Genomic DNA, 57,671 nt, shown 5'->3' with positions numbered 1-57,671 from the left:
CGTCCGGATTTCATAGGTGGGCTTGATTCCGAGATTATTATCCTTTTGATGGGGATTGTACCAGCATGTATCCATTCCATAATTCAAACCGCCCTGTATATCTGATGTCAAGGAGTCCCCCACCATCAACACTTTCGATTTATCCGTGGTCTTTAACTTGGAAAATGCATAATCAAAAATCCCCCTATCAGGCTTCTGAAACCCAGCCTCTTGGGAAATTATCAAAGTCTCAAAGGTATTGCAAAGGGGTGACCCCCCGATTCTTGCTGTCTGCACTGTCGTGAAGCCATTTGTTATAATAGCCAGCCGGCATCCCCCAAGCTTCTCGCAAACCTCTAAAGCCCCAGGCAGAAGCTGTATTTCCTTTCCCAAATGTCCAAGGTACGCACGGCTGAACGCATCCGCATCGATATCAAGCCCATGCTTCAGGAACAATCGCTTGAACCTCTCCACTCCCAGATTTGGTAAATCAATAAGACCTTGTTCCAGGTCCCTCCATAATACCTGACTGATTTCTTGGTAGCATCCTGCATAGTCCTCCGCCCCTGTGGGCAAACCGAACTCCAAGAAGACTTCATGCAGTGCCTTTTTTTCCGATATTCCAAAGTCTAGCAATGTATCATCAACATCAAATAAGATAATCTCGTATTTCATCGCTGCCTCCATAATCATTTTAGTCCAACTTAACACATTTCCTTTAATTACGTATTAATTATGCAAATTCATGGAAAATATATACTGAAAGCTTGGAAAACTACAAAAAGGATAGCTTCAAAGGCTATCCTTTTTGTATGGTTCTTTATAGAAGATACACCCCAGTTCTTTATCGATAGTCATAGAAGGTAAGGCGAATAGGACGGTTTCTAATATACCACGCTTCCTTTGATCAAGAAGTGATTATACGTTTAACCGGACCTTCCTCCTGAATCATTTGTTGGTCTTTTCTTTTGAAAGCACTGACAGCCAGCATGACGATAAGGTTAAATGTAATGGCGACGATCCCTATATCAAGATCCTGGATGAAATGTGGTGCCTTCGGTAATAAAGTGGCCATTGTTGCCTCTGCCAGAGTAAAGTAGGCGACCAACACCACCCCTAAAATCATTCCTGCAGAGGCCCCAGCTTTACTTACCGGATTTCTCTTAAGTAAGCTGAATACTAAAGGAGGGAAAAGTTGCAGGACAAAACTGTAAGCCATGGTCAGTAACGCAATCATCGTATTACCTCCATAGAATGTAAAGATTAAGGAGACCAATGATACGATTGGAACAAATATACGGGTTAGTTTGGCTAGCTGTTCATTCGATGTGTCAGGCTTAACGGCTTTATAAATATTCTTTGATAAAATCGTGGCTGCCGTCAAAATTAACATCGAGCATGGTACAAGGGCGGCAAGCATGCCTGCTGCTCCGACAACGCCAACAATCCATGGCGGGAAAGCATCTTTCGCGATTTTAAATAAGGCAAGGTCCGTATCTCCGCCTTGTAGGTTCGGTACCTGCAAAACCGCCGTAAAACCGATGAAAAGAATGAAAACCAGAATGATTTGATACAGAGGTAAAATGGCAGAGTTTTTCCTGAGAGCCGATTCGTTCTGGGAAGATAAACTCGCTCCAAAGCAATGCGGCCACATATATTGGCCCAATGCGATGGTCAGGCAAAGGGAAATATACCAAGAGATGCTAAACCCTTCATCCGGAAGCAATAAGAATCCCGGTTTTGTTGCTTCTAGAGTTTCGAACATTGGTTGTATTCCACCGAAGTAATGTATTGGCAAATATATGCCCAAAAACACAATTACGACAAGAATGAGGATATCTTTCAATACTGCCGTCCAAGCCGAACCGTGAATACCTGAAACATATACAAAAACAGTTACGCAGAGCATTCCGATCCAAACAGCAACCGTTGGGGGAATCAACCCATATGATGCTTCGGAAACGATGATTTGAAAGCCTTTTAATTGTAATACGATATAGGGAATCATTGATAGGACCCCAATAACAGCAACCAGAAGTCCCAATGGCTTACTATTATACTTTTTTGTGAAAAAGTCAGATTGCGTCAGGACATTATGTTTTTTCGCATAGCGCCAAATAGGGGGTAAAATCCAGAAAGGAACGATGTAAGTAAGAGCGCAAAATATATAGATAGTGGGACCGCCCATACGGTATGCCGCTCCGCTGGCGCCAAGAAACACAAAAGTCGAAAACATCTCTCCTGCCATCAGAACGAACATGATTAAAGAACCGAAGTTCCTCCCCCCGACTGCCCACTGGTCAAGCTTCATTTCGCGCCCCTTTTTTGCGCGGATACCTAAATAAAAAGCCAAAACAAGAGTCATGATGATGATTAATATGGAACTGTTCATTTATTCTCCCCCTGTCTATCACAGATCACACTGCTAATATAAAGGCAGACGGATGTCAAAATAAGCCAGGCAGTGGACCAAAAGATAATGAAAGGCAAACCGAATATATATGGCTCCACACGGTTAATCACAGATAATGAGCCAATCGCGGGTATGACGCTGAGCAACACAATGATTTTCTTCAAATTGAAGTCCCCCTCTTAATAAATCTGTTAATGAAGCGAATGTGAAGGCGCTAAAAGAAATGGGTTATGCACCTTGTTCCTTAACCACCACAATGGCAGTAGCTTCACTACTAACCTCAAAAAAGAAACAATATTACAAATTTTCAAACTGCTATTATCATTTTCTCTCTAATTAATGTTGCAGGTCGGATTCCAGTGTAATCACTTTTTACTGGCTTACATATAGCATAAGAGACAAAATTATGCATCATCTGTTATGTCATTTCCTTATGCCTGGAATCTATTATAATGGATGAACTTATCCCCCCTTCCATTTATTATTTGCAAGAGTTATGCCAATCGCATTTATTCATAACCATTCACCCTATAACTCTATTAATACTAGTGATTTAGGAATCCCAATGACCTTACAATTTTTTAAAAAAATTATTGATCATCTGATTCCTGAGTTTTAATCACCTCACCTGAACTGTTTTTAACTCATTAAACAGGTGACAATGTTGAAAACCAAACGTAAGGAAGTCTCCTCCCTGTATTTATAATCGTTTTTCACTTGTAGGAATAATCGGCAATAGAATGTGGGAAGGAAATTCCCTGCTATGATAAATCGTTTGTCTGGCCGTTTTTGTTTCACTGCTTTCAATCATTGATGTCCCTGTATTCGGGTTGGGGGCATATTGAGGGAAACTGCTTGATGATATTTCAAGCAGGATTCGATGACCTGGAAGAAAGACATTGCTTGTAGCCCACAAGTTAATTTCGTATTCAACGATTTCCCCATTCAGTTCTTTTTCAGCTCGATGGCCGTTCCGGTATTTTGCGTTGACGATTCCCTCAGTTAAAATAACCGCTGTGCCATCCGGTGATTCATCCACAAGCTTTGCAGTAAAATCAGTATCCGATGCGTCAGTTGATGCAAACAACTTCACTTTAACCGGACCTGTTACTTCAAGTGCTTCTTTCATAGGCCGAGAAGTATAAACAAGCACGTCGTTCCGCTTTTCGATTTCGCTCTGATCATACGGCCCCATTGTAAGTGGGCCGGAAAAAAGTATAGCTCCACCCTTTGTCGGTACAGGGTTTTGGGGATCATATATATATGAATCCTTCTTTTCGCACTCCTGCTCATTTCTGCTTAAGCTCCCATCACCTGTTTTCGTATTCGCATTTCCATTACTGTGCAAATAATAACTCGTATATTCAGTCCGTTCAAGCGGCCATTCCATTTCATCACGCCATACATTAATCCCCATCACAAATATTTTTACGGGTGGTTCCTTCTCAATACCATTATCGATGCCTTTTAGCCAATGATTAAACCAGCGAATATGTAGGGTGGTAATATCTTCTTCAAGGTTAATCCAATCCCCAGACGCATGCACTCCAAAAGAGCGTTCACCCTGGATCGAGGAAAAAAGGCCATGGCTCCATGGACCAACAATTAGTTTTTGAGTATTGCTTAGTTGACCATTCACTTTGTTCATTTCCACGTAATTTTCCAGAGTGGGGCCGATAAAACAATCATACCAACCGCCCAAATGAAAAGCAGGCAGCTGTATGCTATCAAATTTCCCAGTAATACTTGAGTTCTGCCAATAAGTTTCGTCTTCGATTGGGTGATTCAAATGTTCAAAGAAAAAGTTATCTTCGTCCAGAACCTTTAATGGCGGCCAATCATTAATAGGTGCATATGCATACAATTCCTCAATATTGTTGAGAGAGTCAGCAAGCATTCGAAATGCTGAAGTCATTTCCTTATTTTTTTCATACTTCCGCTTCAGCAAATCAGGTACAATCGATTCCAATGTCCACGTTTCAAAAAGGCCGAGAGCAAAAGCCCCATTACGATAAACCGTTCCATTTCTTTGGTCATTCAGCGTCATTGCTGGAAAAATGGCGATTAAGTGTGGAGGTTTTTTTTCCGCTGCAAGCAGCTGCGTATATCCATAATATGACAGTCCAAACATGCCCACTTTCCCCGTAGAATACGAGAGTGAAGCCGCCCATTCCACTGTGTCGTATCCATCATCTGCTTCCTGGCTGAATGGCTGAAATTCTCCTTCTGACTGAAATCGTCCTCTCACATCCTGAATGATGACGACGAACCCATTTTCAACAAGACGATTGGTGTCCAAATAACGATGGGAATAAAGCGGTAAGTCCTTACTGTACGGAAGCCTGGTCAATAACACCGGAAAATGCCCAGTCAAATTAGGTCTGTATACATCCGCATAAAGTACGGTGCCGTCCCTCATTGTGCATGGCACATTTTTTTCGACAACTATTTCAACTTTTTTCATCATGACCGCTCCTCTTTGCTATACCATTGTTTTGAGTTACTTTCGACTTTGTATTAATGATCCCCATCCTGTGTTCCTTTCGTAAAACAAAGAGACCAAGTGCTTTTCTTTCCAAGCCTTGGCCTCTTCCTTTTTTATAAACGATTGGCTTAACACTTGGATGCATCATTATATTTCAATGACCATTCAATTTATTTTGAATGATCCTTTATCAATTCACGTCAGACCTTGGATAAAATGATTGACTCGATGATTTCCGCTACCCGGTCCCCCACTTCGGAAGTGGATGCCGTGCCATTCATATCGGGCGTGAGCACCTGGGCTTCCAGCAACAGTTGCTCAATCGCTTCAAGCACAATCTTACCATGTGATTCATAGCCAAAAAAGTCGAGCATTTGGCTTGCTGACCAAATGGAAGCAAGCGGATTTCCGATACCCCTGCCGGCAATGTCAGGAGCTGAGCCGTGAATTGGTTCGAACATCGATGGAAATTCCCTTTCAGGATTAATGTTGGCACCGGCAGCAAGTCCGATTCCTCCAGCAAGCGCTGCTCCTAAGTCTGTTAAAATATCACCGAACAGGTTCGAAGTGACAACGACCTCAAAGCGCTTCGGGTCTTTGATCATCAGCATTGCCGCTGCGTCGACAAGATATGAAGCCGTTTCGACTCCGGGATATTCCCTGCTGACCTCTTCGAATACTTGATCCCAGAAAACCATCGAATAATTCAAGGCGTTGGCTTTAGAAATGCTCGTGAGCGATCTGCCTTCTTTTTTCGCGGTTTCAAAAGCATATCGGATGATCCTTTCCGTCCCTTTACGGGAAAACACACCGTTTTGCAGAACAACTTCATGTTCCTGCCCTTTAAACAGCCAATCTCCTGCGCCTGAATATTCACCTTCACTGTTTTCGCGGATGAACAGCATATCAATATCTTCACGTTTCACATCAACGAGAGGCAAGTGTGCCCCTTTTAATAATGTCACGGGCCGGATATTGACATACTGATCAAAACTTTTACGAATTTTCAATAATAGCTCCCATAGGGAAATATGGTCTGGAACGCCCGGAAACCCGACCGCACCCAAATAAATCGCGTCAAACGATTTCAGCTTTTCTATCCCATCATCATCCATCATTCTACCATTTTCGGCATAAAATTCGCAGCCCCATGGGAAGTATGTGAAATCCAATTGAAAACCTGAATCCAGTTCAGCCACTTTTTTTAATACTTTTATGCCTTCATTAATCACTTCAGGGCCAATGCCATCTCCTGCGATGACCGCAATTTTGAATTGTTTCATAAATGATCTCCTCAATTTTCAGTCTTGGTTCCAAACGACCAATTTCATTTCGGTCATTTCTTCCACAGCGTATTTAATGCCTTCACGGCCAGTCCCGCTTTCTTTGACTCCGCCGTATGGCATTTGATCGACACGATAGGTCGGCACATCATTGATGATCACACCGCCTACATGCAATTCCCGTGATGCGTACAATGCGTTTTTCACATTGTTTGTGTATATCCCGGCCTGCAAGCCAAAGCGGGAATCATTCACTTGATCAATCGCTTCCTTCACTGAACCCACTTTATTTACAATGACAACCGGAGCAAATGCTTCCTGGCATGAGACTTTTAGCGTATGATCTGCATCTGTAATGATTGTCGGTTCAAGAATGTCACCTTGCAATTTCCCCCCTGCAGCGATCGTTGCCCTACTGCCTTTGGTTTCCTCAATCCAGCCCAATACACGGGCCGCTTCCCCTTTTGAGATTAAGGCGGATATATACGTATCCGGATCCAATGGATCGCCAATTCTAAGTTTTTTGGCCGCTGCAGTGAATTTTTCGACAAACTCTTCATACACTTCTTCATGTGCATATACACGTTGCAATGAAATACAGACCTGCCCCTGATTGGAGAAGGCACCCATGATGCAGCGATCGATAATTTTATCGATATCTATATCTTTATCAATGATTAAGGCCGAGTTCGAGCCAAGTTCAAGTGTGGTCTTTTTCAGACCCGCTTTGTTGCGGATTCCGATTCCAACGCTTGGGCTGCCTGTGAATGTGATCATGCTTACCCGATCGTTTTCTACAATCGCTTCTCCGACAGTGCCGCCCGGTCCTGTCACTACATTTAATACGCCAGCCGGCAGACCTGCTTTTTCAAAAATTTCTGCGATGAAAAGTGCGGACAGCGGAGTTTGCGAAGCAGGCTTCAAAACAATGGTGTTCCCTGCAGCTATTGCCGGTCCGACTTTATGCGCCACTAAATTCATCGGGAAGTTAAATGGAGTGATGGCACCAATGACCCCGATCGGTTCTCTTAACGTGTAACCAATTCGGCCAACACCGCCTATGGCTGCATCAAAAGGAATTGTTTCACCGTGAATCCTTTTAGCCTCTTCAGCCGAGAACTTATACGTTTCGATGGTCCTTCCAACTTCCGCTTTTGCGAACATGATCGGTTTGGCTGATTCACGGGAAATGATTTCTGCCGCTTCTTCCGCATTCTCCATTAATAACGCGACAGCCTTCTCCAATATATCCGCCCTTTGATATGCTGGCATTTTTGCCATGACTTCGCGCGCATTGTAGGCTGCTGCAATCGCCTTTTCGGTCAGCTCTTTATCCGCCATGGCAATTTGGGCGATTTCTTCCCCGGAGAAAGGGGAAAATAGCGGGGCATAGCTTTCCGTTTCGACTTTTTCGCCATTGATCATCAAATATTGTTTCATCGATTTAAATTGATTCGCTAATTTACTCATTTAGGGCCTCCAATACCATTTCATGAAATTGAACAATTGCTTTTTCCGAAGAAGAATATCTACCTTTGTTAAAGGCACGGGAGCGGAAACCTATTTGTTCCAGCTCTACAAGTTCCACATCTTCTTGACGGACTTGTTCGGCAAACGTAACAAGATCTTTCTCTTCCTGAGTCAAATTCTCATCGCGGAAATAATATGTGTAAACAGCCAAAGTCGTTTCGTGATCAATCGGAACCATTTGAATGGTTGCCATATTTCCAGGACCTGGATAAATGGTCAACATCAAGTTAGGCCACAGCCAGAAAAAGGATCCTCCTTGCATTTCAGCCTTATTTAAATCTACCGTTCCGTAATTTTTATCCGGTTTAACAATCGAACCTTGCAGTGAATAGTTATCACAAGTAATGATTTGGTAATCATCCATATCAAGTGCTGCAACAAAGCTTGGATGTGCTACATGGCAATGGTCACATTCTAAATAGTTATCTATGAACGCTTTCCAGTTTGCTTTGATCACCCTCGTTTTTTGGCTTGTTCTTTTTAACTCACTTAAAAACGGGTATTTACTTAAACGGTCAAAGAAATCGCCGTAAGATTCACTAAGCGGTTTCGCGTTATCATCCAAGTTTACAAAAATTAAAGATTCCAAGATTTCCATGCGAACGGAGCGTAAACAGGCATCTTGTACACAGGCTTCATCTTCTCCTTTAAAATTCGGAGCTTTGTTCAATTTCCCATCCAATTTGAATGTCCAACCATGATAACTGCATTGTAAAATTTTCTTCTTGCCTGATTCACTTTTTTCAAGCTTAGTGGCACGATGCGGACATACGTTATAAAAAGCGCGGATCACCTCATCCTGGCCGCGGTTCACTATGATCGGCTCATTGGCTACCTCTGTCGTAAAGAATGATCCCACTTTTTCCAATTGGCTGACATGACCCACAAGCTGCCAAGATTTAGAGAATACTAGATCGATTTCCTTTTCGAGAACTTTCGGATCCGTGTATTTGTCATATGTCAATGTTCTTTCAAATGTACGATTTGTTACATTTTCCACCTTGTTATAAGCCATCATTTATTTCCCCCTAAAAAGTGATTACTAGCATCCCTGCTATACTAGCTATTAAAAATTGATATTTCTTAATTGATCCGAACTTCCGATTCAGCTGACTGACACCGGTATATTGGCGAAAGGTTCCGTCGCCAACTTAATCGAATCTGTCGGACAACCATCAAAGGCATCTTCCAAGTCTTCCTCCAGATTTTCGGATACTTCGGTTATTCCTGTGTTGGCATCCAGGATTGAAAAGGCGATTCCTTCATCGTTATAATCGAAAATCTCCGGTGCAGTCGCTCCACATGCCCCGCAAGCGATACATGTCTCCTGGTCAACTACTGTGTATTTAGCCATGTGGTTTCCCTCCCTCCATTTACATGATTAAACGGACGTTGTGCTTTTCTCTTTTCCTCCCATTGTGCTCGTGCTGTGCAGCGGCTGAATTTTCGCACTCGGGTCGATATGAACTTTTGCATTACTCACTGCTGTAGGCGCTTCACCGAACCCGCTAGCAATCAGCTTCACCTTGCCTTCATACGTGCAAATATCTCCTGCTGCGTATATGCCTTTGATATTCGTTTCCATTTTAGAATTGACAACAATGGAATTGTTTTGAATTTCAAGACCCCAATCCTTAATTGGCCCTATTGATGATACGAATCCATAATTGACGAGAACGTCATCGACTTCCAATTCAAGCGGTTTTCCACTCTTCGCATCCGTCACAATCACTTTTTCTATATGTTCATCTCCGATCAATTCGGATGGGAGATAAGGAGTCAAGACCTCAACCTTGGATTGTTTCAAACGCTCTACACTATGTTCATGGGCACGAAATTTATCCCTGCGGTGAATGAGTGTCACTTTTTCGGCTATCGGTTCAAGCATTAGCGCCCAGTCGACCGCCGAATCACCGCCACCGAACACAACCACTTTCTTATCAGCGAATTGGCTCATATTCTGGACGAAATAATGAAGGTTGGCATTTTCAAATCTTTCTTCGCCTTCCATTTTTAGTTTCCGAGGCTGGAATGCCCCGTTTCCAGCAGTTATGATTATCGCTTTCGTGTAATGTGTTTCTTCGGATGTCGTAATGGCAAACATCCCATCCGAAGTACGAACAATGGTCTCTACAGATTGATTAAGACAAATATCCGCTTTGAATTGACCCATTTGCTCCAGTAATCGATCGATTAGCTCCTGGGCCTGGATTTTCGGGAAACCTGCAATATCATAAATGTATTTTTCAGGGTACAAAGCAGATAGCTGCCCTCCCAATTGAGGCAGACTTTCAATGATTTTCACTGAAGCTTGGCGCATCCCCGCATAAAAGGCTGTGAATAAACCAACCGGTCCTCCCCCGATAATAGTTATGTCAGATACTTCATACTTTTCTTCCAAATTCATTCCCCCTAGATGTCTTCCTTGAATAAGATAAATCCGCTTACTAGAAGTCCGCTATGCTCAGATGTCGATTCATGCAATAATATGACATGCAAACGTAGCACTTCGTCAATTTCACCAATTGATAATTTTATATAATGCAATATGTGTGCCAACCTCCGGAAACACACTAAATAAACAAAATATTTAGAATTCAAATTGAAAACGCTATCATACCGAGTTATAATTAACTCGAAATTGATGAAACCTTAATCAAAATTCACTCATTCCCTTTTGAAAAGAGGATTACCCTATGAAAAGTACGGATTCTACTGACAGTGTCGAGATGACGCTCCAAACTTTATTAAAAATTCTTGATCATTCCTCAGATGAGATTTTCGTCCTTGACGGCGAAAAGCGGATTCTTTACGTCAACAAGGCATGTGAGCGCCATTATGGTCTGAAACCTACTGATGTCATTGGCAAATATAATGTGGACTTATTTGAAAAAGGGTACTGGAAACCCTCCATCGTGCCTGAGGTATTTAAAAGGAAAAAACCTTGCTACATAAAACAACAAACGTATATCGGGGCTGAATTGATGACATCAGCAATACCAATTTTAAATGATGCGGGGGAAATTGAACTGGTCGTCACTACATCCACAGAAACCCAAACATATAAAATGTTAAAAGCAAATGAAGCAAGTGGTGAGTCAAAAATCACTCATGACGAAGATGAAACGGGGAGATTCATTACTAATAGCGGTAAAATCAACCGCATCCTCACTTTTTGTGAAAAGGTAGCGCCGACTGATTCCACGATTTTAATCCAAGGGGAATCTGGAACGGGAAAAGGAGTGCTTGCCCATTTCATCCACAGGATCAGTAAACGGAAAAGCAAACCTTTTCTGACAATCAACTGTGCAGCCATCCCGGAGGAACTGCTCGAATCCGAACTATTCGGCTATTCAAAAGGTGCATTTACCGGTGCAAACAAAACTGGAAAACGCGGATTGATTGAATCCGCAGACGGTGGCACTGTCTTTCTTGATGAAATTGGGGAAATCCCGCTCGCTCTGCAGGCAAAGCTTCTCCAAGTAATCCAGGACAAACAATTTATTCCCGTCGGCGGCAGTGAAATGAAAAAAGTCGACATCCGCATCGTCGCAGCAACAAACCAGAACTTAATAGAAATGGTCAATGATAAAAGATTCCGTGAAGATTTATTTTACCGTTTGAATGTGATTGATATTCAACTGCCTCCATTGCGAGAACGAAAAGAAGATATCATTCCCCTTACGTACAATTTTTTAAATAAGTTCAATGAAAGATATCACGAAAATAAAGTCATTTCGGAAGAATGCTTGAATCTATTAATTCATTATTCATGGCCCGGCAATGTACGCCAGCTCGAAAACTTGATTGAAAGGTTGGTCTTAATAAGTGACTCCGTTATTTTAATGTCCGACTTGCCAGAAATGATAACCGAGAACGTTGAACAGGTCACACAGATTGATCTCCCCACTACTCTCGATAAAGCACTTGATGAAACGAAACGGATATTGATCAGAAAATCTTACCAAACATATAAATCATCAAGGAAAGTCGCGAAGGACCTCTCCATCAGCCAAACGAAAGCCTCAGCATTGATCCGGGAGTACTGTGAGGACTTAATGAATAAATAGGCACCATGAAAATGACAATGTTTGTCCACCCTTAAACAAGTCCATTTACCCCCACCCGAAAAATGCTGGTTATTCGTTGCTAGTGATCGATGGTGAAGGGTAAACACTTATATTCCCAATTCATATGAGCTTCCATTTGTAAATCGCGACCTCTTCTTGTTAAAATCACTTAGCTATTAAAATCAGGCACGAACAGTAAATAAGAGACTTCCCCTTTGCGGGCAAGTCTCTTATTTTTAAGAAGATCCTACTATTTTTTCGCCTCTCGGCTTTGTACTATTTGCATCTGGTTCTCTTGTGATGCCAATATGATTGAAATTATCATTAATGGACAGTTTGTATGTCAATGATCCTGTGCCGGATTCATCAGGCTTGAAAGTTCCTGCGTTTGTCCGTTTTCCATCTTTCAGCAACCACACCTGATACACCTCGGACTTTTGAAGGCTAGGCAAATTCTGAATCTGAACGATTAACCTTCTATCTTCTCCTTGCTGCAAAATGTATGCAGCACCGTCCGTATTCATATTTACAGCGGTCTTATCGGCTGGCTGCAAAGATAGCGACGTTTTAACCTCCATTGGCAGATCGATAGCTGCAAGTTCTTTTTTCAGTTGAATATTGGAATATAACAGCCCAAACGCCAAAACCAGTGCGATCAGTAAGAGACCTGAAGTGACTGGTGTAAACTGCTTAAAGAAAAAACCACTCCAATTCTTTTCCCTTCTCACCGGAGCTTCAACATCAGTCTCAAAGACAAAATTCATAACCTCTGATTTCAGGGAAGAAGAAGGTTCTATTTCTTCGAAATCCCATTTCAATGAATTCCAGGCTTCCGTCATTTGTTCATACTCCCTAGTGCATTCAGAGCATTGCATTAAGTGTTCCATGAATGCTTTTTTTTCTTTTTCTCCCAGTTCACCAGATAAAAATGAAAGCAGGTTAGTGCACTCTGTATCCATTTACAAACCACCTACTTCCAAATACTTTTTCAACAATTTAAGCGACTGATGAAGTCTGCTCTTAATGGTACCAACCGGTTCATTTTCAATTTTGGCAATTTCCGTTAACGAGTACCCTTTCCAATACAGTAAATCAATCAGCCTTTTTTGCGGCTTGCTTAACTTACTCTTTGCATTGGCAATTTCACTGTGTAATAGCCCATTTTCTATATCATTATTAGGATCTTCTATGTCTATTGGATGACTCATGTCCATTTGTTTGTTATTCCGGATATGAACGCTGTCTTTACGGACATAATCCACACACACATTTCGTGTAACGGTCAAAAGCCAGCTTACAAAGTGCCCCTTTTCGGAATTGTAACTGCTTTTTGTGGTCCAGAGCTTTAAAAAGACCAACTGCACAATCTCCTTCGTTTTTTCAGCATTTCCATTTGTGAACTTAAAAATATAACCATTGATTAATTTAATATGCCGGTCATAAAGTTCTTCCAGAGCAGGACGATGCTTTTTCATTACTAGTGCCATCAATTCCTTATCAAGTTTTTCTTTCAATCGCACCTGCAACTCCTCACAAGTAAATTTTTGAAAAAAACGTATAACAGGAACGACCATCACTGATCGTCCCTTTTTTCTTATTTTGGAAAAATCGTCTTGTTATTTACAATATACCAAACTTTTTTCACACCTTCGCCATTGACATCTCCCGCTGCCTTATCATTCACAAAATAGTAGAGTGGAAATCCTTTGTAGGTTACCTGCTCTTCCCCCGTATCTTCCCTTTTAATGGTTCCAAAGTCTTTTTCCTCAAATCCTTTAGGAACAGCAAAATCCCTTTCCATGAATGGCGGCCATTTTTTGAGACAATCACCCATGCAATTGCTTTTTCCTGATTTATCATTCTTGAAAAAATAAAGTGTCATTCCCTTGGAATCAGCGAGGTATTCGTCTGTTGTTTCACTTTCCAACAATTTTAGGGTTACCGCTTTTTCATCGGCAGTCCCACTAACCACTTGATCATTTTTGGGTGAATCATCAGCTTCATTTCCACATGCCGCCAAAACTAGGACCATCATAAAAACTGAAAATACCATCCACTTTTTCATATACTCTCACTCCTCATAAAATTTACTTCCATCCCCATTTTTGAAATACTTGATGGGATTCTTCCGTTTTAAGATAATCAATGAATCGTTTTGCTTTTTTCTTGTTTTCACTCTTACTTGTTATGCTTACCGGGGTCCCTCTATAGAGCTTGTCTTCTTCAGGAAGTTGAACCAGGTCCGTCACATCCGCCAGACGGTAATGCCAGGATTCATAAGTAATCCATGCGTCCAATTTAGAATTTGCCTTCCATAGATCGATAGCTTCTGCACTGGACTTCACTGAAATGTCAATATTCCTGCTAATTCCAGGGATCAATCCTTTTCTTCCGGCCAAATCTTCCCATAGCCCCAGTTGCCCGGCTCCATTAACATCTACAATCTTTACGCCCTTCTTCGTTAAATCCTCCAATGACTGTATATTCTTCGGGTTTCCTTTTCTAACCAGAATGCCAGCTGACCGTGCATACAATTCTGTACGTTTTTTTTCATCAAGGACCTCCGGATGATCATGCATGAATTCAGTCAGCATATACTCGGACCCTCCGTAAATGATATCTGCATCCTGTTTGGCTTGATCAATCCATTTTTCTTCAGGTCCCGCTGTAACTTCAACTTTTATCCCTGTTTCTTTGGTGAATCGTTCCGCTATTTCCTTGATAGGTCCAAGAGGGCCACCTGGACCGTATACTTTTACGACATCGTTGACTGCTTGCCCCCGTTTCGTACCCATTTCCGGTGAAAATCCTAACAAGACTGCCATCAATGCTATCCAACCGACAAAAATGACCTTTTTCAATTCTTTTATCTCTCCCCTCTAAAAAGCCTTTGTACTATAGATAACGGGACAAACTTCCAAACGGTTTGAAAAAAATCGTTAATTATTTTTAACTTGCTGCAAAATACATCTAATGATCTCCAGTTTCTCGCAACAAAAAAACCATTCGAAAACGGAATGGTTGCAGATGAGACTCCAAAATAATTGAGTTTGCCTACAATTTTTTGTAGGTTTTTAAAATGGCCGTTGATTGGAATGTAGTGCCCGCGGCGCCATTGCACCTGCGGTTTCTCCCATTGAAGCGCTTTTCTAAGCAGGAGTCTCGTACATTTCGTTCCTATAACTTTGTTTTAACATGGAGATAGAGTTCCTTTTGCCTACTTTCATTCCCATACTTTTTCAAGCCTCTTAAATCAAAGATCAAAAAATCGGCTGAAAAGGTCAGCTTGATTTGCTTCCCTTTCTCTGTCTATTTCTTTTTCTAACCATTGCAATTCCCAACAATAACAGAGGAATAATTGTTTGCATCAAAAGTCCATGAAAAGGGAAGGCGACGATATCATATCGACTGACATCCATAGAGCTAGGATACGACCAAAAGCCGAATTCTACAATCAAAACCCCCATCGGCCATACAACAGAACGATAGTCGGAGAGATTCAGCCACTGCGCAGTACCCAAAGCAGCTGCATAATAAAACACAGAAATTTTGACAAACGCTCCTACTATCCATACGGCCATGATGGCGGACTCCAAATGTTCAAAAAAGTTGGCTAAACTGATATACCGAGTTACATTCATCAGGGGATAATTCTTCGTGGATGTTGTCGATCCGAGTACAAAAAGAACGATAAGATTCACCACAACTAACGTCATCATCACAGCAAACACAGTCATCATCCCATATTTCATTCCTTTTTTCACATCCGATAAAAAAGGGAGGAGAAAAATGATCAGGAAAAACTCGCTGAACCATCCTCCCGGTATAATTGAACCTTTGATTGGAGGCATAATTCCATTCCCCAATATCGGGAATATATTCTTAAATTCAAAATCAGGTCCGAGTAAAATGATTAAGAGGAGGATCGGAAGGATAAAAACAGGAACAAACAATTGGGCAGCTCTCCCCAACACCTCTATCCCTCCACGGACGATAAAGGCACAGAGGAGTAGCATCGATGCCATGATCACGCTAATCGGAGTTTTGACCAGAAAAGAGTCGACAATAAATTCTCCATAACTCCTTAGGATTTGCCCTGTGATCGGGATATAAAAAAACAAGAATAAAAAACCGAGAATTTTCCCCGGAATCCGACCAATGATTTGTTCACTGAATTGGATAACCGTTTGTTTCGGATAAAGTTTGTGCAGTTTATAAGCGATATACACCGTCGCATACCCGATGAGAGACGCCAAAATGGGGGAAAGCCATAAATCAGCTTTGGCATATTTGGCCGTGATGCTTGGGACACCAAGAATAGCCGTTGCCACGATTGTTGGATATATCATGAATGCCATCTGTAAAGCTGAAATCCTTCCTTTCTCCATCGTCTTCCTCCTTTCTGTGGTAGTACGTAAATCTGAAATCACACAACCACTGGATAGATTCACTTTTTCGTAAACTCATCAAACGGCTAAAAAAAGATGCAATCCATTCAGTTGGTTTTGTCCCCGTTGCGCGAGTATGGACATAGATAGCACCTTATCGATAGGATATTTAGCATAAAAACGCCAATTCAGCTAGTTTCGGTTCCTTTACGATTTCTTTTCCTTACAACCGCAATCACCAACAATATCAGAGGAATAATCGTTTGCATCAAGATTCCTTGTGAAGGGAAGACCATGTTATCATTATGATTAACATCTATTGAGCTAGGCAACGACCAAAAACTGAAAATGACAATCAAAATCCCTATCGGCCATACAACGGGCCGATAGTCGGAAAGATTCAGCCACTGCGCCGTACCTAAAGCAGATACATAATAAAATACGGAAATTTTCAAAAACGCCCCTACTATCCATACCGCCATGACGGCGGACTCCACATGTTCAAAAAAGTCGGCGATACTAATGTATCGAGATATATTCATCAAGGGGTAATTCTTTGAGGGTGTTGTTCCCCCTAGTACAAAAAGAACCAAAAGATTCACCACAATTAACGTCATCATCACGGCAAATACAGTCATCATCCCGGATTTCATCCCTTTTTTCATATCCACCAAAAAAGGAAGAAGAAAAATGATCAGAAAAAACTCGCTGTACCATCCTCCCGGTACAATCGCACCCTTGATTGGGGGCATTAAGCCATTACCCAATATCGGGAATATATTCATAAAATCAAAGTCAGGAATCAGCAAGAGGATTAAGATACAGATTGGAAAAATAAAAACCGGTACAAACAACTCAGCAGCTCGCCCCAACACCTCTATTCCCCCGCGTACGATGAAAGCACACAAAAGCACCATCGATGCCATGATCACACTAATAGGGGTATTTACCAGAAAAGAGCTGACCACAAATTCCGCGTAGTCTCTAACGATTATCCCCGTGTTCTGGATATAAAAAAACAAAAGTAAGAAACCGAGAATTTTCCCCGGAATCAGGCCAATAATCTTTTCAGTGAATTGGAAAACCGTTTGTTTTGGATAGATTTTATGCAGTTTAAACGCAATATACACCGTCAGATACCCTATTAGCGCAGCAAAAATGGGGGAAAGCCATAAATCAGTTTTGGCATATTTGGCAGTGATGCTTGGAACTCCGAGCATAGCCGTTGCCACAATCGTCGGATACATCATGAATGCCATCTGCAGAGATGAAATTTTTCCTTTCTCCATCTGCTCCCTCCTTTCTTTAAAAGACTTAATTTAATGCCGCAACAGATTCACTTTTCCATAAACTCTCCAAATGGCCTGAAAAGAGTTTCCATCCATTGAGTGGGTCCTGACATCTGCGGGAGATTGAACATGGACAAAACCAGGCCAGTGAGGAGCAGTGTAAGAAATGCCACTTTATCTTTTTTGGGGTTTTTTTTCATTTTCGGCCATTCAAACAAAATGATTAAAGCTACGATCACGGTTGTACACAAAAAAGCCCCCCATCTCACTTGTCCTTCACCTCATTTTCAGACAAACCTGCCGGTTTGTTTATATAGCCCTGTCTTCGAATATGGGCCGCAACATCGATTTCCACTTCCATCTCAGCGAATATATCATCCCAGTGGTTTTCGACCTTATTAAACTGTTTAGGGTACTTCCTATAGAAATCTTTACCCAACCCTAAAATGTCCGCTTTCTTATCCTGAGTATGCAGAAAAGCCATCTCGATGCGATCTTCTATATCTTTTTGGTATGCTCGTTCTGCAGCTTTTAGCATTTTTGGACTTGAAAGGTTTAAATTCGTTCCATTTTGTATAACAGCTCCTTCTGTATTTACCTTCACTAACAATTTCCATTTGTTATTTCGAAATTGCGGAATCTTCTTGATTTTAGCCGTCACTGGATTCAAAGAAATCTCCCCTTTCACACCTTCGGGTTGAAAGGTCACGGTGTATGATTCAATTTCATCCCTTAACCACAACAGCCCTCTTGTTTCTTTTTCTGTCATCATCCCGGTCATCTTATCCTTTTTTAAAACGGCTGTCCCAAAAATGTAAGGAATTCCCTGTAATTTTGTTTGCCCTTTCCCCGGCGGCAATATTTTAACGACTGGAAGTGCGGCAGCTTGAGGTTTACCTGTTAACATTTCATCTAAATCCTGTAGTGTGACCAGCATCCCAATATGTAAATCAGATAGTTCTCTAAGCACTTCCCCTGAATATTTTTCCAGGGGTGGCAACGATTCCAGGATAGGCTTTGCTTTCCCTTTACTGACATACACATTTGCTCTCTCTCTTGGCTGAGGATGGCGCAGCAAAAAATCCAGCTGCTCTTGAATTCCTTCCATCGCTAACTTTTCACCGAAAACAAATACTTTACAATGTCCCCAAAATACTTTTCGCGGAAGCTTGCTTTGAAGCTTAGACAATGCATCTGAAATATTGGGGCCTTTTTCACTTCTAACCAATGTCGCAACCGCACTCCCTCCCTGGCTGGTCGCTCCTGAACTGCCTCCACTGCTTATTGAACTTGGAATGAAGACTTGGACAGATAGTTCTATTTGATTCTTATCCTTCTTATCGATGGCGGCTGCTGTGACAATCGCCAAATCAGTGATTTCTATTCGATCCCAACAACCGCTTAGAAAGGGGGTCGTTCCACAAATAACGAGCAAAAGAAGAACGCTTTTCATGAAATGACGCCTCTTTCCTTTCTCCGGGATCCTTTTTCGCTTCCAGCTATTATTCACTCCGTTTCACTCCCCCTTTTAGGATTTGATTTCTGTTCCGGGGCTTGACGGTATACATTAGAATCCCCTGTGAGACGCGGACGTGTATCCATCATCCACCAAGGGGCTCTCCACAGCACATCTTTCAGCTCTTTACCTTTTAACGTCGCCAGTGGCGCTAAGTATGGAACGCCAAAGGAACGTAAGCTGCATAAGTGAATGACTATGGCGATGATTCCCATCATGATGCCAAGCAGCCCTAAGGTACCGGCAAGCAGCATCATTGGGAAACGCAGCATCCGGAAAGCAATTCCGGCAATATAGCGAGGCATCATAAAAGAAGCGATTCCCGTAATCGCAACCACAATGACCATTGGCGCTGAAACCAAGCCCGCTTGTACGGAAGCTTGACCAATCACTAGCGCTCCAACAATGCTGACGGCAGAACCTACCTGCTTCGGCAATCGAACCCCTGCCTCCCTTAGTGCTTCAAACGTAATTTCCATAGCCAATGCCTCTACTATTGCAGGAAAAGGTACCGATTCCCGGGATGCTGCTATGCTTAGCAGGAGTGCGGTTGGGACCGCCTCATGATGGAACGTTAAAATAGCAACATAAAGTGAAGGAAGCAAAAGAGATAATCCCATAAAAAAGTATCGTAACCAACGGATAAAGGTGCCTGCCATAAAACGTTGAGCATAATCCTCTTGTGATTGAATTAAAGAAAAGAAGGATATTGGTGCAATTAAAGTAAAAGGAGTTCCTTCTACAAGAATGACAGCTCGTCCCTCCAGCAAGCTGGCACAGGCTACATCCGGCCGTTCTGTCGACATGATCTGAGGGAAAGGTGAAAACGGATTGTCCTCGATCATTTCCTCGATGTACTCGCTTTCTAAAATACCGTCTATTTTAATTCGTTCCAACCGTGTTGAAATCTCTTCAATCAGTGTTTTATCCGCAAGTCCATCTATATAAGCAATCGAAACATTCGTCCTGGTAAGAGTTCCAATCTTCATAGATTGTATTTTAAGGGCAGGACTTTTGATAATACGTCGCAATTGGGAAGTATTTACCTCTAGAGATTCAATAAACCCCTCTCGTGACCCCCTAACTCCCCCCTCTGCCACAGGTTCTTCAATCGCCCGCTTTTCCCATTTGGACAATCCTAAAGAAAATCCATCGCTTCCCCCTTCATATAGAAGGATCGGGTTTCCAGAGGAAATCGATTCAATGCAATCCGCCAAAAAATTCACTTTTACCACTTTAGGAACGGGCATTTTATGTTCAATAAACTCATTTAATTGTTGTGGTTCTTTTGATGACTCCTGCATGAGTGGGGATAGCACATATTGCTCTATCGCCTCGATGTCTGAGAGTCCCGCAATGTAAATGAGCATCGCCCGCGTCTCTCCGAAAAGTAAGAACGAGCGGAACATGACATCGGAGCAATTATTATAAACAGAACGAAGTGTTTCAACATTTTGACTGAAATTCTCATCAAGTGAATCTGCAGGTTTGGAATCCAGATAATCATTTTGTACCAGGGATTTTTTTTCTTTCTTTTTTCTTAACAATTTGCCAACATTACGAATCAAGCTGGTTACCCCCATTTTTTTGCAGGTCGCTCTAACTCCATTTTTCTATGTTTCTTCATTAAGGGTATTTTATACAGAAAATCATGAGCTCAGCATGAACTTATATTTAGCAAATTGAAAAGTTATGTTATAAGTTGATATTGAATAAACCGTAATCCTTTGTGATATCCTGTTTGTAATTAATAACAAAGGGGTATATCAAAAACCGAGGCTAGTGAAAAATACTGCCTCTGTTTAAGTATGGATTTAGACCAAGATATGCAAGGCCATAAAGTGGGGGATACTTTTTAAAGGATGGATATTCGCTTTAAAATACCCCTTCTTTTTTATCTCTTTATAGAAGATTCATGGGCAAACAGACTAAAACATTAGAAGATAAGGGAGATTCTATGTCATTCTTAATCACATTGCTCGGATTATTAGTTTCCACAATAATCGCTACAATATTAAATGCCATATGGACCCGTATTCCACTGCCGATATATCAGATATCCATGGGAGCAGTGCTTTCATTATTGCCATTTCAATTATCATTGGATTTTCACTCAGAATTATTCATGATCTGTGTCATTGCTCCGCTGCTCTTTACAGAAGGAAAAAATACGTCCCGTAAAGAATTGCTTGAATTGCGTAAACCTATTCTGTTATTGGCCTTTGGGTTAGTGTTCGTGACTGTTTTTGCAGGAGGTTTTTTCATCCACTGGTTAATACCTGATATGCCGATGGCTGTCGCTTTTGCTTTAGCAGCAACGATTACCCCTACAGATGCCGTAGCGGTACAATCGATTACAAAAGGGTTGAAATTGCCCGGAAATATGATGCCCATCCTTGAAGGTGAATCACTTTTCAATGATGCTGCTGGAATCGTTGCTTTTAAAGTTGCCTTGACAGCTGCCCTAACTGGGGTATTTTCTATAAAAGATGCTTCGCTAAATTTTATATTTGTAGCTTTAGGCGGTATCTTTATAGGTATCCTATTGGGCTATTTAATCGTTAAATTACGATTATTTTTACGGGTTCATGGACTTGAAGAAATCTCCATGTCCATTGTTATTGAACTGATTACGCCTTTTGCCATATATATGGTAGCTGAGGAATTCCATGTATCCGGAATCTTGGCAGTGGTTGCTGCAGGTGTAATCCATGGCATCGAGCGGGACCGCCTTCAGAGTTCCACAACTAAATTGCAAATTGTATCAACTAATACATGGTCTGTATTAGGTTATGTTTTGAATGGACTTGTATTTGCTTTATTAGGATTCATGTTGCCGAGTGTTTATCAGGAAATTGAGTCCGACCTAAATAGGGGTAATCTTTTTGGGATAAGTGTTTTGATTGTTCTTTTATTATTGGTGATCCGTTTTATTTGGGTATACATTTTGCATAATACCTTCACGAAAAACAGAGTGAATCCCTTAGAGCAATTCATCATGTCAAGGGTTCATCCAGAAGATAGCGAAAACACCGATGATGATTATGTCTCAAGATCCCGATTTGCATTTTTGACATCCGTTTGCGGCATTCATGGTACCATCACATTGGCTACAGCTTTATCCATACCATATTTCATGCCGGATGACACTTTATTCCCGATGCGTAATACAGTCTTGTTTATCGCAGCTTGCGTCATATTGTTAAGCGTCATATTGGCTACGGTTCTTTTGCCATTACTGGTAAAGACACCGGTTGTATTCAAAGATGAGCGCCTAACCCCTGAGGAGGCTAATAAAATTATTTTAAATAAAACGATCGAACAGCTGAGCAAAGAAGCAACCATGGATAATCAGAAAGCAGTCCATCAAGTGATGGAAGATTTAAATGAACAACTGATAGATTTGGAGCGGGGAATAACGAATAGACCGGATAATCGGACAATACGCGATTTAGTGGAGCTTGGTGCCAACAAGGAATTGGAGGTCGTTTCTGGATTAGTCGAAAAAGGGACTATATCGCAAACAGCCTTTGAACTTTATAAAGTGTATATTTCAAGAACCTTAAATTATATGCAAAAATCTTCGCTGAAAAGGGCTTGGATCAATTTGCAGGCCATTCTTTTCAAGAAAAAGATCAATGTCAAATGGGATAAGAAATGGGAAGCTAAATTGGAGGACTCCATCATTAAAAATGCTGACCTGATACGGGAGTTCCGTAAAGCCCAAAAAGAAGCTTCAAAGGAAGCTATTTCATTGATCAAACAACAAACTACACCTGAAAACCGTCATGAAGTCATGCTTGTCATTCAAAGATATAATCGTTATTTGAATCCATTCGGAACATTAAGTGAAAAAGAAGCTAATCGCTTTGAAGAGATGGTGAGTCATTTTCAGTTGAATGCTATGCAAATCGAACGTGATATCATTCAGCAAATGGTTGAAGATGAGCAAATATCCATGCAAACAGCGACTGAGCTTAGACAGAACTTAATCTATGATGAAATGTTAATGATAGAAAGCCGATAAAATACAAAGAGACACCGATACAACAGCGAGCGGTGTCTCTTTATTTAAATCCAAAGGGGGTCAAACAAATGGAGAAATGTCATAGGAAAAATGAAAATAAAAAGACCTGCTATAGTTCGAGCAGGTATAAGAGGGTTCCAGTTTAAGATGGTACGGTATCTTCATGGAACCTGATCCCATTATCCTTTTTGGTGTTCTTGTTCGTTCAAATGGTAACTTCGTTTTGCAGCTTTAACTGTTGTTTCAATTGAACATACTGCAGTTCATGAAGCATCATGAAGCCGGCGGGTTATACGAAAATGCCTTTATTTTCTTGCGGTTCAGCTTTACACCTCTCTAACTGATCAATCCTCCCTCAATTCTCTCTTTTATCAAGTCCATCATTCAATATCTTCACTTGATGACGGAAATATAGATAGAAAATGATCCAAATGATCATATAGAATGGTATAAAAATCCCAATTCCTATAGCTAATCCTTTTAAGCTGAATGAAATCCACCCAACAAAAAAGGATAATAGGAAGTAAAGGATGCTGACAGTCAGGAAGTGCAGAATGGTTTGAGATAATAAACTCCATTTTTCATTTTCAAAGATGATTGTTGCCGTGCTGAAGAACCAGCCACAGCATAAGCAGCCTATCGCGTTTTTTACAAATATTTCACTGTCTAATGCTGTGACCTCCCCAAAAGCGATCACTCCAAAACACGTCAGCACCATCACGAGTGCCCCAAGGCAAATCCCAGCAAAGCTACGGAATAATAGTGTTTTCATCATAATCCCTTCCTTTTCCATTGAAATGCTTTCTTGATCCCTTGAACATAATGGCGAGAAACATATTCTTTTTCCCCTGATCGGAAATACACACATAAGGTACCGTTGAAAGATGCCTCGAATCTGCTTAACTCATCCAAATTTGCAATCACTGACTTGGACAAACGCACGAATTGATTACCAGGAAGGTCCCTTTCCAGTTCATATAACCTTTCTTTCATTTCGAAAGTACCCTGTTTCGTCCGCACCATTATGGAATCTTGCTCTGTGAACAAACAGATAATTTCTTCTGCCCGGAAGACATGCTGCATTTCTTCTTTTCTACCAACAAAATACGGTCTTTTCCTCTCCTTCAAGCGCTCCATCAGTTCCTGCACTTCCTCATTCCATTCATGATTGCGGATAAGCACCTCTATCGCCTTGATCTCCTCATCTATCTCTACGTTTATTTTCATTCTGCGGCCTCCCTTTACTTATAATGTAAGTATATTAATATCTTTGATATTTCGTTTGTGATTTCCAGCTACATGCCGCTTTATAGCGATAACATGCTTGAAATGGATACACAGATACACTAAATAACCGTCCAAATAATTGGACGGCCCTTTGCAAAATCTTAATTCCCTTTTGATTGCGTTCATATTAATTAGCTTATTTAATGACCTTTTCCAAGAGTTCGATCACTCTTTGCTTGTAAACGTACTTGGCATCACCACGGCGACAACCTCGCCTCGGGCGCAAAGTTTATCGATCGCAAATACCTCTGTTTCGATTCTCCATTTCTTAGGATGAATCTCATGAATTTTCCCAACTGCCATTAATGGCACATCATTTGGGGTTGGCTTTACAAACTCCACTTTAAGTGAAGCGGTCACGAACCTGGGAGGCTCCACTCCATCTCCAACTTCATGCCCATTTTTACGATGCATTGCCAGTGCAGCTGAACCTGTTCCATGACAATCAATTAACGATGCAATCAAGCCGCCATAAACAAATCCTGGAATTGCGATATGCTCTGGACGTGGTGTATAAATTGTCTTTGTTTGTTCGCCTTGCCAACCCGTTCGAAAATGATGACCATCTTTATTTAACCGACCACATCCATAACACCATGCAAATTCATCTGGATAATCATCTTGAATCGCTTTTGGCATATTCTCCTCCATCAACTCTCCCCCTTTTTCAGAATATTATAACACTACTAAAGGATAATCGGTCTATTAGGTAAATGGTGAAAGAGTAGTGTTTTAGTTTTAATTTTCATGAAATAGTAAAATGACGCAGCTTTATACATACTGAGGAAATCGACAACATACATAAAAAGTTTGCAAGGGCTCCTTTACTCGATATAAATGACAAAGGCCCCTGTATGCGTGCAGCATTCAGGAGCTTTCCTTTGACTAATATATAGTTAAGAAGTATCTGCCATTGCATTATTAAAAGTTAAGCCTTTTTCTTAAATCCCAATACTTGAATGTCATTTTACCCATTTTCGACTTCGAAAGTGAATCATATTTACGCCCAAGTGCTAGGTTTTGTTTTTCCAGCTTAGTAATTTGTTTAAGCTGAACTGTGTTTAGTTTTTTTAATTGCTTCACTTCTTTAACCAATTCTTTATTTTTCACTTTAAATTCATTGTTTTTATTATCGACAATTGCCTGTTCTTTCATTGAAACTTCCACATCTTTTGGTTTTAATTTAGGATTGCCATAGGTTTCAAACCCTATCGTTTTTAAATATGGCATGTTATTTTGAAAATTTTGTTCAAAGTTTCCATAACTTTTATGGATGTGGAGAAATGTATAACATCCGGATTTTTCCATTGAAGTGATTTGACCATACCCAGACAGTTTAGACAGTTTTTCAACTCGTTTTATTTCTTCAGGTATGTTTTTGACAATATAGGTAAAAACTTCGTCACCATTAAACTCTGCAGGCAATTTTTTCACTTTTTTTGATGGTGCAAGCTTATTCAGTTCATCAAAATCATCTTCATCAATATAAAACATATCCGAGCTTTCATTCACATAATCTGTAATACGTTTGCTCCATAATAGACCTTGCAGTTTTTTTATGGCTTCCGAAAATAAAAACTGCCTGCTAACTTGATACATTCGTTGCGCAGCAAACTCATATATATCCTTATTACATAGCGCTAATTTGACAGCTTCACGGAAATCCTTCTCTGTAACAGCATATAACGGGTAATCTTCGCCAAAAAGCTTTATATGCATTTCAGTTGGATTCATTATTACAGCCTTCCTTAAGATCCCATACTCCAATAGCTTTGTGGACAGTTCCAGACTGCTGTCCATTTCCTCACTTCTCCAGGTTATCCCAATATCACTGTTCACGATTAATTGTTGGGCATTCTCCCTTGTCAATGCCCCGTACCATGTAAGCCCATCTGTATTTTTAAGGAGGTATGCAGCTTCTTCCTTAAAATGAGAATCATCTTTAACCCATTTGAATTTATCCCCCGCTACATCAAGTGACAGATTCGGAATCTCACGTTTTAATTCTTTAAAAGCAGTAATGATGGGAATGGTCTTCCAGTCCGGGTCGAATTTCCCTGTATATACAAGTTTGTTTTTTAACCGGGTCTGCCCTTCTGCTGATTCAACGTTTGGTATCATCGGCGTAAGCAGGGAAACTTTGTTTTTTTCTTTATTCAAATTAAGAATCTCAATGACAAAATCGCACATCTCTTCTGTTTGACATAAGAAATACGCACACTGATCATATATATTTTTGATGCTCTCAAATTTTTCTTCATTAACATCCTGACCTATGTGAGTCAAGCCTGTAGCATAAACTAATGTATTCTTTATGATATGCTCATGCTTTGCTATTTTTTCAACAGTCTCAATGCTTCTTACAAATAGCCAATCATATTCCTTTTGACTCCAATAATTTGAAATGAGCATTTCAGCTATATCAAAATCAATGACACCTTTTTTTACCCACTCATCATCGGTGGCCCTAAAAAAAGGATCAACAAAAGGATTGAGAATGGTTATATTATCAAATTTCTCAAGAGGCTGAATTAGGATATCACGTTTGACCGGGCTAGCTAAAAGCAAGTCAACTTCGATGTTGGAATCTAAAGCAATGGTCGATGCTAAGGAAGATAAAAATACTGCAGATCCATCCATTGAATTCATGTCAATAAAGCCAAATAGAAGCACCTTCATTTTTCTGTTTTCAACTAGTTCATGTGAATTCAAAGTTTTCACTCCAATGACTGAAATCTGGTATGAATTTTTATTTTTTTATTTGCTCTTTAATAGATGATTTAAGCGCAAGATATTTTAGCGTGAATTTCCCTGCATATGTAACGTTGAATTTGTGTTCTAATAACTTAAGTCTTCGCATTTCTTTGTTAAGCTTAATATTTTCTTTTTGGGCCATCTTACCTTTTTCTAATTCTTCCCGCAGCCTATTATTTTCTTTTGTCATATTCTCAATTATTTTTTGCTTTTCAGTGCCACTTGCCTCTATGAGCTCCAATGTCATGGACATCATGTCTTTCATTTGTAATTCAAGTTCCTCATACATAGTTTTCCAATATTCGTTTCGTTCGTCCATATTGAAAAAACTCCCCTCATTTAACCTTGGATAATCTCCAATTCTCTTTTAATAACAACATCTACCGCGCATTTTTCACGAATCGACTGAGAAGCTTGTTTTGACACTCTTAAAAATACGTCCGAGTTGTAATATAAGCGCTCTATTGCATCCGCAATATCGATAGGGGACTCAGGTTTTGTAAGAAGGCCAGAAACGTCGTGTTTAACGAATTCCGGAATTGCCGTGATATCTGTTGAAATCGGCACTAGCCCACTGGACATGGCCTCGCACATTGAAACACCTTGAGAATCCAAACGGGTCGGGCAAAGGAAAATTCCATACTCCTTATGTAATGCAGCGATTTGCTCCTGAGAGAGGAAACCTTTATGAATCGTTACATTCTCAAAATCCAGGATTGGCTCAACGGTTTGATCGAACAATTTCCCATCACCATAAAATCCAAATTCCAACTTATCGAAGTATGGTCTCTTCGATAGTTCCAGCACCGCTTTCACCGATAAATCATTGGCGTATTTTCGTGAAGCGTATGGCCTGATTGAAAGGACTTTTGTCCGCTTTTCAACGGGCTTTTCCATAAAGGTAAACAGATTGTCATCTATTACATTAGGAATGATTACTGAATTTTTCGATTCCGTTCTTGCGTCACATTCCGCAATATGTTCTTTGAACCATTTGGAAATATGAACAAAGGTTGTATCCAATTCATTCGTTTGATAAAACCAATTCATAAAAGAAAGCTGTTCTATATAATAGTCTTCCGACATTTCAAGTATCTTCCTCAAGCTTTCAGGGCTTTCAAGAAAATTAAACCATCTCCTATGCCATGCCTCCGTTTCAAATCCATGTATCCAGGTGATAATCGGTAAATCTGTGTTCGTATCTTTTATCGCTTGTACCATTTTTGGATTAACAAAATGAATGAGCGCTTTTTTATGTACTTTATGATTTAAGAAAATGCGCAGATGCTGTTCAGTTCCTCGATAAACAGGCACATCTTCATACGTATACTTTTCTGCTTTTTTATAGGCAGGATGCAAAACAAAGACATCGACCTTCAAACCCTCATCCAGATAAGCCTTGACTCTTCGATGGATAAACCCATTCCGATATAACTGATCTTCATGCGGATAAGCATTGGTAATGATTACATATCTATCTTTTTCACTAAATGTAAGCTCATATAGATTTATAGATTCCTCCATTTTTGTTCACTCCTACTATTCAGTCATCTTCAATCAGCCTGCTACTCATCTGTAAATGAAGGATTTTTAGAAGACCCTTTTCCAATCACTTTTAAAACCGTCAATCGATTATAACAAACATGTATTACTGAATATCGACATCAATATGAGAATTCTGTAAATATAAGTAAAGTTTTCATGAACTTTTATATATTTTTGTTAAATTTCAGTAATGACATAACCGGAAGGATCAGCATTCGTATAATCGCCCTCTTACATATAAACTATTATATTTAAGTCTGTTAATAGGACTTGGGAGTGTATAGCATAAAATCAAAAGCTCATCATATCCTTAATGGAATTTATTTGGTCCAGGGACCAATCAGTACCTTTTTCTACCTTCAAGAATTATTCAAGCATGTTTTTGTAAGAATAGAATAGAATCGAAAAAAGACCAATTTGCTGAAGAGAGTGATATTGATGGAACCCATTACCTTTAAAGCATGTGCAATCACTAATGAAATTGATTTGAACAAAATCGCCATTCATTGCGGCATTCCTAAAAAATTCACCTGGGAAGAGCCTTTAATCCTTAAAGGCGATATTCTAAGTTCCATCCTTAATAAAAATGTGGACGAATCGCAACAGGTGCTGGTTTTCTCCTTTGGCAGCATTGTCTTCATTAATTACTCACACGCGGATGAGATTAAGGAGTTTTCATCCTTTATCCATTCTTTCGAGCCGGACATTGATCTCGTTAATGTAGACAGATATACAGACGATTACAGCCTTCACTTCAGTGAAACTGAAAACATCAATTTGACAGACGAATATGTAGTTGTGCCTAAATATGAATTTTTCTATCCTGAATTAATTTCCACCATTCTCGCAAAATCGGTGGCACTTGAAAAAACAGAGGAACAACTCGGAAAAATCCACGACAAGCTCGAAGCCATGATAGACCGGCTGGAAAAAGGCAAGCTAAGAATCGGCAACAAGGAATTAGCGAGGACGACGGCAAAAATCGTTCGTCACGAGTACAATACCCTAGCGTATATCATGATTCTGGATAAACCTGATATTACATGGACAAGCAGTATTGCCGGCGAATTTTATGACAGAATGCTTAATTTTTTTGAATTGAATGATCGGTATAAAATCTTGAAAAGTAAAACCGAAATTTTATATAACATTATGGATGGGTTTTCTAACATCAGCCATTCGATCAGGGGACTATTCGTTGAATGGATCATTGTGATTCTCATTGTCTTTGAGATTGTTCTGACGATTTTAGAAATTGTAGGATGGATACCATGAATTCTGAACATGTCGTATCCATATCAATGGTGAAAATTTTCCTGCATGGGAGGTTGGATGGAGAACTTTCAAAAAATAAGCATCATTAAGATGCTTATTTTGCGTTTAACCACTCTTTCATTTTTAAGTTACTGTATATGGAAGTTTAATTAAATTCCTTCCATACCGGGGACTAGGTACTTTTTGGGATTTGCATCTCCTTTATGCCTCTAATAATGATTGATCCCCCTATCGTTTACCTCTTATGGGAGAACGTTTTTTTCTATCATACTCCCCCGGGGTTGCCAACACGTTCCACTGCCCTCTATATATTCCGGAAGTTATCTAAAGCTCACTTAATCCAGAGCAAAATGGAAAATAAATTCCTCCCCTTCTTCCCCGTTAAATCTGTATCCTTTGTCAACGAATTCAGCTTTTTTATATAAATTTATCGCTGGAACATTCGAATGATGCACTGTTAGTATAATCTCATTTTTATCTGGATGACTTAGTTTGATCATCTCAGGCAACACTTTTAAAGTCTTAAAAGCCAGCCCCTTTTTTTGATGGCGCAAATCCAAGGAGAATGATTTAAGAAGAACCGCATTCTTATTACTTGTATATTGATTTCCCGCTTTATCCGTATATAAGGCAAAACAGCCGATCAACTCCTCATCTAAATAAATGACCATGGGAAGGTTATATTTATCCTTTCTGAAGTCTTCGATAACTTTCAAAGGTAAGGAAGTATAGATTGCTTGTTCTATAGGTAAACAATAGTTGCTCAGCGCCTCATAGTCATTTTCGATAAAAGGCCTAATGGTTAATCCAGTCAACATATTTGCACCCCATTTTTCACATTTTGATAAATCCATATTAACAGATACTAAAGTTTTACAATCCACTACAAACAATAATTTTCAAAAATGTTTATTCACAAAAAAAGGAATGGCTTGTTTGCCATTCCTTCAGACTGTAGAAAAACTCGAAGAAAAGCGAGTTGATTACAACCTTTTTAAAAAACGTTCCTGGTAAAAAAGGACCATTAAGGATAACCAAGGCTTATTTTCTTCTTCGGTTTTGCAAATCATGATGTTAAATCATTCAGATGCCGATAATTCACTTTCCGTTACCCATTTATGGTTCTTTACTTTTTCTCCCCCCGTAGTCGGTGTATAATCGACCATATAAACAGTCGTTTTTTCAGCAGATTCAACTTCAGCGACTGTCCCGTTCATCCCTTCCATATGAGAAGCATTTACTGTGACCTTCGCTCCGGGTTCATACGTCTTCTCTCCTGCATCTTTGATTTCTTCTTGTATGATCCATTTATGATTTTCCACTTTTTCCTCGCCATTTGCAGGCGTATACGAAATGGCATAAGCAGTCGTATCAAATGCACCCACTATTGTTGCTTCAGCCCCCCTCATGCCTTCCATATGACCTGATTTGATAATCGCTTGACTTCCAACTTCATATGTTGGTTTTTCTGCAGCTTTTAATTCTTCAGGAACATCACCCGAGCTAGAATGGTTCATATCCATTTCACTATGTCCCATTTCTTCTTTATCCTCTTTGTTTTTATCATCGCTGTTGGAACATGCGCCAAGGATTAAAAACAGCGCTGCCAATAATGATAGGATGATAGGCAATTTTGTTCTTTTTTTCATATTGAGTAAACCTCCTTTATGATTGCATCCATCTTACCAATTAAATATGCAGAAAATATGGAGTGACTCGTGAAAAAAGTAATGGTGCCCCATACATTTTTTTGCAATAGTCTTGCCTGAATTGAACCTGATGGCGTTAATATTAAAGGTCTGAAAAAAGAAGAACCATTCCCGCAGATAGAAAAATCACCTTTTTTTGGCTGAACAGAATTCTATTTAGCCACCACAATCTTTACTTTTATTGCTATTCGACTTTTCTTGCAAAAACTTTTTGAATTGCTCTTTTGTAATATTTGATTTCATTGCCAATGTGACTAATTCCAGCCATTCGTCAGGAAGGTTTCCATCAAAATCCTTCATATCATCATCTCTTTCTTTTTATTTTTAGTCTATTTTTCCAATAATGTGTAAAACTATATTCGGAATATCATTATAAATTAACTCAATCATCCATAGCTGCATTTTAGTGTAAATTTAATAAGTCTTTACATTTACCATAAGGCCCCCATGTTTGTTTGTAATCAGGGAATTCCCCATTCTTCTATATTAATAACCTTAATTATTTCATAATAAAAGTGAACAGCATGCTCTCGCGTAGTTTAACAGAGGTAAAAAGAGATGAGATGGATATAGAGGGTATTTGAGGTGATCAATCCTTCCGGATATTGCCTGGTAATCAAGCAAGAAGGACTTGGTCAAAAGTCCTTCTTATGTCTAGTCTCCCAAAGTTGATTGTTCGATTTTTTGCATGATATGCGAAAGGTTCATGGAGGCATGTTTTTTATAATCCCTGCCTATGGATTTGAATAACCCTTTCGCTATACCTATTAACATGATTTTGGTATGTCCATCCGAAATAATGGACTTATTAGGGAAACTTGATATAGCTTGCGCACCGCCAATCTTATTAGCTGTTTCCTTAATAAAATCAATGATTTTAATTTCCTGGATTTCCCCTTCAATGTCGGTTTTATAGATAATTTGATTTCTCCAAAGCTTAAGTTCAATCCTCTGTTTAGTATAATCGAAGAGGTCTTCCGTGATATGAACATTGCTCATTTGAATGGAGTCTTTAATGGGATATAATTTCGGGTTAGGATTGATTTTCTTTATTAAGGATTGGTCAATCGTGACCTTTTCCCGCTTAATGCGCGTATTTTTCGTTTCACATAAAATCAACCTTAACTGTCCGGCAATTATATTGTTGAACTCTTCTAATCCAAAGAGTTCAACGAGCATTACGCTATATTCCAAAATGGTGATCGCTTCATCGAATTCTCGTTTAGCAGCTGCATTCGATCTAGTAAAAACCAATCGATTCTTCCTCTCCATATCCTTCTCACCCCACTGAATTCAAATTTATTGAATAAATTGTAAAAACTTCTGTAATGGATTATTTAGACTGTAGGCAAATTCGAAAAAAGCGAGTTTGTCTACGTTTTTACGAATTTCGCTTCCTTTCCGCAGCCTGGCTGCCGGTATTCATAAAAAAGACTGTCGGGAATGGACAGTCTTTTGGTATGGACGCCTTAGATATTCAGTCTTTTTATCCATTATCTATCGAAGTGCTGTTTCATTAACTCTTTAAATCGTGTTCCATCTATTTCTTCTTTCGTCACTTTCCCATCTTCCCACTGTGTAAAGGATGTATCAGTTAAAGTGATGTTCCCGCTGTTTGTCAAACGGGTGATTAATGGATGTTTATTAAATGGCGATTGGGGATTTTCCCTGATGATCGTTTGGACCTCATTAAGTTCCGTTACATTTTCTACCGGTTTTGAAGAATCAAAAGCATACCCTATTCTCCAATCGCGATCCTTATGTTTCAGTTTCAATTCAAGGATATGATCTCCATGGTCGGTACTTTCTTTTTTTATCCTGAATTCACCATTTTGGGAAACGACCGTTTCTGCGTTCAACGGAACTGGTTTTAAAGGCAGGTTCCCGCCAAAACCCGTATCGATCAAATAGGTTCTCCCCTCATGGTTCAATAAAATGGTGACATGGGTCCTTCCTATGGTCATCCACCCCTGATTATAGATGACACCCCGTACCAAGAATACATCAAAGTCATTCTCCTTCAGGAAAAAATAAAGGGCTGCATTCAATTCATAGCATAATCCACCCTCATTCCTCACGAGGACTTTGTTCCTGATATTCGTTTTATTAATATCACTCAGATGGGATGCCATGATCGATAAGTTTTCAAAAGGAATGGTTTTCGCTGTCTTTTCCAGCATTTCATCTAATTTCTCAAATGTCAGTTTCACATCTTCCTGGAGCCCTATTCTTTTCCTGAATAATGCATTCAGTTCATTCATTAAGATTCCCCCTTAGACAGATACCGACGAAGAGTATCTCGACTTTGTATATATTCATTATACTTTGTCCATATTTCATTCTTCAATCATTCTGCCATTAGCTCCACCACTTCCCCAGACACTTCATTCACCAATATTGGATTGGCCATATAACCGGATTTCCCTACTCGTGAAATAATATCCGTTCTACTTATCGCAAAAACTTTCACCTTAATTAATATTCTACCTTTTCCAGGGTGGGCTTGGAAAAATCTTTAGATAGCAATTTTTACTCACCTACTGCTTTCATTTGTCACTCTTCTTATATTTAAAGTAGTGACCATCCTTTAATAAAGTTGTCTTGAAGATGGAAACTATGCTACTCCAAAACATACCCACACGCAAATAATCAGATTTTGTTAACATAAAAAAACCGATGTCCCTTTAGGGGCCATCGAGCCTTTTTTGAAAAGCTTCCATTACCTTTTATTAAGTGATTGACTTCTATCCAAGTCATGATGCAATTGTGCTGCTGGAACCTTAGGGTTAGGAATCTGCCCCTTTGCAACTGGTTCAGCAACATAAACAAAATCTCCCGTACCATCTGGAGCGCTTCCTGTTGCCCAAAGGCCGTCTCCTTTTACCTTCTGACAAGTTCCAGAATTCGTACGCTTCCGATTGAGATTCCATTTCCGCTTCCAGTGGGAATGAAGCGGGAACGACTACGCCATTTTTTTCTTCAAGTTCTGCAATGGCCGCCATCCATTGATATTGGTGGTAACGATCACGGGCTAACATTTTACGGAAAGTAGCACGGACCCCTTCATCTTTGGTCATATGGTATAAGCGGGCCACTTGAAGGCGTCCTTGGCTTTCAGCATGGAGATTCGATCGCATGTCCGCTAATAGATTTCCCCTCGCTACAATATAAGATCCGTTCCAAGGCACCCCATTTGAGTTGGTTGGCAGTCCGCCAAGTCCGCTTACGAGCAAATACTAGGGATTAATTCCATCCATGATCGCTGCTGTGGCAGGATCTTTTGCAGCTTATGCCTGATCTTCCGGAGAAGCGCCATCAAGTAATTGACTAATGAGCGAACAAAGCATCTCTACATGTCCAATTTCCTCTGTACCACTATCCATCAGCATATCCTTGTATTTTTCTTCTCCACGGCAGTTAAAGCCTTGAAAAAGATATTGCATCATGACAGTCATTTCCCCAAACAGTCCACCTAACACTTCCTGAATTTGACGTGCAAGCATTGATCTGGCCACTCTACCTTAACTTCAAATTGCAATTCTTTTTGAAGACGGAACATATTAACTCCTCCTTTTATTAATAGTTGACTTTCTAGGTTTTTATTACCCGCCTGCCCATGCTAGAAACATGAATCCAGTTATAACGAACAGTAATTAGAAAAAATTTACATGCAATCAACAATGATCATTGAACTAAAAATCCAAGGATTATTTTAGGATTATGAATGGATCACTAATAAGATTTAAAAAGATCCATATACCTGTCTATAACTTTACAATACAGGGTACAGTAGAAGAACCATATATAGGAAAACCAACCACATTATAAAGAAACTTAAAAGGAGGATGGAAAATGGATTTCAGGCCCCGAAATCAAAGAAATCAATCCATTTCAGAATTACGATATACTTATTCCGCTCGTAATCTATGGTCCGGTTTTCTATTCGGGATCGGATTGGTGGCATTCATCGATGAGACCATCTTTCATCAACTATTACATTGGCATCATTTCTATGACAAGTCCACATCCAGCATTGGACTTGTCTCGGATGGTTTATTTCATGCCCTAAGCTGGTTCGCAACGGTCGGGTCTCTGTTCATGTTCGCTGACCTTCGCCGCCGAAAGGGATTATGGCTGAAAAGGTGGATAGGAGGAGTTTTGCTTGGGGCAGGTGCTTTTCAGTTATATGATGGGACCATCCAGCACAAGCTAATGCGTCTCCATCAAATCCGTTACAATGTCGATATTCTCCCATACGACTTGATTTGGAACATTGCAGCCGCAATCATGATACTGATCGGCATTACCATCGTCATTCTAACAAGAAGCAGCTTACTTAAAATGAAAGAAGACGGCCGCCATGCACAGTAATGGACATATTCATGATAATGGAACTGGTTTTGAACCGATTTTATTGATTCTTTTCTCACTTGTTATAGTTATTTATATCGCAGCTGTCGTATTTTCGAATCGCCGCTATAAAAAATGGCCCTTATACCGTACTTTCTTTTGGATTCTTGGCACCATCTGTGCAGCCTTTGCAATTATAGGTCCCATAGCAAATCGGGCGCATATGGACTTCACCACGCACATGGTTGGTCATTTATTGCTTGGAATGATTGCACCAATTCTACTCGTGCTTGCTGCACCTATAACTCTTGCACTGCGAACACTTGATGTACAATCAGCAAGACGACTTTCAAAGTTGTTGAAAAGCTGGCCGCTGCGAATTTCAAGTCATCCAATCACTGCTTCCACGCTTAATATTGGGGGACTCTGGATCCTTTATACGACTGGGTTATATGGGTTGATGCATCACAATTCTCTTCTACATGCCTTGGTGCATTTTCACGTGTTCATAGCCGGCTATCTATTCACTGCGTCCATGATCTATATGGACCCTGCGCCACACAGGTTCAGCTTCATGTTTCGAGCTATCGTTTTTACAATTTCACTGGCCGCCCATGATATCCTTTCTAAATATATTTTTGCCCACCCTCCAAGCGGAGTCACCAAGGAACAAGCGGAAAATGGTGGAATGCTAATGTACTATGCCGGTGATGCCATTGACGTCGCACTAATCTGCATCCTTTGCTATCAATGGTTCAAAGCCACCCGGCCTAAGGGTTCATTTGCCTTGTAGGAAGGACGGTTCCATGATTCCTTTGGTAAACTCCATGTTTCTGTTTATTCATCCAGCATTTGGCTCATACTAATTTTTGATAAAAAAAATTTAGGATGGAGCTGAATGGAAAATGGAATTCGAAGCTAATAATTCTACTGAAAATGCTCTTCGTGATTATAAAGCTGGAATCGGTGTCTTTACGCATAAAATGCCTGATCTCGCAGAGAAATTCAATTCATTTACGGAAGAGTGCTTTAAAGAAGGTCAATTATCCCAGAAAGAAAAACAGCTTATCGCACTAGGAATAAGCTTATATTCTCAAGATGAATACTGTATTATCTATCATACAAAAGGATGTCTTGATCAAGGCTGTTCCGAACAAGAAATTCTTGAAGCCATTGGCGTGACCGCAGCATTTGGCGGAGGAGCCACCATGAGTCAGGCTGTAACCCTCGTCCAGGAATGCATCCAGGAAATAAATCAGATGAAACAATAATAAAGAAGGGATAGGAGAGTTGGTCCTATCCCTTCTTTATGTTCTTAACAAATGCTTTTAATGACTCATATTGTTGTTATTTCCTTGTGCCGGTGCATACGAATTCAACATTTGTTGCATATCCTGCTGCGCAAGCTGTGGAACTTGGTAGTAATGATGTTTGTTTTGATATATCGAAATCTCATATGCCATTTCAATGCAGTTCGGAACGGAATCTGCAAATACGCGGCGAACCACCGGATTCGTTATTTCAAGCGCTGCCATTGCTTTCATGGATGCTGCAGACTTGACAGCTCCAAGCATCAAGCCTGAAATGCATTCATCCGTAATTTCCGAGACGGATTGCAAAGGTTTCTTTGGCTGCGTTGGTGTCAATCCATATATAAAATCGTTATCTTGATTCATTTTGTAGCTCTGAGTCCGTTTAGAAGGATCCTGGCCCGTTTGGAAGCACTCCAATGAGATATTATATTCATCTTGGATGAACTGATATTGACGATCCATGATGTCAAGTAATTCCTGATCCTTGATATGCTGACGCAAAAGAGTATACGTGTTTAAAGTACCAATCGTTCCCGACAACACTTCATGTACATCGAATACTTCGTGACCACCGTGATTCATTTGTGGGGGAATGGCACCCGCTTGCATGTTCTGGTGTACTTGACCTTGTTGATATTGGTTTTGCATTGTATTTCCCTCCTCGTTTTATCAATGATGCGAACAAGTTTAGTATGTTGAACCCCAACTGGATTATTCAATCTAAACTCTTCCAAGAAGACCAATTAAGCTGCAGACATGTTTTCTGTATAAAAAAAACGTGACGTTTTAAACTATTAACACATTTATTTCAATGGGAGGATTTCTAATGACATATAAATGCTTCTATTGTACTGATGAAACGGAAGAAAAAAATCCATGCCGTAACGTTTCAAGTTACTGACATGGATAGAAATGAAATGCTCTGTGATGAATGTTATCAAGAAATGCTACAAGGAATAACCTGTTAAGTATCAAACAGCATTTATATTTTCCAACTTTGCTTTAATGAATGAGCATAAAAATATCCCCTTAATCATGTTGACTTTGTGATTGAATGCCCCAGCATGATTAAGGGGATTAGATAATGAAAGGACAATTAAGGCATCACTACCATTGCAGACTTTCGATTAAGTAGCACTTTGTACATTGCTGACTATAGTCATGCTTTACAAATTCATGAATACAATTCTCCCGAAAAATGTTCAGCTCTCTTTTCAGCTGTTCCAATTGAGTTTCCAACTGTTTCATTTCAACTTTTATCTGGATTACCCGATTCATCGAATTCTCCCTCTCGTCGGAATCATTGATAGATTTCCCCGTCCGTTTTCCTGAATTCATTCGCTTTTTCTTTAAGCCCTTCATCGATTACCGACTCAAAACCCAGACCCTTTTCCTTCGCCAGATCACGGATGTCCTGGGAGATTCTCATACTGCAGAATTTCGGGCCGCACATTGAACAGAAATGGGCTGTTTTGGCACCTTCAGCCGGTAGAGTTTCATCATGATATTCGACCGCCCTTTCAGGATCGAGGGAAAGATTGAATTGATCTCTCCAACGAAATTCGAATCTAGCCTTCGAAAGGGCATCATCCCGTTTTCTTGCATGCGGATGGCCTTTAGCAAGGTCAGCTGCGTGGGCCGCAATTTTATAAGTTATGACCCCTACCCGAACATCCTCTTTATTCGGAAGTCCCAAATGCTCTTTCGGTGTCACATAACAAAGCATGGCAGTTCCAAACCATCCAATCATGGCAGCACCAATCGCAGAAGTGATATGATCGTATCCAGGAGCTATATCCGTTGTCAATGGTCCCAGGGTATAGAATGGTGCTTCTTGACAGACTTCCAGCTGCTTATCCATATTTTCTTTAATCAAATGCATCGGTACGTGACCAGGTCCCTCCACCATGACTTGAACATCGTGCTTCCAAGCAATCTTCGTCAGTTCCCCAAGTGTTTCCAATTCAGCAAATTGTGCCTCATCGTTTGCATCTGCAATGGATCCAGGACGAAGGCCGTCACCTAATGAGAAAGAGACATCATACGCCTTCATGATTTCACAAATCTCTTCAAAGTGAGTATAGAGGAAACTTTCTTGGTGGTGGGCCAAGCACCATTGTGCCATGATGGAGCCCCCTCGGGAAACGATTCCCGTAACTCGCTTGGCTGTCATGGGGATGTATCGCAAAAGGACACCAGCGTGTATGGTGAAGTAATCGACACCTTGCTCAGCCTGCTCGATTAATGTATCCCGGAAAACTTCCCAATTTAAATCCTCCGCGACTCCATTCACTTTTTCCAATGCTTGATATATCGGAACCGTCCCAACTGGCACAGGTGAATTTCTGATAATCCATTCCCGGGTCGTGTGAATATTCTTCCCGGTGGAAAGATCCATTATATTGTCTGCACCCCATCGTGTAGCCCAAGTCATTTTCTCCACTTCAGCTTCGATCGATGAACTTACAGCCGAATTCCCAATATTCGCATTTATTTTCACATGAAAATTACGTCCGATGATCATGGGCTCACTTTCAGGATGGTTAATATTTGCCGGAATGATAGCCCGCCCGCTAGCTACCTCTTCTCTTACAAACTCAGGGGCCACATTTTCCCTGATCGAAATGAACTCCATTTCTGGAGTAATGATACCTTTACGGGCATAATGGAGCTGGGTCACGTTTTGCCCTTTCACTGCACGCAATGGTTTTCTTTTCAAACCCGGAAAAACTTCGGCATTGGATTGTGACTCAACTTTTTTATACCCGTTATCTTCGGGCTTTATTTCACGGCCATCATACTCTTCAACAACTTCCCGTTCCAGAACCCAGCTTCGTCTAATCGGGGCCAGACCTTTACGAATATCAATGGGATAATCTGAATCCGTATAAAAACCGCTTGTGTCATAAACTCGTAAAGGCGGATTCTCTTCTTCTCCAAATGACCCTGTAGTCGGACTTAGCTTAATTTCACGCATAGGTACTTTAATATCAGGTCTAGACCCTTCAGCATACACTTTTTTACTCCCGGCAAAACTGGACATAATTGAAACGTTCATGTCATTTACAGAATTACTCATCATGATTTCATTTCTCCTTTTTAAGTTCATTTAAAAAGGACAAAATCCAATCCATTTCGCACGAAAAAGCCAGATCTCATATTTAAGACCCGGCTAACGTTAGTATGACTACAGAAATGACCAATTGAAATGTCATTGTTTAGTAGATTCTAACTTCCCCACGCTGGTATGAACCAGATCAGGTCCTGAGGGTTAAGAAGCTTAAGCGCTTCTCTCTCAGCCCAACTTTTATTGGACACCCCTAGTCTGAATAATTTAATTGATTACAGGGTAACTATATATCACCCTTTTCATTCTGTAAATAATTTGAAAGACCTAATATTTTCATTACAACTCTCCAAAATCTGTTATTTGGAGAGTGCCATTAATTAATTCCCCAAGCTCTCAAGAATTGGGTAAAGCTCCTCTAAATGCTTGATTTCATAGGTCGGAATCACTTCATTCCGTTCCTTATCATGGCGATTTATCCAAACTGACTTTATGCCTACCCGTGATGCTCCAAGGATATCGGTCATTAAATTGTCTCCGACCATCAATACTTCATCCTTATCAAGCTCCATGATTTCCAAAGCATGCTCAAAAATGGAGGCATCTGGTTTACCTCGTCCAAAAGCGCCTGAAATCACGATTTGGTCGAAATAAGGAACCAGTTCAGGGGTAATTTCAAGTTTGGTATTTTGCAGTTCAGGAGATCCATTCGTAAGCAATAGCAATTTGTACTTCCCTTTTAATTCATCGAGAACACGGAAGGTCTCTTCATAGATAAATGGCTTTTTGCGTCTCTCGGCCGGGAAACGTTCTGCCAGTTCAAGCCCGAATTCCTGATCATCGATCCCTAATGCCTTCAAACCTCTCGTCCACGCTTCTTTCCGATAAGCCGGTGCAATCCCGGCCATCTTCCGGAATTCATCATGATCATCCTGAAAGTTTCCCCATAATCCCTCAAATGGGTTGATTCCGATCATTTGAGTGAATGCATATGTATCGTAAGAAGAATAAAGCTCACGTGCTTCCTTTCGCACAGCCTCTTCAAACTCGACGACATTCAGGCCATATTTCTCCTTAGCCACTTCGCATGTGGCCACAAAAGCCTCTTTTACACTTTTCTGATCCCAAAGTAATGTATCATCTAAATCAAAAAAAACTGCCTTCAGCAAAATGTCCACCCCTCTTCCCCTATTATTGAATTCGTAGAAATTACACTATTACAATAATAAACCACAACCAATAAAAAAAGAATAACTATTCGGAAAATGCCTTCCTCTTTCTTAAAATAAGCAAAAATGACTTACCCCTTCTGGTAGGAAACCTAATATAGTCCCTTTATCATCTTTTAAATACATAAAGCTTTCCATTACTGGCAATCTTGAACTTTGGACCATTAAACCCCCGTCGTATCAGCTCTTTCCTCATATATACCATGAGGGCGGCATGACTCACGATCAGAACATCCCTGTCCCCCTTTGCTAAGACCTCATCCAATACTTTATTGATCCTTCGCTCAGCGATCTTAATTTCCGCCCTTGTCTGCTTGTTGATTACCGAGCAGCAGCGGATCCAGATTGCCCAAAGGATGAACGGCAGCTTAACCTTTCCTTTAAGTGGAGGGGAAGGTATTTCCCGCAGCTCCTCCATCCGATGAACCGTACCTGGATAGATATGTTCCGCTGTCTTGACAGCTCTCGACATATCACTGCAATAACATTCCTGCCATTCCTCCACACCAAACAAAGTCGTTCCGTAAATGATATCCGCTGCATCATAGTCCTCAAACCATTGCCTCATATCATCCGCCGTAACAGGTCTCCCAGTGGGAAATTCATGTGCCACCTTAAAATGCCGTACCAAACCAATTTTCATATATTCTCCTTTTTAACTTTTAAAATATACATTTCGTTTTCTTGTAAAAGTCCTTATCAATATATTACCCTATGTAAAACCATAAAAATATGTATGGTGCACCATAAAAAACCTTACTGATCTCTTCTTGACATTGTGTATGTCTAAAAACTCTTACGGATTGTCTCACTATCAGCATTTGATTATGATGGCATCAAAAAAAGAGAAAGCATTTCGCCTTCTCCAGTTTTGGTTTATTCTATGAATTGAAGTTCCGTTATCGTACATCTTTTCCTGAATTTATATTTCCCGCTCAAATCACTGAATTGATAATCATTGAGGGATTTCCCCAGTTGTTCCTTTAGCTTATCCACAGTGATTGATTCCTCTATTATCTCTTTCCAATTTTCCTTTCCTATTAACTCTTCGAACGGAATTGTAGCCAGGACTTCATCATATATCTGGATACTTTGATCGATGCCGAAGCTGCCATAGATACTGCCATTTTCATCAGCAAAGATATGCTCCGATTCCAATTCTTCCACCAATACTTCTAGATATTCCTTTGACTTAACAGGCTTAATGGCAATCTCTGCTTCCGCCGTTACAGGTCCCAATCTCTTATCGACGATCTCTATCGTCAATTTAACGTGAACAGGCGGATACCCAAACCCTTCACAAAGTTCTGCTGCCGAATTATATACCATCCATACATCCTCCTTTTGTCACTATCATTATATAATAAAAATACTCCATCTCATTACCCAAAACCCTTATTCAAGTTCACTTGGCAATGCATCTAATTATTAAATCAACTCTTCTTTTTGAGTCATATGCTCCTTCATCATCTGAAGGGTCAATCGTAACATTTCCGAAAAAATCAGTGTAATCCTGATTTCTTCCGTTCAAAGGCATAATTACCATTCATATTTCACACCCATTTTATACGTTTATCCATAATACACCATTACCTATTTGCGAACATATCCAAAAATTCCAATGCATCTCCATGCATTGGAATTTTTATAAGCTTAAGATTAAGGCTTTAACACCACTTTAATGCATTCATCTTCGTGATCGTTAAAAATTTGATAAGCTTCACTCGCTTTTTCGAGAGGGACTTTATGAGATATGATTTCCGTAGGGTCGAACTTTCCATCCGTGATTTCATCAAAAAGTTTTGGCATGTAGTGAATGACTGGTGCTTGCCCCATTTTCAGGTTAATGTTCCTTTCAAATAAATTGCCTAATGGGAACATATTATATTTGGATCCGTATACGCCAGTCAGTTGGATCGTACCGAATTTACGTACGGCGTTAAGTGCAATCTCGATCGCGCTTAACGTTCCGCCCTGAAGTTTCAGCTTTTGCTCAATCGCCTCGATCGTTGATTTCTTGCCATCCATCCCCACACAATCGATGACCACATCGGCCCCGCCTGAAGTGATTTCCTTAATGTAGCTGCCCATATCGTTATACTCGTCGAAGTTATACGCCTCAACCTTATTCATCTGTTTTGCCTTATTGAGCCTATAAGGAAGATTGTCGATTGCAATGACCCTTTTTGCGCCTTTCATCCAAGCGAACTTCTGAGCCATCAAGCCAATCGGCCCACAGCCAAGTACCGCTACCGTATCATCTTTCTTGACGCCAGCATTCTCTACACTCCAATATGCGGTTGGCAGCACATCGGACATGAACAATAGTGCTTCATCTTCAAGTTCACATGACTTTGGTATGACAAACGGCATGAAGTTTCCATATGGGACCCTTAAATATTCTGCCTGCCCGCCTGGATAGTTCCCATATCGTTCCGTAAAACCAAAGTATCCGCCTGTATCCACCGCTTCATTTGGGTTGGAATTATCACATTGGCTCTCCATATCATGTTCACAATAATAACAGTGCCCACAAGATATGTTAAAAGGCAGGACAACCCTGTCCCCTTTTTTCACCTTCGTTACTTCCGGACCCACTTCTTCAACGATGCCCATCGGTTCATGGCCAATGACATAATCCTTATGCGTGGGCAAAGCACCCTGATATATATGGAGATCGGATCCGCAAATAGCCGTTGAAGTCACTCGTACGATGATATCATCCTTTTGCTGCAGTTTCGGATCTTCAACTTGTTTTACCTGTATCTCTTTTGCTCCTTGAAAAGTGACAGCTTTCATAATCAACCTCCTAAAATATTTTTAATACATTTGATATACCCGTCAAAAACTACCGCTAAGCCTAAGACCACCCAATTTGCCCTTCAATACAAAAAAAGCCCCGGAAAAACCGGGACTCACATATAAAGCAATTATTTAGTAACCTTATAAATTCCCATTTTCATTGTGACTATCATGTTTGTACTCTCTTAGTACCTCGCTGAATACATCAGGATAATTAGTGAACAGCCCCGTTGCACCCCATTCAAGAGCCTTTTTCATATCCGCTCTATCATTTACTGTATATGGATGGAATTGAAGGTCATGACTGCGAACCATCTTCACATATTGTCCGTCAACCTTATTGAAGTTCGGGCCAACGCCAATTGCATATTCCTTAACGGATTTCAATTCTTCATCGGAAATGGTTGCTGGGTTCTTATAAGAATAGAGTTGTACAAGCGGTAACTTTGGATTCATGTCATGAACCTTCATAAGGCTTTCTTTACTGAACGATTGTATTAATACATTCTTGGTACGGCCTTTTGAATCCACCATTTTATATTCTTCGAGAACCTGCAGAAGTTCTTCTTCCATTCCTGGATATACTTCAGGTGACTTTGTTTCGATATAGTAATTGGCCTGCTTTCCGAACTTCTTAAAGACTTCTTCAAGAGTGGGAACCTTTACCCCCTCATATACCTCTTTTGCCAATTGCGGATATTGTTCATTGAACCATGAACCGGCATCCAGTTTCTTGATTTCTGCCAGCGTTAAATCCTTCACCAGACCTGTACCATTCGTTGTACGATCCACCTTTTCATCATGCATGGCTATCAATCTTCCATCCTTGGTCATCTGAAGATCGATTTCTATGTAGTCACCTTTCATTTGTTCTCCCAATTGATAAGCGGGAATGGTATGTTCAGGTACATGGCCAGAAGCTCCCCGATGTGCAATATTCACGATTTTCTTCTCATAAATAGATGAATTGGAATGACTTCCATTTGCAGCTGATGCCCCCATGGAAGTAGCTTGCAATATAAAGGCCGCACTCATCATACAAAAGCCGAATTTCTTTATATTCGTTTTCATTTTCCCTCTCCCCCTCCTATTATTACCATCATTTTAGAAGGGGAATGTGAATCTACAGCTAATATAATGTAAAGAAATCATATTTTAGTAAAAATGAGTAAAATAACCTATCAAACAATTACCCCCGTGCATTCATAAATCCGCTAAAAGCCTCTTTTTCTAAAAAAATCATAAATGAAAAATGTGCTAAACATGGATACTGGTAATCCAATAAGAAAATATAAAAAGTTTCTTGGCATGTACATATTGAAATAGTAGAAAAAAACAGTCACCCAAATACAAACAGCCAAATATTTCCAAAATCTCATTACTTAACTCCATTCTTCGCGGTCTTTAACGATTTCTTTATCGTTCATCCCCAATAGGGCTTGTCCTTTAAGTCTTACACATCCATACTAAACCAAAAACAAACCCAATAAAACCCATATATTAGATCAGATGTGCCAATGTTGACATACTAAGTGCGCATGGATAGATATGTTCCTAACTCCTTGACCTCCCCTTCCGGTACTATATAGAAAAACTATCGATGGCAACACCTATCTTTTTCTGATTTACAAAAAACTAGTATCATATTACTATTAAACAAACAAACAGAATATTAATATTAAGGGGAATTATGTTAAAAAATTATCAATATTATCAAAACAAACACCGATTTATACTGAAAGCATTCATGGCAATGATATCCCTTTTACTATTAGTTGGGATTTCTGTATCACCTATAAGTTGGAAAGATAATCCCTACGCGATGATATTGCAGGTCATTTTAATATCGGGGATGATAATTTCTCTGTTATTTTACTTAAAAACTGAAGTCAATTTTTATAAAACCCTATTCATTTTCTTAATTACTGTTTATTTATATGGGAAATTCTTGATCTTCCCAGATACCGCAATCATGTTGGCTTTATTTGCTTTAGCACCCTTGATTCCCATTTTTCTCTTTGATAAAATCGGGTTTTATATTGTCGCCACTTTAAATTTCATATTAGGTCCCGCTTCCATCTTGATCATTTCAAAAACAGATCTTCAAAATACTTATGAATATGTCGCTTTGGATAGTTTCGGCAACACGCTTAATTTCATCGCCATACAAATCATATTGGTATTCGTATTCATAGGAACCAATAATAGGGTGGAATCCACGAATGCATTTCACAAGGAAATACAGCAGGCCAAGCAACTGAACTCAATCGGACAGCTCGCTGCCACCATTGCACATGAGATACGTAATCCGATTACAGTCGTGAAAGGGTTTGCCCAGTTATTAGATCAAGAGAAGGAACTGAATGAAACGGAAAAATTTTATGTACAGACCATGCTCACAGAACTCGAATATACACAAGTGATAATCAATGATTATTTGTCTTTGGCAAAACCGCAAACGGATAATGTAGAGGTCATTCCTTTAAATTTCGAGATCCAAAAGATTTCCGATCTATTAACGAGTTTCGCCAATAATCAAAACATAGGCTTTCTCTTGGATTTCCGTGACGACCTGCACATTAACATGAATCCCATCGAGCTTAAACAGATACTGGTCAATATCATAAAAAACGGAATTGAGTCAATGAACGATCCCGGATTCATCAAAGTGGAAACAGAGCAGGAAGGCACTATGGCAAAAATTCGAATAACGGATACAGGAATGGGCCTCTCCAAAAAACAGCTTGAAATACTCGGTACCCCTTTTTATTCGCTTAAAGACAGGGGAACAGGTATCGGACTGACCGTTTGTTATTCCATCATTCAAAAATACAAGGGGAAAATCGTGGTGCAGAGCGAATTGAACAAAGGAACATCTTTCACCATTTATTTACCCTTACATAGAGAAATAGATTAAACAAACATTACCAAACAAGAAAAAGGATGACCTCCCAAAACCGGGCGGTCATCCTTTTCAATTAGGCTTTAAAACTATCTTGCCATTTCAGTAAATGATTTTCTAAAAAGCGGACAAACGAATCGGAGATTTTGCCAGCGAGGGCAAAAATGATGATGCCTACGAATACGACGTCCGTCTGCATGAATGAACGGGCATCCTGAATCATGAAGCCCACCCCTCTATCCGCACCCAACAATTCAGCTACGACCAGGCACATCCAAGCCGCACTTAAGGCTAAACGGATACCAAGCAATATGTTTGGCAAAGCTGCCGGAATCATGAGCTTCGTTATTTGTTCCAGACGGCTAAACTCTAAGATTCTGGCAACATCGTATAGTTTTTTATCCACATTCCGAAGGCCCAAAAAAGTTTGTAAATATAGAGGAAAAAAAGCACCTAAAGCAATAAGCAGCACTTTGGATAGTTCACCAAACCCGAACCACATAATGAATAAAGGGGTAATCGCAAGTAAAGGAACCGTTCGTAACATTTGAATGCTCGGATTAAGATATTCTTCGGATTTTTTTTGCATGCCCACGATGACTCCTAGCAATAAGCCTAAAAAACCACCTAATACAAAGCCAAGAAGAGCCCGCGTTAAACTGATTTGTAAATGCATGCCCATTTCCCCTGACCGAACGAGATCTATGAAAGTCGTGACGATCAATAAAGGAGATGAGAATAATTGGGCAGGCAGGATGCCAACCGAACCTAATGATTGCCATGCAATCAACACGACAACGGGAAGGAACGAACCCCGCAATGCTGATTTGGCAAGTTGGGATTGTTTTTTCGTTTTCCTTATGACAAGCGACTTGTTTTGAGCAACGGTCTGCGTAGACATATTTTTCATCCTTCCTTTTTTCAAAAATTAATTAAATGCTCCAATCTTCCCTTTCTTCCGGATGATGATCAAGTTGGGTTAAAATGACGGTCCTGAATTCCTGAAACGCTTTGCTTGTTCGAAATCTTGGATATGGTAAATCAATTGGAACGATAGCTTTAATCCGTCCAGGCTTTGCCTCCATGACTACCACTTTGCTCGATAAAAAGATGGATTCATCAATATCATGGGTGACAAGCACCATCGTTGTCATATTCCTCTCCCATATTTCTAGTAAAGCCTCTTGAAGATGCGTTCTCGTGAAGGCATCCAATGCACCGAATGGCTCATCCAGCAATAAAACTTCAGGATTACGTAATAAGGCCCTGGCAATGGCAACACGCTGCGACATTCCACCGGATAATTGGCGTGGATACGCCTTTTCAAATCCTTTTAGCTTAACAAGTGAAATTAAATCATCCACTCTTTTTCTGATGTCCGTTTTTTTTAATGGAAGGTTACCTGCAATATTTTTCTCTACATTCAGCCATGGAAATAAGCGGTGCTCCTGAAAAATGAAACCACGGTCTTTAGAAGGGGCGCTAACAGGATGATCCCCTGCTATGATCGTGCCGTCAAAGTCTGAATCAAGTCCTGCGATCAGCTTTAATAATGTGCTTTTCCCGCAGCCGCTCGGACCAATGATGGTGACGAACTCACCATTTTTGACGTGCAGATTTAAATTATCCAAAACATGGACACTTTCATTATCATTCTTAAATGTTTTGCTTACATGATTCATTTCTAACGTCGCTACCAATAACCTCACCCTTTCTCAAATAAAAAAAATAGAGATCCAGCAATAAGGCACATATTGTCCCTTTGCTGAATCTCTAGTTAACTAGTCGATTCAATATTTCATTTTATATTAACTTATCGATTATTTATAATCAACACTCAATACCAATTTATTTTATCGGATTAATTAAAAATAGTAATTGACAGATTATTCTAACACCTGCTAAGATGCATTCATACACAAATCCGCTTCACAAAAAACCAATAAAATATAGGTCATGTGAATCAACTGGACTACCGGAGATTCAATGAAGAGTAACCCTGCATACTCTTCGTTGAATCTCTTTTTGTCATTAATCTGACTATCCAGATGTGGTAAGTGTAATAAAAAGGAGGGAATTCATGAAGGAATACCGTAACAAGTTAACCTCCGTATTGCTTGCCATCATTAGCATTGCTGTATTGGCAGGTTGCAATTCCGATGCCGGCAAGGCTTCCGGGAAAAGTGATCCACTTAAAGTTCATATTGCCTTAAATGGCAAGATGGGGCCTTTGGTCATTGCAAAGGAAAAGGGATTGTTCGACGAAGAGTTTTCTAAACTGGATGCCCAAATCGAGTGGAGTGAATTCCCGAGTGGTCCCCCGCTTTTGGAATCCCTCGCTTCCAATCGGGTTGACCTATCTTTTTTAGGGGATGGTGCACTGATTGCCGGAATTGATAAGAATCTGCCATTTGAAGTGATTGCACAAACAGGTCGAGGTGAGTCATCTGTCCGGATCCTGGCTCAGCCAGATGGAGACATTAAGAAGATTGAAGACTTAAAGGGAAAAACAGTCGGTGTTGCCTCCGGGACAACAGGTCATGTGTATTTAATCAAGGCATTGAAAGCACATGGTTTAACGATTGATGATATTAAACTCATCAATTTACAACCGGATGATGCCCAATCCGCTTTTGAAACCAAACAATTGGACGCCTGGGCGATTTGGAACCCTTATTACCTTAATAATATTGAAAAAAGGAATGCAGTCGCACTTAAAGTAAAAGAAAAAATATTAGCTCCTGGTGCAATCATTGCACGTAACGAATTTGCAAAAGCACATCCTGAAATTGTCGAGGCCTATTTAAAGGTTTATAAAAAAGCTGCCGATTGGCAAATTGCAAATCCAGATGAAGCCTCTGAAATTTATTCTAAAGAAACTAAATTGCCTGTGAGCACAGTCAAGAAAATAATAACGGCTGAAGAACCAAATATCTACTTTACCGATGATGCCATCAAGGCACAACAAGAATCAATCGATACTTTAGCTGGTGTGGGTTATATCAAGAAATCATTTAATTTTAAAAACCAGATCCACAATGAATACATTGATGCAGCCTTTAAAAAATAAAGAAAAACATACCTTATAGGAGGAGATTGACTATGACGGAAACTAAAACACAACAATTAAAAGTGGTACCCGTAGCAGGAAGGATTGGTGCGGAAATTCAAGGAGTCCAATTAAGCGGAGACTTGGATTTAGCTATTTTCAATGAAATCAAACAAGCGTTAAACGATCATAAAGTCGTATTCTTCAAGGGTCAAAATCATTTGGACGATGCCAGCCAAGAGGCATTTGCCAAACTATTGGGTGAACCTTATGCGCATCCTACAGTACCGGTCAAAGACAACACTAACTATATTTTCGAACTTGATTCCGAACGGGGTGCTAAAGCAAACCATTGGCATACTGATGTCACTTTTGTTCCAGAGGTCCCCAAATACTCTGTTTTAAGAGGTGTAACCATCCCTGATGTTGGCGGCGATACAGTATGGGCAAATACGAATAAAGCATATGAGGACCTGCCTGAGGGATTGAAGAATTTAGCGGATGAACTATGGGCGATCCATACAAATGAATATGATTATGCACAATTCAAACCAGCCGAAAACATTGATGATGAAGTTAAAAAGAAATATCGTGATATATTCGAATCGACCATTTATAAAACAAGGCACCCAGTCGTTCACGTGCACGCAGAAACCGGAAAAAGACATTTATTATTAGGTGGCTTTGCCGGCAGAGTGGAAGGATATACAACAAGTGAATCTGAAAGATTATTAAGCATCTTCGATTCATACGTCACGCGCTTGGAAAATACCGTGCGTTGGCAATGGAGTGAAGGGGACGTGGTCATTTGGGATAACCTAGCCACGCAGCATTACGCTATTGCCGATTACGGGGACCAGCACCGCGTCGTTCGCAGGGTCACAGTAGGAAAAGACGTTCCCGTAAACAAGGAGAACGAATCTAGCAAACTAATTATTAAGAAATAAAACTCATGTATGGAATGTAAGGTTCCATTACTTGGATGCCTCATAAGCGAAAGACCGAATTGTAAGGTAAAAAAGAAACTGCCGATTAGATATCGACAGTTTCTTTTCGTTTTCATCCAGCTTATTTTTGACCTCACTGAGGGCGTTTTTATCAGGATTAATTATCCTGAACGATTATTTCATCGATTATACCGTAATCCTTCGCCTCTATTGCGCTTAAGAAGTAATCACGATCGGTGTCCTTCGCCACCTTTTCGATAGGCTGCCCAGTCCTTTCCGAGATGATTTGATTGATATGATCCTTTAGTTTCAAAATCCTTCGGGCAGAAATTTCAATTTCCGTGGCTTGCCCCCTCGCCCCACCAAGCGGTTGATGAAGCATGATTTCACTATTTGGCAAAGCGCACCGTTTCCCTTTCGTACCTGCCAATAAAAGCATGGCACCGAATGATGCAGCCATCCCCGTACATACAGTCCGGATATCAGGCTTAATATATTGCATCGTATCATAAATGGCGAAACCGGCACTGGTCGATCCCCCCGGACTGTTTATGAAAATGGTAATTTCCTTCTCAGGTGCATCTGCTGCCAAGAATAACAATTGGGCAACCACACTATTGGCTAAATGATCGGTGATTTCTTCCCCAATCATGATGATACGGTCTTTTAGAAGTCTGGAATAAATATCATACGAGCGCTCACCCTTGCCTGATTGCTCAATTACATATGGAATTGTCGTCATATCTCTTCTTCCTCCTAACAATGATATTGGCTATGCTGCCATTGAGAGTGTGTTTGAAGGAGTGAAGCTTGATTTGGAAAGAATCGAACGATTCATCAGTTTAGGAATCATCGATTCACTGTTCAGGGATTTGAAAGATGGGATGCTTCTAATGAGGATATCAGGATTCTGGGCTTTTAAAGCCTGTGTCATCAGGGACATGAGCCGCTGTTCCTCATCATCTAGCCAATCTTCCACACCAGACAACTTACGCTCTTCAGCCTCATCTGCAAAACGTTTTTTCACACGGTTCAAGATTGCCTTTACAGCCGTTTCTGTCGTGTGCAAATATTCTGATATTTCTTTTGACCGATAGAGGAATCCTTCCTTTAACAGGAAAACAACAGCTTGTTTCGGGGTAAGTGACTTCATTATATATTCAACAGTTTCAAAGGCATTTTCCCCAACTGATCCCTGTTGTTCGGTATCCAACAGTTCGTCTAATGATTCTTTTTTTCTTTTTCGTATTGTATCAATCCAGGAATGGCGGGCTATCGTTTTCAATAAAGCCGTTGTTATCTCGGTTTTCTTACCATAGCCCTGCATTGCCTTCAATACCGTTTCCTGTGCCAAATCATCCCCATCCCAATTATTTTGGGTCAGGAATCGGCAAAACCGAAGCAATTCAGGATAGACTTCACGCAAAATCGCACCGTTATCCTTTTCTTCAGAAATATCTTCCCTTAACTTATTTATCATTTTTCTCACTCCTTCAACACCCTCTATCCTATAAACGTTTCAGAAAGTGAAAAAGATATGGGGGTGGAAAATTTCCCTACATTCTTCATAATATTCTATTCCATTCTTTCCATTGGATTTCCTTTCATACTAAAAACCTGTTTGGTCAAGATCCAAACAGGCTAATGTCAATGTTCTATATGCAACAAATATGCCCTCCCCCTGTGTACCCGTTCGTCACCAATCATTTCGGCGAAACCTTATTTTCCAAAACACTTATATTCCCGTGAATTCCGCTCCGTTCCATTAAGCCAACCAGCTTTTGGATGTCCCCCGCTCACGGAAATGTTCGGCTATATGTCCTTACCTTTTTGCTAAACCCTGATGTCCAGAATCCTTGTTGTCCTGAACTTCAAATTTACGGTTGTTCCATAGGAACTCTGCTGCTATTCCAAGTGTTCAATGCATTCAACCGTATATTCGCTAGGTTCCAGAACGTCTTCTTCAATACCAAACCAACTGGAGGTGCGATTCTCATTAGCGCTATCTTTACAATAGTTCACCAAAGAACCTGCTGGCTTCTCTTCTTGATCGCTCATCTCTTCAAAATTAACGGATTGCTCGTTATGACGCCCGCCGCTGTCTGTCTTTTCCTTCTCCAAGTCTGCGAACATGAACATACAGTAAAAAACCGCAACCATTATTGCCATAGTAAACACCCTTGACATTAAAGGCAGTAACTTTTTCAATATAACTAAACCTCTCTTCATGTTGGTTACCCCAATCCTGTTAAAGCATAATAAATTCAGAATGAATTAATTCATCTATTAAATATCCATCAAAACGTCAGTTTAGAAGAATATTCCTATAGATTCATTATATCAAGTTCCAGAAGTTTTTAATGCCATTGTTCTGCCTAAAACGAATAAACAACTAAAATTCTCCTAACCGTGGACAGTCCAAAAAATATCAATAGACCCATCACATTGACTTCCATCCTTTTCAAGTGTTACTCTTAAATTAATAAAAAAGTATACATTCAAAATACTGATTCCATTAGCATGAAATAAGGGTGATCTCATATGCCAAAAGAACATTTAATTGACGTTCAACCAATCAGATCATTGGAAAAATTAGATGATATGAAATGGTCACTGAAGAGACATTGCAGCGAGAGAGACTACATATTGTTTCTGTTAGGCATTAATACCGGCTTGCGTGTGTCTGATTTATTATCGCTGAAGATAAAGGACATTAAAGGTAAGATGGAGGTCATCATCAAGGAAGGCAAAACAAAAAAGCCAAGAATAATACAGCTTAATAATGTATGTAATGAATTGGCAGCCTATATAGCGACCATCGATGGTGAATGGCTATTCCCTTCACGCAAGGGCGATAAGCCAATTAGCAAGATACAGGCTTACAGACAGCTTAATAAAGCAGCGGACATGGTGGACATCGAGGGCGTCGGTACCCATACCATGCGGAAAACGTTCGGGTACTGGCACTATAAACGAAGTAAGGACCTTGCTGAATTACAAACGATCCTTAATCATTCACATCCTGAAGTTACACTAAAGTACATTGGGATTGCTGATGAAGGAACAGAGGACAGCTTAAATGATATTATGGGAGGACGGAAGAAATGTCACTGACTGAATACAATGCAAAATATGAATCCATCATTCGAAGCAATATTTCCGATAGGCAAAAGGCATTGAAATTAGCTGATTTAATGACCGATATGGAAGGCCACCTAAGAAATGACATCGGGGAACATCGAAATAAAGAGGTACATGCACTATATAAAAAAGTATCTCTCCTATCCAACTTGTTATGATCACCTTAAGACCCTTGCCGAATGTGCAGAGGTCCTTTTTTTGCCGTGAAATTGAGTGATTTGTTCCATTCAGGCTTTAGACTACTGTACCAATCGTATCTGATAGGCCTTTTCCTGTAGGACCACACCAAACAAACGAAAAAGCTCTTATTCCAAGCTTTATTCTCTCTCCTCTCTGACTTTCCTAAGCCAGACAACATCCGAATGAAAAATAACTTGATTAATATCATCGCCCCACCGCCAATGGTCAAGGTTTAAAAATTAAACATACTTAAAGAATACTTTTTCGCCATCATTTCCAAGATTTTTATCCCCGCTACGCTGTTCCCCTTCTCATCCAGCGCTGCACCATAAATTCCAATCCCACATTTTCCGGGAACGGCCCCCATGATTCCCCCTGACACACCGCTTTTTGCCGGTATGCCAACATTGATGGCAAATTCACCTGATGCGTTATACATGCCGCAAGTGACCATGAATGTCTTGCAAATACGGGCAATATCCCCGGGAATGATTTGCTTTCCCGTCAACAAATCTTTCCCATTCATGGCCAGCACACAGCCTATCCTCGCCAAATCCTTACTATTCATTTCAATGGCACACTGCTTCGAGTACAATTCGATTAAGTCCTCCACATCCTCATTTATTAAATTATGCTGCTTTAAAAAATAGCTTAACGACCTATTTAAGTCTGCTGTATTGTATTCTGACCGGGCTACATCTTCATTAAAACCAATCGTGGGATTTTGCGTCATTTCACGGATAAAATCTAAAATACGCTGAAATCGTTCATTCACACTATCACCTGCGATCATGTGGGTCACAGTCAATGCTCCTGCATTGATCATCGGATTTAACGGTTTGGATGGCTTGTTTGTCTCTAACTTGGCAATCGAATTGAAAGGGTCACCGGTGGGTTCCTTTCCTACATAGGAAAAGACATATTCCCCCCCTTTTTCCATTAATACAAGAGCAAGTGTCAAAACTTTTGATATGCTTTGCAGTGTCATTTTCCCACTTACATCCCCCGCACAATATCCTTTTCCGTCAGGATAGTAAATAGCAACAGATAAATCCCCAGGATTCGCCTTTTCAAGAGCCGGTATATAGTCTGCCACCTTTCCCAAATTTGTATATTCTTTTGCCTGATCTACCAGTTGCTGTAACTCGTCATTGGACCTGCATTGACATCCCATATTGTTCACAATTTGCCGCCCCTTAGAAAATTTATTATTTGTTGTGCACTTAAATAGTGGTTTTTTATTTATTACCATATTTCATTGATATTATTTAGAAAAAGTACGAAGCGGAAAATAAATAGAAGTAAGGTTAAAGGAGCTAATTTCCTAGTTGATAACGGGACTAGTGCATCATGTCTCAATTTGAACATTCTAACAACACAATAACACACTCCTATGCAGAACATGATTCTGCATTGCTTTGGTGGTGTTAAAGACAAAGAAAAACAACAACATATACAGGCAACAGTCAAGCAGTAAGACAGCTAAGCTAACGCCATGTAAAAAAATCAGGAGCAACTTCCCTGATCTTTAAAGAAGATCTAATTGAAAAAAGAAGGAATTAGACGCTCTCAGACGGAAATATAGACCCTACGAATATTATTAAGCTTTCATTTGTCTTTCACACTTGATGGAAAGTAGGAAAAGCCATGGGAAAATCGAATACTTTACAAGAAATCTATAGCGCCAACCGTCCAGAAAATAATGAACTTTTCCGAGCGATACAACAGCATCTGCAAATGAAGCATCCAGACAAACGAATGACAGCTACGAGAACATTGCAAATAATTGTGGCTGATAGTGTTTCATTCGGAGAGCTGCGTAATTTGGAAGCCCGCCTTCTTCACAGTCAATAAGGATCTGTTGTTTTATAAGCCCTTCGATAATTTTAAACACAGAAAGGAACTCATCAATGAAAGAATCTCTAAAAAAATTCTAAAACATTCGTCTTAATCGTGCCACTTGTGACATTGGCTTTTTGATGCTCAACCAAATCTAGTAATCTAGCTTAAATCAACATGTCACATGTAAGTTGGTTCGTTTAGTAAACTCAGCAACATTCATTCCCAATCACTTTTGCCTTTGTAATAGCCTGTTTTCGTTTTACTCAATTTGAGTACGGATTTACTTTCAATTGGTGAGTTAAAATGCTCATAAGATAAAGATTGACAACATTTTTATCGTGACTCATACTAGAAATGAATTAATGACAGAATATTAAGAATAGTGGAGGGGTAAGTATGAATAAGATTTTTGTTCCTAACGCAATCACCACTTTAACAAATCTTTTCTACAATTCGACTACAATGAATGAGTATTTAGCGATGAGAACCGCTCAATTCTACATTGAAGACCTGAAGCTACTGCAAGACGTGGAAGCTGTTGCCCTGGCAATCGAAAATCAAAATGCTTTCGCTTTAATGTCTAAATTTAAATTATTTGATTATAAGGCTGCCGAAGAAATTGAAATCGCACTATCCTCTTCTGGCTATACGGAAGCGGAGCTAAATGCTATTAATATTGAAATCTAAATTTATTGTTTTGGAACGAATGGGAGAGTTAATGCTCTTTCCATTCGTTTTTTATTTTCATCATTAGAACAAACGTACTCTGTACTATTGCTGATCAAATAATTTTTAAATGGAGAATATTTCTTATCACTCCCCGCAATATCTGTGGCACCTGAATTCATGTATCGCCTTCATTCTTGAGTGATGAAAAATCAATGCACAATATCCCGCACATTATTTGTACATATGTTATAGTGCGGCATAAACACAAAAAAGCTTCACACAATTAAGTGTGAAGCTTTTTGTTTAGCGATTCTTCGCTATTCTTGATACCGGTGGCCGGGGTCGAACCGGCACTCCAGAGGAACACGATTTTGAGTCGTGCGCGTCTGCCAATTCCGCCACACCGGCATGTATGTTGGAGGCGGCAACCGGAATCGAACCGGTGGTAAAGGTTTTGCAGACCTCTGCCTTACCGCTTGGCTATGCCGCCAACGTTTTTGGAGCGAAAGACGGGATTCGAACCCGCGACCCCAACCTTGGCAAGGTTGTATTCTACCACTGAACTACTTTCGCATATGGCTGGGCTAGAAGGGATCGAACCTTCGCATGACGGAATCAAAATCCGTTGCC

At 40.1% G+C, this 57,671-nt stretch carries 57 protein-coding genes, 3 tRNA genes, 1 pseudogene and 1 riboswitch (1 of these 62 running past the window's edge); of the genes and pseudogenes, 13 read left to right on the top strand and 48 right to left on the bottom strand.

Going from position 1 to position 57,671, the window contains the following annotated elements:
• From ACFVSH_RS03105 to ACFVSH_RS03065, 9 genes are all read right to left on the bottom strand, one after another.
• Positions 1-654: the 5' portion of a YjjG family noncanonical pyrimidine nucleotidase gene (locus tag ACFVSH_RS03105; RefSeq protein ID WP_387704830.1), read on the bottom strand. 42 nt of this gene lie to the left of the window's left edge; only the first 654 of its 696 coding nucleotides appear in the window; the start codon lies at positions 652-654; the stop codon falls past the left edge of the window.
• Positions 655-886: 232 nt separating this feature from the next.
• The gene (locus tag ACFVSH_RS03100) at positions 887-2,371 is read right to left on the bottom strand and encodes a sodium:solute symporter family protein (RefSeq protein WP_387597020.1); all 1,485 of its coding nucleotides are present in this window, start codon (positions 2,369-2,371) and stop codon (positions 887-889) included.
• Entirely contained in the window at positions 2,368-2,541 is a 174-nt protein-coding gene (locus ACFVSH_RS03095; RefSeq protein ID WP_387704846.1) for a DUF3311 domain-containing protein, read from the bottom strand. The genes ACFVSH_RS03100 and ACFVSH_RS03095 overlap by 4 nt, the downstream gene beginning before the upstream one ends.
• A 551-nt stretch (positions 2,542-3,092) precedes the next feature.
• Positions 3,093-4,859, bottom strand: coding sequence for a CocE/NonD family hydrolase (locus tag ACFVSH_RS03090; protein WP_387704828.1), 1,767 nt, complete (start codon positions 4,857-4,859; stop codon positions 3,093-3,095).
• 218 nt (positions 4,860-5,077) lie between these two features.
• Positions 5,078-6,160 (bottom strand): tartrate dehydrogenase, encoded by a 1,083-nt coding sequence (locus ACFVSH_RS03085; RefSeq protein ID WP_387597028.1) that lies wholly within the window; start codon positions 6,158-6,160, stop codon positions 5,078-5,080.
• A gap of 18 nt (positions 6,161-6,178) precedes the next feature.
• On the bottom strand, positions 6,179-7,630 hold the full coding sequence (locus tag ACFVSH_RS03080; RefSeq protein WP_387597031.1) for an aldehyde dehydrogenase family protein: 1,452 nt from the start codon (positions 7,628-7,630) through the stop codon (positions 6,179-6,181).
• Complete coding sequence (locus ACFVSH_RS03075; RefSeq protein WP_192208154.1) at positions 7,623-8,705, bottom strand: aromatic ring-hydroxylating oxygenase subunit alpha; 1,083 nt, start codon at positions 8,703-8,705, stop codon at positions 7,623-7,625. The genes ACFVSH_RS03080 and ACFVSH_RS03075 overlap by 8 nt, the downstream gene beginning before the upstream one ends.
• Before the next feature lie 90 nt (positions 8,706-8,795).
• Complete coding sequence (locus ACFVSH_RS03070; protein ID WP_387704826.1) at positions 8,796-9,044, bottom strand: ferredoxin; 249 nt, start codon at positions 9,042-9,044, stop codon at positions 8,796-8,798.
• A 27-nt stretch (positions 9,045-9,071) separates the two neighbouring features.
• Complete coding sequence (locus ACFVSH_RS03065) at positions 9,072-10,091, bottom strand: NAD(P)/FAD-dependent oxidoreductase (protein ID WP_387704824.1); 1,020 nt, start codon at positions 10,089-10,091, stop codon at positions 9,072-9,074.
• A 295-nt stretch (positions 10,092-10,386) separates the two neighbouring features.
• Between ACFVSH_RS03065 and ACFVSH_RS03060 the strand changes: the two genes are divergently transcribed.
• On the top strand, positions 10,387-11,760 hold the full coding sequence (locus ACFVSH_RS03060; RefSeq protein ID WP_192207941.1) for a sigma-54 interaction domain-containing protein: 1,374 nt from the start codon (positions 10,387-10,389) through the stop codon (positions 11,758-11,760).
• A gap of 236 nt (positions 11,761-11,996) precedes the next feature.
• Here the strand turns inward: ACFVSH_RS03060 and ACFVSH_RS03055 are convergent, their stop codons facing one another.
• The 8 genes from ACFVSH_RS03055 to ACFVSH_RS03020 all read right to left on the bottom strand — a co-directional run bounded on the left by ACFVSH_RS03055 (position 11,997) and on the right by ACFVSH_RS03020 (position 20,536).
• Positions 11,997-12,719 (bottom strand): anti-sigma factor domain-containing protein, encoded by a 723-nt coding sequence (locus ACFVSH_RS03055; RefSeq protein WP_387597040.1) that lies wholly within the window; start codon positions 12,717-12,719, stop codon positions 11,997-11,999.
• Positions 12,720-13,274 (bottom strand): RNA polymerase sigma factor, encoded by a 555-nt coding sequence (locus ACFVSH_RS03050; RefSeq protein ID WP_387704822.1) that lies wholly within the window; start codon positions 13,272-13,274, stop codon positions 12,720-12,722.
• A gap of 80 nt (positions 13,275-13,354) precedes the next feature.
• Entirely contained in the window at positions 13,355-13,825 is a 471-nt protein-coding gene (locus ACFVSH_RS03045) for a COG4315 family predicted lipoprotein (RefSeq protein ID WP_387704820.1), read from the bottom strand.
• Between the two features lie 22 nt (positions 13,826-13,847).
• A complete protein-coding gene (locus ACFVSH_RS03040) occupies positions 13,848-14,621 on the bottom strand; it encodes an extracellular solute-binding protein (protein WP_286182407.1) in 774 nt (257 codons plus the stop codon).
• Positions 14,622-15,041: 420 nt separating this feature from the next.
• Positions 15,042-16,148 (bottom strand): GerAB/ArcD/ProY family transporter, encoded by a 1,107-nt coding sequence (locus ACFVSH_RS03035; RefSeq protein WP_387704818.1) that lies wholly within the window; start codon positions 16,146-16,148, stop codon positions 15,042-15,044.
• 188 nt (positions 16,149-16,336) lie between these two features.
• Positions 16,337-17,437 carry a GerAB/ArcD/ProY family transporter gene (locus ACFVSH_RS03030; protein WP_387597054.1) on the bottom strand — a complete coding sequence of 367 codons (1,101 nt, stop codon included), beginning with the start codon at positions 17,435-17,437 and terminating at the stop codon, positions 16,337-16,339.
• A 265-nt stretch (positions 17,438-17,702) separates the two neighbouring features.
• A complete protein-coding gene (locus ACFVSH_RS03025; RefSeq protein ID WP_387597057.1) occupies positions 17,703-18,890 on the bottom strand; it encodes a Ger(x)C family spore germination protein in 1,188 nt (395 codons plus the stop codon).
• Between the two features lie 53 nt (positions 18,891-18,943).
• Positions 18,944-20,536 (bottom strand): spore germination protein, encoded by a 1,593-nt coding sequence (locus ACFVSH_RS03020; RefSeq protein ID WP_387704816.1) that lies wholly within the window; start codon positions 20,534-20,536, stop codon positions 18,944-18,946.
• 374 nt (positions 20,537-20,910) lie between these two features.
• Here ACFVSH_RS03020 and ACFVSH_RS03015 point away from each other — a divergent pair, with 374 nt between their 5' ends.
• Positions 20,911-22,980 carry a Na+/H+ antiporter gene (locus ACFVSH_RS03015; protein WP_387704814.1) on the top strand — a complete coding sequence of 690 codons (2,070 nt, stop codon included), beginning with the start codon at positions 20,911-20,913 and terminating at the stop codon, positions 22,978-22,980.
• 355 nt (positions 22,981-23,335) lie between these two features.
• On the opposite strand, the gene ACFVSH_RS03010 is transcribed toward ACFVSH_RS03015, so the two are convergent.
• The 6 genes from ACFVSH_RS03010 to ACFVSH_RS02985 all read right to left on the bottom strand — a co-directional run bounded on the left by ACFVSH_RS03010 (position 23,336) and on the right by ACFVSH_RS02985 (position 28,545).
• Positions 23,336-23,752, bottom strand: a complete 417-nt coding sequence (locus ACFVSH_RS03010; RefSeq protein WP_387704812.1) for a DUF3021 domain-containing protein — start codon at positions 23,750-23,752, stop codon at positions 23,336-23,338.
• On the bottom strand, positions 23,752-24,207 hold the full coding sequence (locus ACFVSH_RS03005; RefSeq protein WP_214743187.1) for a LytTR family DNA-binding domain-containing protein: 456 nt from the start codon (positions 24,205-24,207) through the stop codon (positions 23,752-23,754). Before ACFVSH_RS03005 ends, ACFVSH_RS03010 begins: the two co-directional genes overlap by 1 nt.
• 225 nt (positions 24,208-24,432) lie before the next feature.
• Positions 24,433-24,918, bottom strand: coding sequence for a PaaI family thioesterase (locus tag ACFVSH_RS03000; RefSeq protein ID WP_387597068.1), 486 nt, complete (start codon positions 24,916-24,918; stop codon positions 24,433-24,435).
• 270 nt (positions 24,919-25,188) lie between these two features.
• Positions 25,189-26,979 carry a glycosyltransferase family protein gene (locus ACFVSH_RS02995; RefSeq protein ID WP_387704810.1) on the bottom strand — a complete coding sequence of 597 codons (1,791 nt, stop codon included), beginning with the start codon at positions 26,977-26,979 and terminating at the stop codon, positions 25,189-25,191.
• Between the two features lie 37 nt (positions 26,980-27,016).
• Positions 27,017-27,340 carry a hypothetical protein gene (locus ACFVSH_RS02990; RefSeq protein WP_387597074.1) on the bottom strand — a complete coding sequence of 108 codons (324 nt, stop codon included), beginning with the start codon at positions 27,338-27,340 and terminating at the stop codon, positions 27,017-27,019.
• Positions 27,341-27,360: 20 nt separating this feature from the next.
• Positions 27,361-28,545 carry a glycosyltransferase family 4 protein gene (locus ACFVSH_RS02985; RefSeq protein ID WP_387597077.1) on the bottom strand — a complete coding sequence of 395 codons (1,185 nt, stop codon included), beginning with the start codon at positions 28,543-28,545 and terminating at the stop codon, positions 27,361-27,363.
• Between the two features lie 459 nt (positions 28,546-29,004).
• Between ACFVSH_RS02985 and ACFVSH_RS02980 the strand changes: the two genes are divergently transcribed.
• A complete protein-coding gene (locus tag ACFVSH_RS02980) occupies positions 29,005-29,841 on the top strand; it encodes an RMD1 family protein (RefSeq protein ID WP_387597080.1) in 837 nt (278 codons plus the stop codon).
• 335 nt (positions 29,842-30,176) lie between these two features.
• Here ACFVSH_RS02980 and ACFVSH_RS02975 read toward each other — a convergent pair whose 3' ends face one another.
• The 7 genes and pseudogenes from ACFVSH_RS02975 to ACFVSH_RS02945 all read right to left on the bottom strand — a co-directional run bounded on the left by ACFVSH_RS02975 (position 30,177) and on the right by ACFVSH_RS02945 (position 35,109).
• Positions 30,177-30,725 carry a GNAT family N-acetyltransferase gene (locus ACFVSH_RS02975; protein WP_387704844.1) on the bottom strand — a complete coding sequence of 183 codons (549 nt, stop codon included), beginning with the start codon at positions 30,723-30,725 and terminating at the stop codon, positions 30,177-30,179.
• A 195-nt stretch (positions 30,726-30,920) separates the two neighbouring features.
• Positions 30,921-31,490, bottom strand: a complete 570-nt coding sequence (locus tag ACFVSH_RS02970) for a YdhK family protein (RefSeq protein ID WP_387704808.1) — start codon at positions 31,488-31,490, stop codon at positions 30,921-30,923.
• Between the two features lie 216 nt (positions 31,491-31,706).
• Positions 31,707-31,850 carry an anti-repressor SinI family protein gene (locus ACFVSH_RS02965; protein WP_387597086.1) on the bottom strand — a complete coding sequence of 48 codons (144 nt, stop codon included), beginning with the start codon at positions 31,848-31,850 and terminating at the stop codon, positions 31,707-31,709.
• A gap of 354 nt (positions 31,851-32,204) precedes the next feature.
• Positions 32,205-32,822 (bottom strand): hypothetical protein, encoded by a 618-nt coding sequence (locus tag ACFVSH_RS02960; RefSeq protein ID WP_387597089.1) that lies wholly within the window; start codon positions 32,820-32,822, stop codon positions 32,205-32,207.
• 221 nt (positions 32,823-33,043) lie between these two features.
• Positions 33,044-33,811 (bottom strand): arylamine N-acetyltransferase family protein, encoded by a 768-nt coding sequence (locus ACFVSH_RS02955; RefSeq protein WP_387597092.1) that lies wholly within the window; start codon positions 33,809-33,811, stop codon positions 33,044-33,046.
• Positions 33,812-33,897: 86 nt separating this feature from the next.
• Positions 33,898-34,020 carry a hypothetical protein gene (locus ACFVSH_RS02950; protein ID WP_387704806.1) on the bottom strand — a complete coding sequence of 41 codons (123 nt, stop codon included), beginning with the start codon at positions 34,018-34,020 and terminating at the stop codon, positions 33,898-33,900.
• 249 nt (positions 34,021-34,269) lie between these two features.
• Positions 34,270-35,109: pseudogene (locus ACFVSH_RS02945) on the bottom strand (manganese catalase).
• A gap of 293 nt (positions 35,110-35,402) precedes the next feature.
• On the opposite strand from ACFVSH_RS02945, the gene ACFVSH_RS02940 reads away from it, so the two are divergent.
• From ACFVSH_RS02940 to ACFVSH_RS02930, 3 genes are all read left to right on the top strand, one after another.
• Complete coding sequence (locus ACFVSH_RS02940) at positions 35,403-35,921, top strand: DUF2243 domain-containing protein (RefSeq protein WP_387597095.1); 519 nt, start codon at positions 35,403-35,405, stop codon at positions 35,919-35,921.
• The gene (locus ACFVSH_RS02935) at positions 35,911-36,693 is read left to right on the top strand and encodes a cytochrome c oxidase assembly protein (protein WP_387597098.1); all 783 of its coding nucleotides are present in this window, start codon (positions 35,911-35,913) and stop codon (positions 36,691-36,693) included. Before ACFVSH_RS02940 ends, ACFVSH_RS02935 begins: the two co-directional genes overlap by 11 nt.
• Before the next feature lie 112 nt (positions 36,694-36,805).
• Positions 36,806-37,171 (top strand): carboxymuconolactone decarboxylase family protein, encoded by a 366-nt coding sequence (locus tag ACFVSH_RS02930; protein ID WP_098370871.1) that lies wholly within the window; start codon positions 36,806-36,808, stop codon positions 37,169-37,171.
• A gap of 57 nt (positions 37,172-37,228) precedes the next feature.
• On the opposite strand, the gene ACFVSH_RS02925 is transcribed toward ACFVSH_RS02930, so the two are convergent.
• The 8 genes from ACFVSH_RS02925 to ACFVSH_RS02890 form a co-directional block, all read right to left on the bottom strand.
• Entirely contained in the window at positions 37,229-37,861 is a 633-nt protein-coding gene (locus tag ACFVSH_RS02925; RefSeq protein ID WP_387704804.1) for a spore coat protein, read from the bottom strand.
• 459 nt (positions 37,862-38,320) lie between these two features.
• On the bottom strand, positions 38,321-38,491 hold the full coding sequence (locus tag ACFVSH_RS02920) for a hypothetical protein (protein ID WP_387597104.1): 171 nt from the start codon (positions 38,489-38,491) through the stop codon (positions 38,321-38,323).
• Positions 38,492-38,513: 22 nt separating this feature from the next.
• Positions 38,514-40,295 (bottom strand): phosphomethylpyrimidine synthase ThiC, encoded by a 1,782-nt coding sequence (thiC, locus tag ACFVSH_RS02915; RefSeq protein WP_387704802.1) that lies wholly within the window; start codon positions 40,293-40,295, stop codon positions 38,514-38,516.
• 135 nt (positions 40,296-40,430) lie between these two features.
• Positions 40,431-40,545, bottom strand: a riboswitch (TPP riboswitch).
• A 115-nt stretch (positions 40,546-40,660) separates the two neighbouring features.
• The gene (locus ACFVSH_RS02910; protein WP_387597109.1) at positions 40,661-41,449 is read right to left on the bottom strand and encodes an HAD family hydrolase; all 789 of its coding nucleotides are present in this window, start codon (positions 41,447-41,449) and stop codon (positions 40,661-40,663) included.
• A 169-nt stretch (positions 41,450-41,618) separates the two neighbouring features.
• A complete protein-coding gene (locus ACFVSH_RS02905; RefSeq protein WP_260287316.1) occupies positions 41,619-42,152 on the bottom strand; it encodes a histidine phosphatase family protein in 534 nt (177 codons plus the stop codon).
• Between the two features lie 233 nt (positions 42,153-42,385).
• Complete coding sequence (locus tag ACFVSH_RS02900; protein ID WP_387597112.1) at positions 42,386-42,838, bottom strand: hypothetical protein; 453 nt, start codon at positions 42,836-42,838, stop codon at positions 42,386-42,388.
• Positions 42,839-43,168: 330 nt separating this feature from the next.
• On the bottom strand, positions 43,169-44,308 hold the full coding sequence (locus ACFVSH_RS02895) for a zinc-dependent alcohol dehydrogenase (protein ID WP_387597115.1): 1,140 nt from the start codon (positions 44,306-44,308) through the stop codon (positions 43,169-43,171).
• Between the two features lie 144 nt (positions 44,309-44,452).
• Positions 44,453-45,382, bottom strand: a complete 930-nt coding sequence (locus ACFVSH_RS02890) for a glycerophosphodiester phosphodiesterase (protein WP_387704800.1) — start codon at positions 45,380-45,382, stop codon at positions 44,453-44,455.
• Positions 45,383-46,001: 619 nt separating this feature from the next.
• Here ACFVSH_RS02890 and ACFVSH_RS02885 point away from each other — a divergent pair.
• Positions 46,002-47,228, top strand: coding sequence for an ATP-binding protein (locus tag ACFVSH_RS02885; RefSeq protein WP_387704798.1), 1,227 nt, complete (start codon positions 46,002-46,004; stop codon positions 47,226-47,228).
• Positions 47,229-47,289: 61 nt separating this feature from the next.
• Here ACFVSH_RS02885 and ACFVSH_RS02880 read toward each other — a convergent pair whose 3' ends face one another.
• Together ACFVSH_RS02880 and ACFVSH_RS02875 are read right to left on the bottom strand one after the other, a co-directional pair.
• Positions 47,290-48,123, bottom strand: a complete 834-nt coding sequence (locus ACFVSH_RS02880) for an ABC transporter permease (RefSeq protein ID WP_387597123.1) — start codon at positions 48,121-48,123, stop codon at positions 47,290-47,292.
• Between the two features lie 22 nt (positions 48,124-48,145).
• On the bottom strand, positions 48,146-48,895 hold the full coding sequence (locus ACFVSH_RS02875) for an ABC transporter ATP-binding protein (protein WP_387597188.1): 750 nt from the start codon (positions 48,893-48,895) through the stop codon (positions 48,146-48,148).
• Between the two features lie 398 nt (positions 48,896-49,293).
• Here ACFVSH_RS02875 and ACFVSH_RS02870 point away from each other — a divergent pair, with 398 nt between their 5' ends.
• Positions 49,294-50,283: an aliphatic sulfonate ABC transporter substrate-binding protein gene (locus ACFVSH_RS02870; protein ID WP_387704797.1), complete on the top strand. Its 990-nt coding sequence runs from the start codon at positions 49,294-49,296 to the stop codon at positions 50,281-50,283.
• Positions 50,284-50,315: 32 nt separating this feature from the next.
• Entirely contained in the window at positions 50,316-51,209 is an 894-nt protein-coding gene (locus ACFVSH_RS02865; protein WP_387597128.1) for a TauD/TfdA dioxygenase family protein, read from the top strand.
• A gap of 157 nt (positions 51,210-51,366) precedes the next feature.
• On the opposite strand, the gene clpP is transcribed toward ACFVSH_RS02865, so the two are convergent.
• The 3 genes from clpP to ACFVSH_RS02850 form a co-directional block, all read right to left on the bottom strand.
• On the bottom strand, positions 51,367-51,951 hold the full coding sequence (gene clpP / locus ACFVSH_RS02860; protein ID WP_098370859.1) for an ATP-dependent Clp endopeptidase proteolytic subunit ClpP: 585 nt from the start codon (positions 51,949-51,951) through the stop codon (positions 51,367-51,369).
• 30 nt (positions 51,952-51,981) lie between these two features.
• Positions 51,982-52,689: a sigma-70 family RNA polymerase sigma factor gene (locus ACFVSH_RS02855; RefSeq protein ID WP_387597132.1), complete on the bottom strand. Its 708-nt coding sequence runs from the start codon at positions 52,687-52,689 to the stop codon at positions 51,982-51,984.
• A 425-nt stretch (positions 52,690-53,114) separates the two neighbouring features.
• Complete coding sequence (locus ACFVSH_RS02850; RefSeq protein WP_387597135.1) at positions 53,115-53,438, bottom strand: hypothetical protein; 324 nt, start codon at positions 53,436-53,438, stop codon at positions 53,115-53,117.
• 312 nt (positions 53,439-53,750) lie between these two features.
• Between ACFVSH_RS02850 and ACFVSH_RS02845 the strand changes: the two genes are divergently transcribed.
• Both ACFVSH_RS02845 and ACFVSH_RS02840 read left to right on the top strand, forming a co-directional pair.
• On the top strand, positions 53,751-54,323 hold the full coding sequence (locus ACFVSH_RS02845; protein ID WP_387704795.1) for a tyrosine-type recombinase/integrase: 573 nt from the start codon (positions 53,751-53,753) through the stop codon (positions 54,321-54,323).
• Positions 54,314-54,508, top strand: coding sequence for a hypothetical protein (locus ACFVSH_RS02840; RefSeq protein ID WP_192207901.1), 195 nt, complete (start codon positions 54,314-54,316; stop codon positions 54,506-54,508). Before ACFVSH_RS02845 ends, ACFVSH_RS02840 begins: the two co-directional genes overlap by 10 nt.
• A gap of 254 nt (positions 54,509-54,762) precedes the next feature.
• Here ACFVSH_RS02840 and glsA read toward each other — a convergent pair whose 3' ends face one another.
• Entirely contained in the window at positions 54,763-55,704 is a 942-nt protein-coding gene (glsA, locus tag ACFVSH_RS02835) for a glutaminase A (RefSeq protein WP_387704842.1), read from the bottom strand.
• A 473-nt stretch (positions 55,705-56,177) separates the two neighbouring features.
• Here glsA and ACFVSH_RS02830 point away from each other — a divergent pair, with 473 nt between their 5' ends.
• Both ACFVSH_RS02830 and ACFVSH_RS02825 read left to right on the top strand, forming a co-directional pair.
• On the top strand, positions 56,178-56,384 hold the full coding sequence (locus ACFVSH_RS02830; protein WP_387704793.1) for a hypothetical protein: 207 nt from the start codon (positions 56,178-56,180) through the stop codon (positions 56,382-56,384).
• A gap of 384 nt (positions 56,385-56,768) precedes the next feature.
• Complete coding sequence (locus ACFVSH_RS02825; RefSeq protein WP_192207899.1) at positions 56,769-57,059, top strand: hypothetical protein; 291 nt, start codon at positions 56,769-56,771, stop codon at positions 57,057-57,059.
• A gap of 2 nt (positions 57,060-57,061) precedes the next feature.
• Here ACFVSH_RS02825 and ACFVSH_RS02820 read toward each other — a convergent pair whose 3' ends face one another.
• From ACFVSH_RS02820 to ACFVSH_RS02805, 4 genes are all read right to left on the bottom strand, one after another.
• Positions 57,062-57,220 (bottom strand): hypothetical protein, encoded by a 159-nt coding sequence (locus ACFVSH_RS02820; protein ID WP_387597139.1) that lies wholly within the window; start codon positions 57,218-57,220, stop codon positions 57,062-57,064.
• Between the two features lie 148 nt (positions 57,221-57,368).
• Positions 57,369-57,449, bottom strand: a tRNA-Leu gene (locus ACFVSH_RS02815).
• A gap of 8 nt (positions 57,450-57,457) precedes the next feature.
• Positions 57,458-57,531: transfer RNA gene (locus ACFVSH_RS02810), tRNA-Cys, on the bottom strand.
• Positions 57,532-57,539: 8 nt separating this feature from the next.
• Positions 57,540-57,614 (bottom strand) — tRNA-Gly (locus ACFVSH_RS02805).
• Positions 57,615-57,671: the final 57 nt, after the last annotated feature.

The organism is Peribacillus sp. NPDC058002, from assembly GCF_042886655.1.
GTDB classification, from domain to species: Bacteria; Bacillota; Bacilli; order Bacillales; family DSM-1321; genus Peribacillus; species Peribacillus aracenensis.
This window is presented reverse-complemented; position numbering and strand designations above follow the sequence as displayed.

Coding starts and splice junctions, on each gene's coding strand:
- ACFVSH_RS03025 (WP_387597057.1), bottom strand. CDS start 18,890: ATGAAAAGCGTTCTTCTTTTGCTCGTTATTTGTGGAACGACCCCCTTT.
- ACFVSH_RS02905 (WP_260287316.1), bottom strand. CDS start 42,152: ATGAAAATTGGTTTGGTACGGCATTTTAAGGTGGCACATGAATTTCCC.
- ACFVSH_RS02990 (WP_387597074.1), bottom strand. CDS start 27,340: ATGGACGAACGAAACGAATATTGGAAAACTATGTATGAGGAACTTGAA.
- ACFVSH_RS02850 (WP_387597135.1), bottom strand. CDS start 53,438: ATGAAGAGAGGTTTAGTTATATTGAAAAAGTTACTGCCTTTAATGTCA.
- ACFVSH_RS03015 (WP_387704814.1), top strand. CDS start 20,911: ATGTCATTCTTAATCACATTGCTCGGATTATTAGTTTCCACAATAATC.
- ACFVSH_RS03090 (WP_387704828.1), bottom strand. CDS start 4,859: ATGATGAAAAAAGTTGAAATAGTTGTCGAAAAAAATGTGCCATGCACA.
- ACFVSH_RS02935 (WP_387597098.1), top strand. CDS start 35,911: ATGCACAGTAATGGACATATTCATGATAATGGAACTGGTTTTGAACCG.
- ACFVSH_RS02885 (WP_387704798.1), top strand. CDS start 46,002: ATGTTAAAAAATTATCAATATTATCAAAACAAACACCGATTTATACTG.
- ACFVSH_RS02920 (WP_387597104.1), bottom strand. CDS start 38,491: ATGAATCGGGTAATCCAGATAAAAGTTGAAATGAAACAGTTGGAAACT.
- ACFVSH_RS03080 (WP_387597031.1), bottom strand. CDS start 7,630: ATGAGTAAATTAGCGAATCAATTTAAATCGATGAAACAATATTTGATG.
- ACFVSH_RS03075 (WP_192208154.1), bottom strand. CDS start 8,705: ATGGCTTATAACAAGGTGGAAAATGTAACAAATCGTACATTTGAAAGA.
- ACFVSH_RS03005 (WP_214743187.1), bottom strand. CDS start 24,207: ATGAAAATAAACGTAGAGATAGATGAGGAGATCAAGGCGATAGAGGTG.
- ACFVSH_RS03070 (WP_387704826.1), bottom strand. CDS start 9,044: ATGGCTAAATACACAGTAGTTGACCAGGAGACATGTATCGCTTGCGGG.
- ACFVSH_RS02820 (WP_387597139.1), bottom strand. CDS start 57,220: ATGAATTCAGGTGCCACAGATATTGCGGGGAGTGATAAGAAATATTCT.
- ACFVSH_RS02840 (WP_192207901.1), top strand. CDS start 54,314: ATGTCACTGACTGAATACAATGCAAAATATGAATCCATCATTCGAAGC.
- ACFVSH_RS03030 (WP_387597054.1), bottom strand. CDS start 17,437: ATGGAGAAAGGAAAAATTTCATCTCTGCAGATGGCATTCATGATGTAT.
- ACFVSH_RS02830 (WP_387704793.1), top strand. CDS start 56,178: ATGGGAAAATCGAATACTTTACAAGAAATCTATAGCGCCAACCGTCCA.
- ACFVSH_RS03045 (WP_387704820.1), bottom strand. CDS start 13,825: ATGAAAAAGTGGATGGTATTTTCAGTTTTTATGATGGTCCTAGTTTTG.
- ACFVSH_RS02970 (WP_387704808.1), bottom strand. CDS start 31,490: ATGAAAAAAAGAACAAAATTGCCTATCATCCTATCATTATTGGCAGCG.
- ACFVSH_RS03020 (WP_387704816.1), bottom strand. CDS start 20,536: ATGGGGGTAACCAGCTTGATTCGTAATGTTGGCAAATTGTTAAGAAAA.
- ACFVSH_RS02940 (WP_387597095.1), top strand. CDS start 35,403: ATGGATTTCAGGCCCCGAAATCAAAGAAATCAATCCATTTCAGAATTA.
- ACFVSH_RS02930 (WP_098370871.1), top strand. CDS start 36,806: ATGGAATTCGAAGCTAATAATTCTACTGAAAATGCTCTTCGTGATTAT.
- ACFVSH_RS03055 (WP_387597040.1), bottom strand. CDS start 12,719: ATGGATACAGAGTGCACTAACCTGCTTTCATTTTTATCTGGTGAACTG.
- ACFVSH_RS03060 (WP_192207941.1), top strand. CDS start 10,387: ATGAAAAGTACGGATTCTACTGACAGTGTCGAGATGACGCTCCAAACT.
- ACFVSH_RS02900 (WP_387597112.1), bottom strand. CDS start 42,838: ATGGTATATAATTCGGCAGCAGAACTTTGTGAAGGGTTTGGGTATCCG.
- ACFVSH_RS03085 (WP_387597028.1), bottom strand. CDS start 6,160: ATGAAACAATTCAAAATTGCGGTCATCGCAGGAGATGGCATTGGCCCT.
- ACFVSH_RS02855 (WP_387597132.1), bottom strand. CDS start 52,689: ATGATAAATAAGTTAAGGGAAGATATTTCTGAAGAAAAGGATAACGGT.
- glsA (WP_387704842.1), bottom strand. CDS start 55,704: ATGGGATGTCAATGCAGGTCCAATGACGAGTTACAGCAACTGGTAGAT.
- ACFVSH_RS02985 (WP_387597077.1), bottom strand. CDS start 28,545: ATGGAGGAATCTATAAATCTATATGAGCTTACATTTAGTGAAAAAGAT.
- ACFVSH_RS02980 (WP_387597080.1), top strand. CDS start 29,005: ATGGAACCCATTACCTTTAAAGCATGTGCAATCACTAATGAAATTGAT.
- ACFVSH_RS02955 (WP_387597092.1), bottom strand. CDS start 33,811: ATGAATGAACTGAATGCATTATTCAGGAAAAGAATAGGGCTCCAGGAA.
- ACFVSH_RS03035 (WP_387704818.1), bottom strand. CDS start 16,148: ATGGAGAAAGGAAGGATTTCAGCTTTACAGATGGCATTCATGATATAT.
- ACFVSH_RS02825 (WP_192207899.1), top strand. CDS start 56,769: ATGAATAAGATTTTTGTTCCTAACGCAATCACCACTTTAACAAATCTT.
- ACFVSH_RS02890 (WP_387704800.1), bottom strand. CDS start 45,382: ATGAAAACGAATATAAAGAAATTCGGCTTTTGTATGATGAGTGCGGCC.
- ACFVSH_RS02845 (WP_387704795.1), top strand. CDS start 53,751: ATGCCAAAAGAACATTTAATTGACGTTCAACCAATCAGATCATTGGAA.
- ACFVSH_RS03010 (WP_387704812.1), bottom strand. CDS start 23,752: ATGAAAACACTATTATTCCGTAGCTTTGCTGGGATTTGCCTTGGGGCA.
- ACFVSH_RS02880 (WP_387597123.1), bottom strand. CDS start 48,123: ATGAAAAATATGTCTACGCAGACCGTTGCTCAAAACAAGTCGCTTGTC.
- clpP (WP_098370859.1), bottom strand. CDS start 51,951: ATGACGACAATTCCATATGTAATTGAGCAATCAGGCAAGGGTGAGCGC.
- ACFVSH_RS02895 (WP_387597115.1), bottom strand. CDS start 44,308: ATGAAAGCTGTCACTTTTCAAGGAGCAAAAGAGATACAGGTAAAACAA.
- ACFVSH_RS02870 (WP_387704797.1), top strand. CDS start 49,294: ATGAAGGAATACCGTAACAAGTTAACCTCCGTATTGCTTGCCATCATT.
- ACFVSH_RS02925 (WP_387704804.1), bottom strand. CDS start 37,861: ATGCAAAACCAATATCAACAAGGTCAAGTACACCAGAACATGCAAGCG.
- thiC (WP_387704802.1), bottom strand. CDS start 40,295: ATGATGAGTAATTCTGTAAATGACATGAACGTTTCAATTATGTCCAGT.
- ACFVSH_RS03100 (WP_387597020.1), bottom strand. CDS start 2,371: ATGAACAGTTCCATATTAATCATCATCATGACTCTTGTTTTGGCTTTT.
- ACFVSH_RS03000 (WP_387597068.1), bottom strand. CDS start 24,918: ATGGAGGAGAATATGCCAAAAGCGATTCAAGATGATTATCCAGATGAA.
- ACFVSH_RS02960 (WP_387597089.1), bottom strand. CDS start 32,822: ATGGAGAGGAAGAATCGATTGGTTTTTACTAGATCGAATGCAGCTGCT.
- ACFVSH_RS02965 (WP_387597086.1), bottom strand. CDS start 31,850: ATGAAGGATTTTGATGGAAACCTTCCTGACGAATGGCTGGAATTAGTC.
- ACFVSH_RS02865 (WP_387597128.1), top strand. CDS start 50,316: ATGACGGAAACTAAAACACAACAATTAAAAGTGGTACCCGTAGCAGGA.
- ACFVSH_RS02875 (WP_387597188.1), bottom strand. CDS start 48,895: ATGAATCATGTAAGCAAAACATTTAAGAATGATAATGAAAGTGTCCAT.